53 protein-coding genes (2 of these 53 cut by a window edge) are annotated in these 57,671 nt (G+C 59.7%); 15 read left to right on the plus strand and 38 right to left on the minus strand.

The features are described from left to right. From C5748_RS04365 to C5748_RS04400, 8 genes are all read right to left on the minus strand, one after another. Positions 1 to 324, minus strand: the 5' portion of a protein-coding gene (locus C5748_RS04365; RefSeq protein WP_105740727.1) for a DUF1850 domain-containing protein. Its footprint begins 48 nt before the window's first position; the window shows 324 of its 372 coding nt (coding positions 1–324); its start codon is at positions 322 to 324; the stop codon falls past the left edge of the window. Continuing rightward, positions 321 to 2,435, minus strand: coding sequence for a TRAP transporter permease (locus tag C5748_RS04370; RefSeq protein WP_105740728.1), 2,115 nt, complete (start codon positions 2,433 to 2,435; stop codon positions 321 to 323). Before C5748_RS04370 ends, C5748_RS04365 begins: the two co-directional genes overlap by 4 nt. An 81-nt stretch (positions 2,436 to 2,516) precedes the next feature. Further along, the gene (locus C5748_RS04375; protein ID WP_105740729.1) at positions 2,517 to 3,470 is read right to left on the minus strand and encodes a TAXI family TRAP transporter solute-binding subunit; all 954 of its coding nucleotides are present in this window, start codon (positions 3,468 to 3,470) and stop codon (positions 2,517 to 2,519) included. 294 nt (positions 3,471 to 3,764) lie between these two features. After that, complete coding sequence (locus C5748_RS04380) at positions 3,765 to 4,472, minus strand: fumarylacetoacetate hydrolase family protein (protein WP_105740730.1); 708 nt, start codon at positions 4,470 to 4,472, stop codon at positions 3,765 to 3,767. Next, positions 4,472 to 5,224, minus strand: coding sequence for an ABC transporter permease (locus tag C5748_RS04385; RefSeq protein WP_105740731.1), 753 nt, complete (start codon positions 5,222 to 5,224; stop codon positions 4,472 to 4,474). The genes C5748_RS04380 and C5748_RS04385 overlap by 1 nt, the downstream gene beginning before the upstream one ends. A 9-nt stretch (positions 5,225 to 5,233) precedes the next feature. Further along, positions 5,234 to 6,040 (minus strand): ABC transporter ATP-binding protein, encoded by an 807-nt coding sequence (locus C5748_RS04390; RefSeq protein WP_105740732.1) that lies wholly within the window; start codon positions 6,038 to 6,040, stop codon positions 5,234 to 5,236. Position 6,041: 1 nt separating this feature from the next. Next, a complete protein-coding gene (locus C5748_RS04395; RefSeq protein WP_425350206.1) occupies positions 6,042 to 6,839 on the minus strand; it encodes an ABC transporter permease in 798 nt (265 codons plus the stop codon). 47 nt (positions 6,840 to 6,886) lie between these two features. Next, positions 6,887 to 7,882: an ABC transporter substrate-binding protein gene (locus C5748_RS04400; protein WP_105740734.1), complete on the minus strand. Its 996-nt coding sequence runs from the start codon at positions 7,880 to 7,882 to the stop codon at positions 6,887 to 6,889. A 288-nt stretch (positions 7,883 to 8,170) separates the two neighbouring features. On the opposite strand from C5748_RS04400, the gene C5748_RS04405 reads away from it, so the two are divergent. Then, entirely contained in the window at positions 8,171 to 8,854 is a 684-nt protein-coding gene (locus tag C5748_RS04405) for a FadR/GntR family transcriptional regulator (RefSeq protein ID WP_199194699.1), read from the plus strand. 382 nt (positions 8,855 to 9,236) lie between these two features. On the opposite strand, the gene mmsB is transcribed toward C5748_RS04405, so the two are convergent. From mmsB to chvE, 3 genes are all read right to left on the minus strand, one after another. Next, positions 9,237 to 10,430 carry a multiple monosaccharide ABC transporter permease gene (gene mmsB / locus C5748_RS04415; RefSeq protein ID WP_105740735.1) on the minus strand — a complete coding sequence of 398 codons (1,194 nt, stop codon included), beginning with the start codon at positions 10,428 to 10,430 and terminating at the stop codon, positions 9,237 to 9,239. Continuing rightward, positions 10,430 to 11,959, minus strand: a complete 1,530-nt coding sequence (gene mmsA, locus C5748_RS04420; protein ID WP_105741008.1) for a multiple monosaccharide ABC transporter ATP-binding protein — start codon at positions 11,957 to 11,959, stop codon at positions 10,430 to 10,432. The genes mmsB and mmsA overlap by 1 nt, the downstream gene beginning before the upstream one ends. Before the next feature lie 108 nt (positions 11,960 to 12,067). Beyond that, a complete protein-coding gene (gene chvE, locus C5748_RS04425) occupies positions 12,068 to 13,108 on the minus strand; it encodes a multiple monosaccharide ABC transporter substrate-binding protein (protein ID WP_199194714.1) in 1,041 nt (346 codons plus the stop codon). Positions 13,109 to 13,541: 433 nt separating this feature from the next. Between chvE and C5748_RS04430 the strand changes: the two genes are divergently transcribed. Together C5748_RS04430 and C5748_RS04435 are read left to right on the plus strand one after the other, a co-directional pair. After that, on the plus strand, positions 13,542 to 13,796 hold the full coding sequence (locus tag C5748_RS04430; protein WP_105740737.1) for a type II toxin-antitoxin system VapB family antitoxin: 255 nt from the start codon (positions 13,542 to 13,544) through the stop codon (positions 13,794 to 13,796). Continuing rightward, entirely contained in the window at positions 13,796 to 14,176 is a 381-nt protein-coding gene (locus C5748_RS04435) for a type II toxin-antitoxin system VapC family toxin (RefSeq protein WP_105740738.1), read from the plus strand. The genes C5748_RS04430 and C5748_RS04435 overlap by 1 nt, the downstream gene beginning before the upstream one ends. A 72-nt stretch (positions 14,177 to 14,248) precedes the next feature. Here the strand turns inward: C5748_RS04435 and C5748_RS04440 are convergent, their stop codons facing one another. Continuing rightward, positions 14,249 to 16,303 carry a TRAP transporter permease gene (locus tag C5748_RS04440; RefSeq protein WP_105740739.1) on the minus strand — a complete coding sequence of 685 codons (2,055 nt, stop codon included), beginning with the start codon at positions 16,301 to 16,303 and terminating at the stop codon, positions 14,249 to 14,251. Positions 16,304 to 16,413: 110 nt separating this feature from the next. Further along, a complete protein-coding gene (locus C5748_RS04445) occupies positions 16,414 to 17,403 on the minus strand; it encodes a TAXI family TRAP transporter solute-binding subunit (RefSeq protein WP_105740740.1) in 990 nt (329 codons plus the stop codon). A 209-nt stretch (positions 17,404 to 17,612) separates the two neighbouring features. Between C5748_RS04445 and C5748_RS04450 the strand changes: the two genes are divergently transcribed. Further along, entirely contained in the window at positions 17,613 to 19,145 is a 1,533-nt protein-coding gene (locus tag C5748_RS04450) for a UxaA family hydrolase (RefSeq protein WP_105740741.1), read from the plus strand. Between the two features lie 237 nt (positions 19,146 to 19,382). Here C5748_RS04450 and C5748_RS04455 read toward each other — a convergent pair whose 3' ends face one another. From C5748_RS04455 to ltnD, 10 genes are all read right to left on the minus strand, one after another. Next, complete coding sequence (locus C5748_RS04455; RefSeq protein ID WP_245428795.1) at positions 19,383 to 20,432, minus strand: GntR family transcriptional regulator; 1,050 nt, start codon at positions 20,430 to 20,432, stop codon at positions 19,383 to 19,385. Positions 20,433 to 20,544: 112 nt separating this feature from the next. Then, positions 20,545 to 21,444: a carbohydrate ABC transporter permease gene (locus C5748_RS04460; RefSeq protein ID WP_105740742.1), complete on the minus strand. Its 900-nt coding sequence runs from the start codon at positions 21,442 to 21,444 to the stop codon at positions 20,545 to 20,547. A gap of 16 nt (positions 21,445 to 21,460) precedes the next feature. Next, entirely contained in the window at positions 21,461 to 22,393 is a 933-nt protein-coding gene (locus C5748_RS04465) for a carbohydrate ABC transporter permease (RefSeq protein ID WP_105740743.1), read from the minus strand. A 135-nt stretch (positions 22,394 to 22,528) separates the two neighbouring features. After that, positions 22,529 to 23,842: an ABC transporter substrate-binding protein gene (locus tag C5748_RS04470; protein ID WP_105740744.1), complete on the minus strand. Its 1,314-nt coding sequence runs from the start codon at positions 23,840 to 23,842 to the stop codon at positions 22,529 to 22,531. Positions 23,843 to 23,991: 149 nt separating this feature from the next. Continuing rightward, positions 23,992 to 25,059, minus strand: coding sequence for an ABC transporter ATP-binding protein (locus C5748_RS04475; protein ID WP_105740745.1), 1,068 nt, complete (start codon positions 25,057 to 25,059; stop codon positions 23,992 to 23,994). 96 nt (positions 25,060 to 25,155) lie between these two features. Continuing rightward, the gene (locus C5748_RS04480) at positions 25,156 to 25,932 is read right to left on the minus strand and encodes an SDR family oxidoreductase (protein WP_105740746.1); all 777 of its coding nucleotides are present in this window, start codon (positions 25,930 to 25,932) and stop codon (positions 25,156 to 25,158) included. A gap of 1 nt (position 25,933) precedes the next feature. Continuing rightward, a complete protein-coding gene (denD, locus tag C5748_RS04485) occupies positions 25,934 to 26,917 on the minus strand; it encodes a D-erythronate dehydrogenase (protein WP_105740747.1) in 984 nt (327 codons plus the stop codon). A gap of 46 nt (positions 26,918 to 26,963) precedes the next feature. Beyond that, the gene (locus C5748_RS04490; RefSeq protein WP_245428797.1) at positions 26,964 to 27,734 is read right to left on the minus strand and encodes a FadR/GntR family transcriptional regulator; all 771 of its coding nucleotides are present in this window, start codon (positions 27,732 to 27,734) and stop codon (positions 26,964 to 26,966) included. A 137-nt stretch (positions 27,735 to 27,871) separates the two neighbouring features. Further along, entirely contained in the window at positions 27,872 to 28,639 is a 768-nt protein-coding gene (otnI, locus tag C5748_RS04495) for a 2-oxo-tetronate isomerase (RefSeq protein ID WP_105740749.1), read from the minus strand. After that, positions 28,639 to 29,559, minus strand: a complete 921-nt coding sequence (ltnD, locus tag C5748_RS04500) for an L-threonate dehydrogenase (RefSeq protein ID WP_425350207.1) — start codon at positions 29,557 to 29,559, stop codon at positions 28,639 to 28,641. The genes otnI and ltnD overlap by 1 nt, the downstream gene beginning before the upstream one ends. A 156-nt stretch (positions 29,560 to 29,715) precedes the next feature. Here ltnD and C5748_RS04505 point away from each other — a divergent pair, with 156 nt between their 5' ends. The 3 genes from C5748_RS04505 to otnC are packed head-to-tail and all read left to right on the plus strand — an operon-like array spanning position 29,716 to position 32,633. Continuing rightward, a complete protein-coding gene (locus tag C5748_RS04505; RefSeq protein WP_105740750.1) occupies positions 29,716 to 30,717 on the plus strand; it encodes a LacI family DNA-binding transcriptional regulator in 1,002 nt (333 codons plus the stop codon). Between the two features lie 18 nt (positions 30,718 to 30,735). Beyond that, positions 30,736 to 32,001, plus strand: a complete 1,266-nt coding sequence (otnK, locus tag C5748_RS04510; RefSeq protein WP_105740751.1) for a 3-oxo-tetronate kinase — start codon at positions 30,736 to 30,738, stop codon at positions 31,999 to 32,001. Next, a complete protein-coding gene (otnC, locus tag C5748_RS04515) occupies positions 31,998 to 32,633 on the plus strand; it encodes a 3-oxo-tetronate 4-phosphate decarboxylase (protein WP_105740752.1) in 636 nt (211 codons plus the stop codon). Before otnK ends, otnC begins: the two co-directional genes overlap by 4 nt. Positions 32,634 to 32,641: 8 nt before the next feature. Here otnC and C5748_RS04520 read toward each other — a convergent pair whose 3' ends face one another. After that, a complete protein-coding gene (locus C5748_RS04520) occupies positions 32,642 to 33,388 on the minus strand; it encodes an SDR family NAD(P)-dependent oxidoreductase (RefSeq protein ID WP_105740753.1) in 747 nt (248 codons plus the stop codon). 379 nt (positions 33,389 to 33,767) lie between these two features. Between C5748_RS04520 and C5748_RS04525 the strand changes: the two genes are divergently transcribed. After that, the gene (locus tag C5748_RS04525) at positions 33,768 to 34,799 is read left to right on the plus strand and encodes a LacI family transcriptional regulator (protein WP_105740754.1); all 1,032 of its coding nucleotides are present in this window, start codon (positions 33,768 to 33,770) and stop codon (positions 34,797 to 34,799) included. 756 nt (positions 34,800 to 35,555) lie between these two features. On the opposite strand, the gene C5748_RS04530 is transcribed toward C5748_RS04525, so the two are convergent. The 7 genes from C5748_RS04530 to C5748_RS04560 all read right to left on the minus strand — a co-directional run bounded on the left by C5748_RS04530 (position 35,556) and on the right by C5748_RS04560 (position 43,318). Next, a complete protein-coding gene (locus C5748_RS04530) occupies positions 35,556 to 36,695 on the minus strand; it encodes a Gfo/Idh/MocA family protein (protein ID WP_105740755.1) in 1,140 nt (379 codons plus the stop codon). Between the two features lie 160 nt (positions 36,696 to 36,855). After that, a complete protein-coding gene (locus C5748_RS04535; RefSeq protein WP_105740756.1) occupies positions 36,856 to 37,614 on the minus strand; it encodes a sugar phosphate isomerase/epimerase family protein in 759 nt (252 codons plus the stop codon). Positions 37,615 to 37,656: 42 nt separating this feature from the next. After that, on the minus strand, positions 37,657 to 38,751 hold the full coding sequence (locus tag C5748_RS04540; RefSeq protein ID WP_105741011.1) for an ABC transporter ATP-binding protein: 1,095 nt from the start codon (positions 38,749 to 38,751) through the stop codon (positions 37,657 to 37,659). 35 nt (positions 38,752 to 38,786) lie between these two features. Continuing rightward, positions 38,787 to 39,707 carry a carbohydrate ABC transporter permease gene (locus tag C5748_RS04545; RefSeq protein WP_105740757.1) on the minus strand — a complete coding sequence of 307 codons (921 nt, stop codon included), beginning with the start codon at positions 39,705 to 39,707 and terminating at the stop codon, positions 38,787 to 38,789. Beyond that, positions 39,700 to 40,599: a carbohydrate ABC transporter permease gene (locus tag C5748_RS04550; protein WP_105740758.1), complete on the minus strand. Its 900-nt coding sequence runs from the start codon at positions 40,597 to 40,599 to the stop codon at positions 39,700 to 39,702. The genes C5748_RS04545 and C5748_RS04550 overlap by 8 nt, the downstream gene beginning before the upstream one ends. 159 nt (positions 40,600 to 40,758) lie before the next feature. Next, complete coding sequence (locus tag C5748_RS04555) at positions 40,759 to 42,003, minus strand: ABC transporter substrate-binding protein (RefSeq protein WP_105740759.1); 1,245 nt, start codon at positions 42,001 to 42,003, stop codon at positions 40,759 to 40,761. 250 nt (positions 42,004 to 42,253) lie between these two features. Next, a complete protein-coding gene (locus C5748_RS04560) occupies positions 42,254 to 43,318 on the minus strand; it encodes a LacI family DNA-binding transcriptional regulator (RefSeq protein ID WP_105740760.1) in 1,065 nt (354 codons plus the stop codon). 323 nt (positions 43,319 to 43,641) lie between these two features. Between C5748_RS04560 and C5748_RS04565 the strand changes: the two genes are divergently transcribed. The 7 genes from C5748_RS04565 (at position 43,642) to C5748_RS04595 (ending at position 51,081) form a co-directional block, all read left to right on the plus strand. Continuing rightward, the gene (locus C5748_RS04565; RefSeq protein WP_105740761.1) at positions 43,642 to 45,000 is read left to right on the plus strand and encodes an ABC transporter substrate-binding protein; all 1,359 of its coding nucleotides are present in this window, start codon (positions 43,642 to 43,644) and stop codon (positions 44,998 to 45,000) included. Positions 45,001 to 45,127: 127 nt separating this feature from the next. Next, positions 45,128 to 46,138 carry a carbohydrate ABC transporter permease gene (locus C5748_RS04570; RefSeq protein WP_105740762.1) on the plus strand — a complete coding sequence of 337 codons (1,011 nt, stop codon included), beginning with the start codon at positions 45,128 to 45,130 and terminating at the stop codon, positions 46,136 to 46,138. Position 46,139: 1 nt separating this feature from the next. Beyond that, positions 46,140 to 47,291: a carbohydrate ABC transporter permease gene (locus C5748_RS04575; protein ID WP_105740763.1), complete on the plus strand. Its 1,152-nt coding sequence runs from the start codon at positions 46,140 to 46,142 to the stop codon at positions 47,289 to 47,291. Positions 47,292 to 47,323: 32 nt separating this feature from the next. Then, positions 47,324 to 49,003: a beta-galactosidase BglA gene (gene bglA, locus C5748_RS04580; protein ID WP_105740764.1), complete on the plus strand. Its 1,680-nt coding sequence runs from the start codon at positions 47,324 to 47,326 to the stop codon at positions 49,001 to 49,003. A 25-nt stretch (positions 49,004 to 49,028) separates the two neighbouring features. Continuing rightward, on the plus strand, positions 49,029 to 50,114 hold the full coding sequence (locus tag C5748_RS04585) for an ABC transporter ATP-binding protein (protein ID WP_105740765.1): 1,086 nt from the start codon (positions 49,029 to 49,031) through the stop codon (positions 50,112 to 50,114). Positions 50,115 to 50,203: 89 nt separating this feature from the next. Then, a complete protein-coding gene (locus C5748_RS04590; protein WP_105740766.1) occupies positions 50,204 to 50,554 on the plus strand; it encodes an MbcA/ParS/Xre antitoxin family protein in 351 nt (116 codons plus the stop codon). An 8-nt stretch (positions 50,555 to 50,562) separates the two neighbouring features. Beyond that, entirely contained in the window at positions 50,563 to 51,081 is a 519-nt protein-coding gene (locus tag C5748_RS04595; protein WP_105740767.1) for an RES family NAD+ phosphorylase, read from the plus strand. Positions 51,082 to 51,356: 275 nt separating this feature from the next. On the opposite strand, the gene kduD is transcribed toward C5748_RS04595, so the two are convergent. From kduD to uxaC, 7 genes are all read right to left on the minus strand, one after another. Beyond that, positions 51,357 to 52,115 (minus strand): 2-dehydro-3-deoxy-D-gluconate 5-dehydrogenase KduD, encoded by a 759-nt coding sequence (gene kduD / locus C5748_RS04600; RefSeq protein WP_105740768.1) that lies wholly within the window; start codon positions 52,113 to 52,115, stop codon positions 51,357 to 51,359. Then, positions 52,112 to 52,939, minus strand: a complete 828-nt coding sequence (kduI, locus tag C5748_RS04605) for a 5-dehydro-4-deoxy-D-glucuronate isomerase (protein ID WP_105740769.1) — start codon at positions 52,937 to 52,939, stop codon at positions 52,112 to 52,114. Before kduI ends, kduD begins: the two co-directional genes overlap by 4 nt. A gap of 39 nt (positions 52,940 to 52,978) precedes the next feature. Next, the gene (locus tag C5748_RS04610; protein ID WP_105741012.1) at positions 52,979 to 53,299 is read right to left on the minus strand and encodes a cupin domain-containing protein; all 321 of its coding nucleotides are present in this window, start codon (positions 53,297 to 53,299) and stop codon (positions 52,979 to 52,981) included. A gap of 69 nt (positions 53,300 to 53,368) precedes the next feature. Next, a complete protein-coding gene (locus C5748_RS04615) occupies positions 53,369 to 54,649 on the minus strand; it encodes a TRAP transporter large permease (protein WP_105740770.1) in 1,281 nt (426 codons plus the stop codon). 12 nt (positions 54,650 to 54,661) lie between these two features. After that, positions 54,662 to 55,183 (minus strand): TRAP transporter small permease, encoded by a 522-nt coding sequence (locus C5748_RS04620; protein WP_105740771.1) that lies wholly within the window; start codon positions 55,181 to 55,183, stop codon positions 54,662 to 54,664. Between the two features lie 166 nt (positions 55,184 to 55,349). Then, positions 55,350 to 56,336 carry a TRAP transporter substrate-binding protein gene (locus C5748_RS04625; protein ID WP_105741013.1) on the minus strand — a complete coding sequence of 329 codons (987 nt, stop codon included), beginning with the start codon at positions 56,334 to 56,336 and terminating at the stop codon, positions 55,350 to 55,352. Positions 56,337 to 56,502: 166 nt separating this feature from the next. Then, a protein-coding gene (gene uxaC, locus C5748_RS04630; RefSeq protein WP_105740772.1) for a glucuronate isomerase crosses the window boundary here: on the minus strand, positions 56,503 to 57,671 show its 3' portion. It continues 274 nt past the right edge of the window; only the last 1,169 of its 1,443 coding nucleotides appear in the window; its start codon lies off the right edge, out of view; its stop codon occupies positions 56,503 to 56,505.

Raw genomic sequence — 57,671 nt, forward strand, 5'->3', positions numbered from 1 at the left:
CTTGCTGCCGAGCACCTGACATGAGCCATTGGCGCAAAGTGTCCAGCCACCGACGGTCGCCCCCGATGCCGCAAGGCTGACGGAGGGACGCGGCGGTATGTCGGGCCTGTATCGCCACCAGCCATCTTTCAGGACAGCATTTTCGGGTGGATCCATTCCGGCGCCGGAACCCTTGATCCTCGCCTCGACGATCTGCAGCCCCTGCGGGGTGACGAGCCAATCCTCCTGCCATGGGATCTTCTCGACGCTGTGCGTCCATGACAGCATGAAGGCGGCGGTGGCGATCCTTGTCACCGCCCCGCCCGCCAGGATGCACAGGCTCACGGCTGCGAGCCGAGCGGCGCGACCGTCTGTCTCGTGCGCCACCAATGCCAGGCGATGAAGAGCACGCAGCCCGCGATACCGATCTCATCGGTAAGCGGCAGTGCGGCGATCATCAATGCGGCGGCTGCGAAGGCCCACAGGCGCTCCCACCATGTCAGCTTGCCGCGTAGATAACCGATCGCCGCCGCACCCCACATGACGATCGACAGCAGCGCCTTGCCCACCATATAGATGACGGCTGGCCAGTAGCCCATTTCCGCAACGAGCGGTCCGCCATCCTGCAGCATGATAACAGGAGCATAGACCGCCATGAACGGAACGGCGAAACCGGCCACCGCGATGCGAATGGCCTGCATGCCGATCTTCATGCCGCTTTCCCTGGCAATCGGAGCGGCAGCGAAGGCGGCAAGTGCCACGGGCGGCGTCAGGTCGGCCATGATGCCGAAATAGAACACGAACATGTGGGTCACGATCAGCGGCACGTCGAGTTGCAGCAGCGCCGGGCCGGCGATCGATGAGGTGATGATATAATTGGGGATCGTCGGGATGCCCATGCCGAGGATGAGGCAGGTGATCATCGTCAGGATGAGCGAGAGAAACAACGAGTTCTCCCCGATGGCGACGATGACGCGGGCAAAGCTCGATCCTGCCCCGGTCAGGGCCAGAACACCGATGATGATCCCGACCAATGCACAGGCGATGCCGACGGGCAGCGCATTCTTGGCGCCTTCGCCCAGACTTTCCAAACACAGGCGCAATGTCTCACGTCCGCCGCGTATAAGGAAGTTCAAGGCCACCAGCACACCAAGCAGGATGAGGATCAGCGTGATCCCTCGGAACTGGTAGCCCAGAACATTGAAGCTCGTGCCGAATGCTGCCGCCGACATCAGGCCGAGCGCAATCCAGAACAGGATGCGCAGCGGCATGGCGAGCCTGCCGGACACGGGCACGCCGAGGATGATCAGCGCCGTCAGGGCCAGACCGACAGTGCCGGCGAAAAGCGGCGTATAGCCTGAAAACAGCAGCCATACGAGGGCTGCGAGCGGCAGGATCAGATACCAGCGCTGCCGCAACGCACCAAGCGCGCTTGGACACTCACTTTTCGGCAGGCCTGCAAGCCCGAGGCGCCCGGCCTCCAGATGGACCATGACGAAGACGGTGATGAAGTAAAGCACGGCGGGAACGATCGCCGCCTTGACCACCTCGATATAGGGGACGTTGAGGGTTTCGGCCATGATGAAGGCGACCGCGCCCATGACCGGCGGCATGATCTGGCCACCCATCGACGACACGGCCTCGACGCCGCCGGCAAAGGCCGGGCGGAACCCGAAGCGCTTCATCAGCGGAATGGTGAAGGCGCCCGTCGTCACCACATTGGCGACGCCCGAGCCGTTGATGGTCCCCATCAGTGCTGAGGAAAAGACCGAGACCTTGGCCGGACCGCCCTTGGTGTGACCAACGGTTCCAAGCGCCACATCGGTGAAAAGCTGGATCATGCCGGCGCGCTCCAGAAACGCGCCGAAGAGGATGAAGAGGAAGATATAGCTCGACGACACATAAATCGGCGTGCCGTATATGCCTTCCGTGCCGAGATAAAGCGCCTCGACGACCTGCGAAAAATCATAACCCCGATGATTGAGCGGGCTTGGCAGATACTGGCCGAACAGGCCATAGGACAGGAATATCGCGCAGATGACCGGCAGCGCCCAACCCATCATGCGCTGGCCGGCAATGAAAACCAGCGCGGTAACCAGCACGCCGGCGACGAGATCGGCCGTGCTCGGATCGCCGGCCCGCAAGATGAGGTCCGCATAAAAGACCCAGTGATAGAGGCTGAGCACGAAGGCAAGCACCGCCAAAGCCCACCAGAAGGCCGACCGCGCGCCGGTGGCCGTCCGGGAATTGGCGTAAAGCCCGAAGAGCAGCAGCATCAGGAAGCCGACATGGACCGACCGGACGACCTGGCTTGGAAGCGGCGAATAGGCTGCCGTCCACAGCTGGAATGCGGAAAAAGCAACCGCAATGCCAAAAAGGAGGCGCGCGGCAGTGCCTGCACCCCAGCCTGGAATATGTTCAGCGGCCTCCGCAGCCGTCCGTTCGCTTGAAGACATCAGCGGCGCTCTCTACAAAGACTGTCTATCGTTTGGTCGGAAAAGCCAAAGGCGGGGAATCCCCGCCTTTGCGCTACGGGATCACTCGATCCCCTTTTCCTTGAAATAACGTTCAGCCCCCGGATGCAACGGAGCCGGCGAGACGATGGAATTCTTGTCGAGCTTGATCATCTTCGCCGCCGAATGGGCAGCGGCAAGCTGGTCGAGATTCTCATAGAACCGCTTGGTCATCTGATAGACCAGTTCTTCGTCAAGATCTTCGCGCGTCACGAGATAATTGATGACGGTCGCGGTCGGAACATCCGCGTCCTGGCCCTGATAGGTGCCGGCGGGGATGGTATTGGCCACGTAGGGAGCGCCGATCTTGTTGACGATTTCGGCAGGAACCTCGACGACCGTGATAGCGACCGAATTGGCGAGGTCACGCAGGGACGCCACGCCCAGGCCCGCCGATTGCAGCGTTGCGTCAAGCTGACGGTTCTTCATCAATTCAACGGATTCGGCAAAAGGCAGATATTCGACCTTCCCCAGATCCTCATAGCTCAGACCGGCTGCCGCGAGAATGGTGCGCGCATTGAGCTCCGTGCCTGACTTCGGTGCGCCGACCGAAAGGCGTTTGCCCTTGAGATCCGCAAGGGTCTTGATGCCGGACTCCTTGGACGCGACGATCTGGACATAGTTCGGATAGATCGCGGCGACGGTGCGCAATTTGTCCAGTTTCTTGCTGAAACCCGCTTCCGTATTGCCTTCCCAGGCGTCGCGCAGTGAATCGCCGAGCGTGAAGGCGATCTCGCCGCGGCCGCTATTGATCAGGTTGAGGTTCTCGATCGATGCCTTCGTCGACTGAACCGATGGACGCGCATCGGGAATGTCGGCATAGATCTTCTCCATGGCGACACCGAGCGGATAATAGACGCCGCTCGTTCCGCCCGTCAGGATATTGATGAAGTCCTGCGATTTCGCCGCGACCGCGCCAAACCCGATCGACAAGGCCGCCGTCGCGGCTATCAGCAGTTTGCTTTTTATCCCATGCATATGAATAAACCTCCCTTTTCAATGTCCCATCGATCGCCTGCACGATCTCCTTATTTCAATTAGTTCGCCATCAAGCAGGAATGCAACCATTAATGCATTTTTTCCAAGCTGTCGTGCCAGTGATGCCGGCGCCACTGACATTGCCCAGCGAGAAAACCTGAAAAGCAGCCGACGAACGCCAGACCGATAGCGAAGGGAAGCAGGAAGGCGATACTGGACATAAAACGCGGCCCGTGAACCCGCCTGCCTGGCAAACGCGTCAGGCTGCGGATGGTGGAGGCAAATCGGAAGAAATCACACGACGCGGGTGTGTATCTCGCCGACCCCGTCTATGCCGCCATCGATCCTGTCGCCGCGCACCACCGCGCCGACACCGGCGGGCGTGCCGGCGAAGATCAGGTCGCCCCCCTGAAGCGCGAAGAGCCCCGAGAGATAGGAAATCATCTCCGGCACTTTCCAGATCATCTGGTTGAGATCGCCGCTCTGGCGCATCTGGTCGTTCACCTTGACCCAGATGGCGCCGGCGGTCGGGTGACCGATCTTCGAAGCCGGTATCAGCGGCGTGCAGGGCGCCGACGCCTCGAACGATTTGCCGGTTTCCCAGGGACGGCCGAGCTTCTTGGCCTCGCCCTGCAGATCGCGCCTGGTCATATCGAGGCCGACGCCATAGCCATAGACATGCTCCAATGCCTTTTCGACCGGAATGTCGATGCCGCCCTTGTTCAGCGCCACGACCAGTTCGATTTCGTGATGCACATCGCTGGTCTGCGAAGGATAGGGAAAATCCTCGCCTGAAAGCAGCAGCGCATCGGGGTTCTTCTGGAAGAAAAACGGCGGCTCACGGTTCGGATCATGACCCATTTCGATGGCGTGGTCGGCAAAATTGCGGCCGACGCAATAGATGCGGTGAACCGGAAACAACGCATCGCTCCCCGAGACCGGCAGGGTCGGAATGGGCAATGGCGCAAAGAGGTATTTTTCTCCAGAGGTATGCACGTTCATTATCTTTCTCCAGCATAATATTCGACACGTTTTTCGAAGAGTTCTATCAGCGCGGACAGCAGCATCGCCGCCACGAAAAGGATCATGGTCAGGGCCCAGAAGCTTTCCATTTCAAAGCTGCGGGAAAAGAGCTCGAACAGTTCTCCATAGCCGATGATCGATACCAGTATCTGGCCGATGACAACGCCTTTGACCCCACGGATCAATCCGATGCGGATGCCCGCCAGGATTTCCGGCAAGGCCGAAAGCAGGATGATCTTGGTGAAGAGCGTCCAGCCATTCGCGCCGTAACTGCGCCCCATTTCGATGAGCGATTGCGGCACCTGCGTGACCCCCGCCCGTGCATCGAGAACAATGATCCACACCGCGAACAGGAAGACCGTGACGACGACCGTCGTCTCGCCGAGGCCAAAGAGGATCATCAGCACCGGAACCAGGGCCGACAGCGGCGCGCTGACGAACATATTGACCCACAGGCCCATCAGATTGTCGACGGCCTTGAAGCGGCCCATGAGAATGCCGAGCGGCACGCCGATGCCGATTGCCAGCGTCATGCCGAGGGCGAAGCTGCGCAGCGTGATCATCGAGGCGGCCTGCCAGGACCCGGTCTGCACCAGATGCACCCCCGCCTCGAATATCCCGCTCAGCGGCGGGATCAGGAAGATCAGGTCGAGCCGGCCGACGATTTCCCAGAGCAGTCCCCATACGATGAGCGACGCCATCATCGGGATGCGATATCCGAACAGTGTCATTGCCCCACCTCAATCCGCATATTGCCTGAGCCCGTCCCAGATTTCCTCGACAGTGTCGAGATAGGCTGGTGCGCGGCGAATGTCATCCGGCGAGGCGCTTCGATCGATAGCGGGATCGATCACCTGCGATACCCGTCCGGGACGCGGCGATAGCAACACGATGCGGTCGGAGACATAGACGGCCTCCTCGATCGAATGGGTAACGAAGATGAAGGTCTTCTTCTCGAGATCGACCAACCGGAGCAGATCCTCCTGAAACTTGCGGCGGTTCTGCTCGTCGACAGCCGAGAACGGCTCGTCGAGAAGCAGCACATCGGCATTGACGGCAAAGGCGCGGGCAATGCCGACGCGCTGGCGCATACCGCCGGAGAGTTCATGCGGATATTTGTCCTCGAAACCGGTAAGGCTCACCTTTTCGATATATTGCATTGCCACCCGCTTGCGCTCGGCGGCGCTCACGCCGCGCAGTTCGAGACCGAAGGCGACATTGCGCATCACGGTCGCCCAGGGCATCAGGGCGAAATCCTGGAAGACGAAGGCACGCTCTGGCCCGGGGCCGGTGACGACCCGGCCATTGACGCGGACTTCCCCGGCACTGGCCGGGATCAGCCCTGCGATGATCTTGAGCAGCGTGGTCTTGCCGCATCCCGACGGCCCCAGAAGCGTCGTCAGCTTGCCGCGCGCGAAATCCAGGTCGATATTGCGCAGCGCTTCCACGTCATTATAGGTCTTCGAAATGCCGCGGACCTGGACGACGGCATCGTCACTGGCCGCCGGAGCGCCGGCGCGGACAGGGGATTGGACAGCTTGCGGCATGTTACCTCTTCCTCTTTTCAGGGCGCAGGAACCGGAGCTCGAAACGTTGCAGTCCGGCGAGCGTGACGGTCGAGACGACGATGATCGACGCCACCGCGGCATACATATGCGCGTAATTGGCGACGGAACGGTGATAGGTGATCAGATCGCCGACACCCGTCGGCGTGATCAGCAGTTCGGCCAGCATGACGCCGATGAAGCCGGCAGCGATGCCGAGCCGCAGGCCGGCGAACATCACCGGTGACGCATCGGGAATGATGATCTTGACGATCTGCTGCAGGCGCGTGCCCTGAAACGAACGGCACATGGCGATCAGCGACGGGTTGACGTGGCGAACCGCCTTGTAGGAGTTGAGCACGATGACCGGCAGCGCCAGCATGATGACCGCAAGCGTCTTTGCCGTCAGGCCGATGCCGTAGACGAAGGTGACCAGCGGCACCAGAGCGGCCATCGGCGCGGCCTGCAGCACGATGAAGACCGGCGCCATCAGCCATTCGGCCTTATGGGACAGCCCCATCATGATGCCGATGGTAATGCCCAGCATGGCCGAGATGGCAACACCGAGCAGTAAGGGCTGCAGCGTCAGAAAATAGGCGTGCACCATCGTTCCATCGAGGACCATTTCTACAAACGCGACAAGTGTTGCGGAGAAGGTTGGAAAGGCGATGCTGATCGGGATCAGACCAGCAATCTCCCAGGCACCGAAGAGAAGGGCGAGAGACGCGACCGACCACAGCGCCGGCTTGGCGTCAAACGCCTGACTAAGGAAATGGACCACATTGACCGGGCTTTTGTGCATCCCGGCCATGTCACCCGATTTGACGGATGAAGACATTCTCTCACCCCTTATTTCGTGCCGATCTTGGCAAGTGCGGTGTTGAGAGGCCCGAATTCCCAGAAATCCCCGACCTTGAGATCATCGGCCTTACCGGTGAGCGCGCCGGAAACCGTGTAGAATTCGAAGTCGTCGCGGGCAGCTTCTTCGCCGCCGCCATTGACCGGCAGCCCCAGCTTTGCCGCTTCGACGAAATAGGGTTCGATATCGGCGACCATTTCCGGCGTGGCATCGGGCAGGAGCTTGTATTTCTCACGCAGCGCCAACACCGATTTCGGGTCGGCCTGGACTTCCCGCCAGGTGGTGAGGATCGCCTCGATCAGCGTCGCGACACCTTGCGGATCCTTTTCGAGAAAGGCCGTATTGGCGAACAATGCCTCGTCGGTCGCGCTGACATCGTCCACCGGCAGGAAGATGAATTTGCCCGGCGCCTTGTCTTCAAGAATGCGCTTGCCCGAGGAATCGACGATCGTCGCTTTGACATTGCCCTGCAGCAATGCACCGGTGCGAACTTCGGCGCCCGGCACATAGGAGATATTGGAATAGCTGATGCCATGCTTGTCGGCCATCAGCTGCATGATGGCTTCCGTACCCGAACCGCGCGAGTGGACGGCGACCTCCTGCCCGTCGAGATCCTTCCAGCTCTTGTAGAATTCGGAATTCACCACGGGATAGAACCGCAACTGGCTGAGCTGCAGGAACATGCGGATCGGCGCGTTGACCTTCTGGATCAGAGCATAGGGGGCGCCGATGCCGATATCGGCTTGCCCGCCGACCACGGCCTGAGCCGCGATATCCTCGGATTTCAGGTATGTCACTTCCAGGTCGAGCCCCTGTTCCCTGGCCCGCTCGAAAGCGATCAGCAGATGCAGGGATTCGACCGTGGCAATATCTCCGAACGCGATACGGATCGGATCGGCCAGCGCAGCCACCGGCGCGGTAGCGAAAAGCGCACTGAGCGTCAAAGCGGCAGCAGCCGCTCTCAATCTGGCAGCAAGTCTAAACATTTCTTACCCTCCCATAGTGATTGGCCGAACACCCCTCCCCAGGCGCAATTCAAACCAATTCCTGATTAAACTAAATTGATATTTCTACAAGAGTCAACAGCGCGCTGGATATCTCAGACGATCTGCGCTCCGACAGCACATGGAAAGCCCATGCTTATCTTACAAAAGATATTTATAAACAAATAGTTATATTAACATCTTCATTGCTTTAAATCCCGGCCTCGATACGATTGACAAGAATGATTCAAGTGAATATACATTAAACCAATCTTCAAATTGGTTCATGATATGATGGAATTGATCGAAACCAATCGCCAACCGGATGCAGCAGCCAAGCTGCGGGGGTTCCTGTCGGAAGCGGAGCTGCCCAGCGACGGGCGCCTGCCGCCCGAGCGCGAACTGGCGGAAATTCTTGGCGTCGGCCGCGCGGCCCTGCGCAAGGCTTTGGCAGAATTGCAGGCCGAAGGTCAACTCTGGCGCCATGTGGGCAAAGGCACTTTCACGGGAAGCCGTCCCATCGATACGGTCGCCGATGTCAGCGCCATGGCGCGGCGCAGCAATCCGATTGAAGTGATGGGCGCAAGGATCGCGATCGAGCCGGAGATCGCCCGCTGCGCGGCGCTGAACGCTACGCCTGCGCAAGTAACCGATATGCGGAGCTGTGTCCTCCGCGCCCGCCAGGCGCCATCCTGGCGCCAGTACGAGCTTTGGGACAACAGGCTTCACCGCACCATCGCCGAGGCAACGCAGAACAGTCTGTTGCTGGGCCTGCTCGATACGCTCAATGCGGTGCGCCGGGAAGTGACCTGGGGCCGACTACGCGATACGCCGGTGCGGCCGCCCGTGGATCATCACAGCTTCGCCGAACATGACCAGATCGTCGACGCCATCGCCAACCGCGATACCGCCGGCGCCGCCGCCGCGATGCGTGCTCATCTGCAGAATGTCGAGCGGCATCTGCGCAATTCCTGAAGCAGGAAATCGGATTTCGGGGAAAAATCAGGGTGGGCCTGTTGAACAGGATCCACCCTAGTTTGTACCGCGCCTTTTAGAAAAGTTCATTTTTAAATAGAATCGCTGGTGGGGCAGTACCCCCCTCTGGCTTGCCAGCCATCTCCCCCTCAAGGGGGGAGATTAAGCCTTCATGGACGCTCAGTACCAATCGCAAATGTTTCAGAATGGACATCGAGGATCATGTCAGCCAATCTCCCTCCTTGAGGGGGAGATGTCCGGCAGGACAGAGGGGGGTAGTACTGCCTCGCCCGGCGTTTCCAATTCAATATGAAATGTCTAGAAAGTTTGAGACTGCCCATCGGCGCAAACCGTGTCTGGTTCGCGCCGGATACGCCAGTGATCATTTGTTCTTGTTGTAGACGTCGAAGACGACGGCTGCGAGCAGAACCAATCCCTTGATGACCTGCTGCCAGTCGATATTGATGCCCATGATCGACATGCCGTTGTTCATGACGCCCATGATGAAGGCGCCGATGACGGCGCCCATCACCTGGCCGACGCCGCCCATGGCGGAAGCGCCGCCGATGAACACCGCCGCGATGACGTCGAGCTCGAAGCCGAGACCCGCCTTGGGCGTCGCGGTGTTGAGACGGGCTGCGAAGATCAGCCCTGCCAGGGCAGCCAGCACGCCCATATTGACGAATGTCAGGAAGGTCAGCCGCTCCGTCCGAATACCGGAGAGCTTCGCCGCCTTCTCATTGCCGCCCATCGCATAGATCCTGCGGCCGATCGTGGTGTGCTTCGTGACGAAGGTGAAGAGCGCGATCAGGATCGCCATGACGACCAGGACGTTCGGGAGCCCTTTATAGGACGCCATGAGATAGCACAGGAAAAGGGCCAGGCCGCCGATGATCAGGTTCTTTGCAGCGAAAAGCACGAAGGGCTCGCCTTCATAGCCATGGCGCTCGCGCTTGATGCGGCGGCGAATGCTCGAATAGACCATCAGGCCCACAAGGATCAGGCCGATCAGCATGGAGGTGACGTGAATGCCGTAGCCGGGGAAGAAATCCGGAATGAAACCTGAGCTCAAAAGCTGGAACTGGTGTGGGAAAGGGCCGACCGACCTGCCACCGAGAAGCGCCAGCGTGAGCCCCTTGAACACCAGCATGCCGGCAAGCGTGACGATGAAGGCCGGTATCTTGTGATAGGCGATCCAATAGCCTTGCGCAGCCCCGATAATGCCGCCCGCGACAAGACACATGAGCGTCGCCGGCACATAATGGATGTGCCACTGCACCATCATCACGGCGGACAGACCGCCGATGAAGCCCGCGACCGAGCCGACGGACAGATCGATATGCCCTGACACGATCACCAACAGCATGCCGAGCGCCATGATGATGATATAGCTGTTCTGCAGGACCAGATTGGTCAGATTGACCGGGCGGAACAACGTACCGTCAGTCGTATACTGGAAGAACAGCATGATCAGGATCAGCGCCATCACCAGCCCGTAATCACGGAGATTGCTGTAGAGGGACAGCGACTGTTTGGGCTTTACCGGTTTGGTTTCCGCAGACGCGATTTCACTCATTATTGTACCCTTCCCTCAGCGCGGATGATCGCTCGCATGATCTTTTCCTGGCTGGCTTCGCTGGCTGGCATTTCCCCGACGAGACGACCTTCGTTCATCACATAGATGCGGTCGCACATGCCAAGAAGTTCCGGCATTTCGGAGGATATGACCAAAATACCTTTCCCTTCATTCGCCAGTTTGTTGATGATTTCATAGATTTCGTATTTAGCGCCGACATCGATGCCGCGCGTCGGCTCATCGAGGATCAGCAATTCCGGCGCTGCGAACAGCCATTTCGAGAGGACGACCTTCTGCTGATTGCCGCCGGAGAGATTGCCCGTCAACTGATAGACGTTCGAGGAACGGATATTGGTTTTGCGCCTGTAATCGTTGGCGATCTTGAACTCGGCGAAATCATCGATCACACCGGCGCTCGAGACGCCCTTCAGATTGGCGAGTGTCGTATTGTGCTTGATATGGTCGATCAGATTGAGACCATAGGTCTTGCGGTCCTCCGTCACATAGGCGATGCCGTTCTTGACAGCCTTGCCCACCGTGGACACATCGACCTTGCGGCCATGGAGAAAAACCTCACCGCTGATACGGCGTCCATAGGATTTGCCGAAAACGCTCATGGCGAATTCGGTGCGGCCGGCTCCCATCAGCCCGGCAATGCCGACGATCTCTCCGGCGTGGACGTTGAGGTTGATGCCCTTGATCATCTGGCGATCGGGATGGACCTGATTATGAACCACCCAGTCCTTCACCTCGAAAAGGGTTTCACCGATCTTCGGCGTCCGTTTCGGAAAACGGTCCGACAATTCACGCCCGACCATGGATGTAACGATGCGGTCGTCGCTGATCTCGTGCTTTTCGAGGGTTTCGACCGTTGCACCGTCACGCAGTACCGTGATGCGGTCGGCGACCTTTTCGACTTCATTGAGCTTGTGGGAAATGAGGATCGAGGAGATGCCCTGCGCCTTGAACTCCAGGAGCAGCGCGAGAAGCGCGTCGCTGTCCTTCTCGTTCAAGCTCGCCGTTGGCTCATCGAGGATGAGCAACTTCACTTGCTTGGAAAGAGCCTTGGCGATCTCGATCAGCTGCTGCTTGCCCACACCGAGATTGGTGATGAGCGTCGCGGGGTCCTCGTTGAGCCCGACCTTCTTCAGAAGTTCACGCGTTCGCTTTTCCGAATGCTCCCAATCGATGATGCCGTATTGCGCCTGTTCATTGCCCAGGAAGATATTTTCGGTGATCGACAGAAGAGGGACGAGCGCCAGTTCCTGATGAATGATGATGATGCCGAGGCGCTCGCTATCGTGGATGCCGCGGAACTGCCGTTCCTCGCCGCAATAGTAGATGCCGCCCTCATAGCTGCCATGGGGATAAACACCGCTCAGCACCTTCATCAGGGTCGATTTGCCGGCGCCGTTTTCTCCGACCACCGCGTGGATCTCCCCCTCGGCAACCGAGAGATTGACATTGTCCAAGGCTTTCACACCGGGAAAGCTCTTGGAGATATTCCGCATTTCAAGGATCGTGTCCATCGTGATCCGCACCCGCATGTGTCAGCCGTGTTCACCGCGCCACCCAGACCGGCGATGAAACGGTAGGAAGGGCCCCGGCATCAAATCCGAGGCCCAGCGTCTGGCTCGTTATTGGAGCTGATCTTCCGTATAATAGCCGGAACCGATCAGAACTTCCTTCCAGTTTTTCGCATCGACCAAAACGGGCTTCAGCAGATAGGACGGAACCACCTTGACGCCGTTGTCATAGGTCTTGGTGTCGTTGATTTCGGGTTCCTTGCCGGAAAGAACGGCGTCGATCATGTTGGCAGTGACTTTCGCCAATTCGCGCGTGTCCTTGAACACGGTCGAATACTGTTCGCCGGCAATGATCGATTTGACGGACTGTATTTCCGCATCCTGCCCCGAAACATAGGGGAACGGCTGGTCCGCCGATCCGTAACCTACACCGCGAAGCGAAGACAGAATGCCGATGGACAGACCGTCATAGGGGGAGAGAACGGCGTTGACCTTCTTGTCGGTGTAGTAGGCCGACAAAAGGTTGTCCATGCGGGCCTGCGCGACCGCGCCGTCCCAGCGCAGCGTGCCGACCTTGTCCATGCCGGTCTGGCCGGACTGGACGACAAGCTTGCCGCTGTCGATCAAAGGCTGCAGCACCGACATTGCACCGTCATAGAAGAAATAGGCGTTGTTGTCGTCGGGCGAGCCGCCGAACAATTCGATGTTGAACGGACCGGCCGCCTCCGGCAGTCCAAGCGCATCGACCAGCGACGTTGCCTGAAGCACGCCGACCTGGAAATTATCGAATGTCGTGTAGTAGTCGACATTGCCGGAATCGCGGATCAGACGGTCATAGGAAATGACCTTGATATCGGCGTCGTGGGCCTGCTGCAGGACGTTGGAAAGCGTGGTGCCGTCAATCGCCGCGATAACCAGAACCTTCACACCCTTGGTGATCATGTTCTCGATCTGCGACAGCTGATTGGGGATATCATCCTCCGCATATTGCAGGTCGGTGCCGTAGCCACGCTCCTGCAGCGTCTTCACCATGTTGTCGCCATCCGCGATCCAGCGCGCCGACGATTTGGTCGGCATCGAGATGCCGATCGTACCCTTATCCTGCGCCAAGCTCTGGCCTGCCCCCATCCAGGCTATGGACAGAAGCGCCATTAAAGCAACCTTGAATATCTTCACGGGTATCCTCCCAGTTAATGATCGCATTTCAGCCGGCAACCGCCTCAAGCTTCAGCCAGAATGGCTTTTGCCGGAGTGCAGCGACCGATCCCACCCAAATCCGGATATTGGCAAACCCCTTCCCTTTCGATCCTGTACCCAGGACCAAACGCGCGTATCGCTTTAAGGAAAATTGTCGCCGCCTCCCGGACTTAAATTATATAATATGATTTTTTAAATCGCATCGTTTGTCAACTGAAATGGAGGGGGCGGCACATTAATTCTACCAATACGCGCAAGCAGGCATAGGAACTCGCCTCTGTTTCGAGGCATTCCCTTAAGCGATTTTCGGCGTTTGTCAGCCAGACTCCTTGACTTCCAATGGTTTTTTAGGTAGAAAGAACCTTATTAGGAACCAAGGGACCTAAAAATGGCTTTGAGTATTAAAGACCCGGTGACGGAACAACTCGCTCGCGATCTCGCTCAGCAAACCGGGGAAAACATTACCACAGCGACGCGGAGGGCACTCGAAGAGCGACTGCACCGTGTCGCCAGTCGTTCCCGCAAGCCTGCTCTTCTCGAAGAACTCGCTGCGATTCGGTACAGGTGGAGCACTATGCCGGTCATTGATGAACGCTCTGCCGACGAGATTATGGAGTATGATCAAAATGGGCTTCCGCGCTGATGGTGATCGACACATCAGCGATCATCGCCATCGCACTTAACGAACCGGAGGCGGCTGAATTCGAGATGCGTATCGCAGATGATCCTGTTCGTCTAATCTCTGCAGCGACGATGCTCGAAGCTTCGATAGTGATAGAAACTCGGCTTGGCGAAGCTGGCGGACGCGAACTGGACCTTTGGCTGTACAAGGCCGGCATCGACATCGTTGCCGTCGATGCCGATCAGGCTGATCTGGCGCGTCGAGCCTGGCGCCGATTTGGTAAGGGCCGTCATCGGGCGGGCTTGAACTACGGCGATTGCTTCTCTTATGCACTCGCCGTCTCCCGCCAGGAACCCTTGCTGTTTAAGGGCAACGACTTCAGCCGGACCGATATTGTCTGACACGGTGGCGCTGTAAGCTATTGAACCTACGCATTTACCCGAAAACCGATTCCGGTTTTTCGAACCGGTGGGCTAGCCAAGCGCCGGCGACCGCCTGACGCTGAGAATATGCCGAATGAGCACCGGGATGATCATCGCGCCGCCCAGGAGTGACGAGTAGATTTCCGGCACGACAAGCAGGATGGCGGCGAATATCAAGAGGACACTCTCCCAGATTTTCGTTCGCACCAGCAGGAAGCCTGAAAGCGCGGCTCCCAGACAGGTGATGCCGACCACGCATCCGATAAAGGCAATGAAGAATGCCGACCACGTGAAATCCGATGTCACCAGCAGCAGCGACGGCGAGAACACGAAAACGAACGGCACCAGAACCTTGCCGAGACCGAGGCGGAAAGCGGTATTGCCGGTCCTGAACGGATCGGAGCCGGCCATGCCGGCGGCCGCATAGGCGGCAAGCGCCACTGGTGGCGTGATGTCGGCAAGCACGCCGTAATAGAAGACGAAGAAATGCGCGACGATCTGTTCGACGCCAAGCAAACTCAGCGCCGGGGCCGCGATCGTCGCCATGATGATGTAGTTGGCCGTCGTCGGAATGCCGCAGCCCATCAGGATGCAGACGATCCCGGTCATGATCAGCGTGAACAGCAGTGTCAGCGCCTGCGGACTGGCCAGGGCAGCCGGAATGAATGTCTCGAACCATCCGGCCATCTGGGCCGCCGTAGATGTGACGATATAGGAGATCTTGAAGCCGACGCCGGTCAGGGTCACCACGCCGACGATGATGCCGACCGTCGCCGCAGCCGCACCAACGGCCAGCGCATATTTGGCGCCATCGCGGAGGCCTTCGAAGACCTCGGTGAATGACATGCGCTTGCGCGGGTTCAATAGGCCGACGAGAACGCAAAGCGTGATGCCCCAGAAAGCTGCGAGATAGGGCGTGTAGCCCGACAGCAGAACGGCGAGCAGAACCACCAGCGGAATGACGGTTGGCCAGTCACGCTTGAAGGCCTCTTTGAGATCGGGCATTTCTTCCGGCGTCATGCCCCGCAAACCGGTGCGTTTGGCCTCGAAATGCACCTGGATCAGCACGCCGAAGAAATGCATGAAGGCCGGAACGATCGCCGCAAGAATGATGGTCGTATACGGCAGATTGAGAAACTCGATCATCAGAAAGGCGGCGGCACCCATGATCGGCGGCATGATCTGGCCGCCCGTCGATGAAGCCGCCTCGACCGCCGCCGCGAAATGCGGCTTGTAGCCCAGCCGCTTCATGGCAGGGATCGTCAGCGATCCGACGGTGACGGTGTTTGCAACCGAGGAACCGGAAATCATGCCGAACAGCGCCGATCCGAAGATGGAGACCTTTGCCGGACCTCCGGCATAACGGCCGGCGACCCAGGCGGCGCAATCGAGAAAGAGCTGGCCAAGCCCGATACGGGTGGCAAAGACGCCGAACAGCACGAAATGGAAGACATAGGTCGCGACGACACCAAGCGCGATGCCATAGATGCCCTGACTGGTGAGGTAGAGATGATTGACCAGTTGCGAGATGCTGGCGCCGGGATGAACCAGGATACCCGGCATGTCCGGGCCGTAGATCGCGTAGGCCATGAAGAGCAGTGCGATGATCGGCAAAGGCCAGCCGACGGAACGCCGCGTCGCCTCGAGCAGCACGACGATCAGAAGACTGCCCAGAATGACATCCGTGCTCGTCGGATTGCCGACCCGGAAGGCCAGATCGTCCAACGGAATCAAAGGCACATGCAACACTGCAACGACCGCGCCGATTGCCAGAAGCCAATCGATGATCGATATCCCGAGCGGCCGCAGCAAGCCCGATGTTGCGGGTCGGTCATAGCCTTTCCGGGTGAAGGGGAAGACCAGAAACACGAGCCCGAGCACGAACGACAGATGGATGCCGCGATGAAGCATTTCGGGCAGAAGCCCAAAACCTGCGGTGTAATAGTGGAAGACCGACAACGCCACCAGCAACGTGCCGACGAGACGGCTTGCAAGCGGCGCCAGCGGGCGGAAACGGAGTTCGGAATCGAACTTTTCTTCGAGCTCGCGCGCCTTGGCTTCATCCAGTTCCATGGGAGATAGCGAAGGGTTTTGATCTGACGCCATACCGATATCGCTCCGTTACGCCCTGATTACCATCTTATCATTGAAAAGACGGCGGCCCGGAAATTTTCCCCGAACCGCCGTCTGTTGATACCGATATCCTGGAATGCCGGTTACTTCAGCACGCCTGCTTCTTTGTAGAAACGTTCAGCACCGGGATGAAGCGGGATGCCGAGGCTGGTGACGGCATTCTTGAGCGTGATCAGCTTGCCTTTCGCGTGGCCGGCGTCAAGCGATGCGCGGGTCGCATCGCTCCACATCACCTTCGTGATGTCATAGATCAGATCGTCGGGCTGCTTGGCGCTCGTCACCCACTGCGCGGCAACGGCGATGGTCGGCGTCTCGCCGACGTCCTTATAGGTATCTGCAGGTACGACATCCTTAGAAAAGAAGCTGTACTGCTCAAGCATCTTGTCGGCTTCGGGGCCCGAGATCGGCACCAGCGAAATGCCGCTCGACGTGGCAAGCTCGGAAATCGCGCCGGTCGGATAGCCACCGACGAAGAAATACGCATCCAGTGCACCGTCGCGAAGGCGATCGCCTGCCGGGCCCGGCTTCAGATGTTCAGCCTGGATATCCTTCTCCGTCAGGCCATAGGCGGCCAGCACGATCCGGGCATCGACGATGGTGCCGGAACCCGGTTCATCGATCGAAACACGCTTGCCCTTCAGATCGGCGACGGATTTGATATCCGCACCCTTGCGGGCCACCAGGTGGATGGTTTCGGGATAAAGCGTTGCGATCAGGCGGAGATCCTCGACCTTGCCCTTGCCTTCATAAAGGCCCGTGCCCGTATAGGCCCAATAGGCGACGTCGGACTGGGTAAAGCCGGACTCCAGCGATCCGCTCTGGATGGCGTTGATGTTGGCGACGGAGCCGTTCGATGAAACAGCGGTGGCAACAAGGCCTGGAACTCCCTTGTCGCCCTCGCCGGAGATCGCATTCGCGATCAACCCGCCAATGGGATAATAGGTCCCGGCGGTACCACCGGTTCCGATACGGAAAAAGGCCGGAGACTGGGCCAGCGCGAAGGTTGCTCCCAACACCAGAGAACCGATCACGGCGCCAATCGAGAACCGGCGTAGGTTCTTGCTGAAATTCATCTCTCTTCCCCTTTACGAAATTCTTGATCTGAGGTCGGAGGATGGGAAAGCCGGTGCGGCTTGTCAACTGGTCCGGCACCAAAACCGTGCATAACGGTGTCAGGAATGCAATGCGCCGCTGAACAATGCCTCCGATGGGACTTGACGGTGACGCGTCCGACATGATTGTTTATTGCCTGCAATAGTCATTTCCAGAGAAGCAAATCATCATGTCCAATCCGGTCTCGCCGATCATCGTTCTCAATGCACTCGACAATGTGGCCGTGGCACGTGAGGCGATTTCTTCAGGAAATCCCGCGGGTTTGAAGGATCTGGTGGCACGCGACGACATCACTCGGGGCCATAAGGTGGCGCTCAAGGCGATCGCGCCGGGCGAAGAGGTGCGCAAGTTCGGGCAGGTCATCGGCATCGCCACCAAGCCTATCGAACCCGGACAGCATGTTCACCTGCAGAACCTTGCGATGATCGCATCCGAGCACGACCATCAGTTCAGCGTCGATATCCAGGAAACGGGGATGCTGCCCGAAGGCCAGCGCCGGACATTTATGGGCTTCGATCGCGGCCTGGGCGGCATCGGCACCCGAAACTTCATCGGAATCATCTCGACGGTGAACTGTTCCGCCACCGTCTCGAAATATGTCGCCGACCATTTCAACCGCAGCGGCGGGCTCGACGGCTTCGACAATGTCGATGGCGTCGTCGCCCTCACCCATGGCGGGGGATGCGCCATCAACACCAACAGCATCGGTTACCGCTATCTCGCCCGCACCATCCAGGGCTATGCCCGCCACCCCAATTTCGGCGGCATATTGATCATCGGCCTTGGCTGCGAAACCAATCAGATCAAGCCCATCCTCGACTATTACAAGCTGGAGGAAGGCAATCGGCTGCGCACCATGACGATCCAGGATATGGGCGGCACGCGCAAGACGATCGAGGCGGCCAGCGCGGTGATCCGGGAAATGCTGCCCGAGATCAATGCAGCCAAACGCACGGTGCAGCCGCTCTCCGGCCTCAAGCTCGCGCTGGAATGCGGCGGCTCGGACGGATATTCCGGCATTTCGGCCAATCCGGCGCTGGGCTACGCCTCCGATCTCCTCGTGCGCAATGGCGGCACGTCCGTTCTTGCCGAAACGCCTGAGATCTACGGTGCGGAGCACCTTCTCACCCGCCGTGCCGTCACGCCTGACGTGGCGAAGAAACTGCTCGATCGCATCGAGTGGTGGCGTGATTACACGGAGAAAAACGGCGCGGAACTCAACAACAATCCCTCCCACGGCAACAAGGCCGGCGGGCTGACGACCATCCTGGAAAAATCGCTCGGCGCCGTCGCAAAGGGCGGCACCATGCCGCTCAAGGCGGTCTATGAATATGCCGAGATCGTCAGCGAGCCGGGTTTTGTGTTCATGGACACGCCCGGCTACGATCCGGCGGCGGTGACGGGCCAGGTCGCCGGCGGCTGCAATGTGATCTGCTTCACCACCGGCCGCGGCTCGGTATCCGGCTTCAAGCCCGCGCCTTGCATCAAGATCGCCACCAACAGCACGATGTACGAACATATGAAGGAAGATATGGACATCAACTGCGGCGGCATCGTCACCGGCGAGGATACGATCGAAAAGGCTGGCGAGCGGATATTCGAAAGCATCATCGCCGTTGCCTCAGGCGAGCGCACGCTGAGCGAAACCTACGACTATGGCGACAATGAATTCGTTCCCTGGCAGCTCGGCGCGGTTACTTGAGCTGATTGGAGCGGTTCACTTGGAGATGGAATGCTGGCGGGCCGCACCACCCCCCTCTGGCCTGCCGGCCATCTCCCCTCAAGGGTGGAGATTAGGCTATGATTTCCGCTTTCGCCAATCGCCAACGTTGCAAATGATGTGCCGCCATCCATGACAGCCAATCTCCCTCCTTGTGGGGGAGATGGCCGGCAGGCCAGAGGGGGGTTGCCTCGCGATTCCAACAAAACACGAACCGCTCTAAACGATAAAACTGCATTCCTCCGGCTGGAAGGAATTGCGGACCTCCTCGGCCCGTTCGATCACCTTGGGCCGTGAACTGGCGATGTGATTGCTCATCGCGCGCATCAAATCCGGCCTGTTCCGCCGCCGCATCATCTCGAAAATCTCGATATGTTCGGCAATGAAGGGGTCGTTCTCCGGCATGCGCAGCCGGTGCCAGAGCACGTGCTTGCTGAGCGTGATGACGCAATGGGTGCGCTGGAGAATGCTGATCATCTCCCTGTTCGGGCAGGCCTGCATAGAGCGGACATGCAGATCGAGTTCCAGATCGTAGAGAAGATCGACCGAGACTTGCGGGTAGGCTTTGGCAGCCTGCACCAACCTGCCGGTCATCCGCTCGATCTCGCTGTCCGACATGGCGTCCATCGCCTGCGCGATGGCGAAGGGTTCCAGCCGCTCGCGCACCTCGTAGAGTTCGGTGATGCGCTTGTCGTCCAGGGGGACGATGGACCAGCGGAAGTGTTCGTCCTTGCTCGTAATCCCGAGCGTTTCGAGTTTCAAAAGCACGTCCCGCGCCACCGCCCGCCCCACGCCATAATGGCGGGCAAGCTCGATCTCGTTGATGCGGAAACGCCCGAAGAAGGAGCGATTGACGATCCGCCGTTCCACTTCCTCATAAAGCGCCTGCCAGGCAAACAGCGTGCGCTCATGGTTGGCGAGATCGCCGAGGCTTTGCGCAAGATCGACGCGTTTTGCAGGCGTCCCCGCGGGACCGACGACAAATCCACGCCCTTCGAAGCGGCTGATGCGATTTTCGTCGGCTAAGAGCTTCAGCGCCTGGCGGACCGGTGCGCGGCTGGAGCCGAGAAGCTCCGCCAGAGGACCTTCGAGGAGAACGGTCCCCGGCGCGATCCGGCCAGTCCCGATATTTTCCTTCAGCCGCCCGTAGAGTTCCTCATAGAGGCTGCGCTTTCGCGGGCTCGATCCGCTTTCGCTTTTCTCCCCGGTTTTGCTTTTCTCGATGAAGCCCTGCAAAACCATACCGGCTGCGATCCTTCTCTTGCCCATCCTGATACCTGTCCGGAATATCACAAAAACGACTATTGCGGGCAATGGAAATCGGGGCAAACCCATGCTCGCGGCATTGCACCGCGAGCACGATCCGTCAGATCCTGAAAGCTTACTCCTTCACCGCTCCCGTCATCGAGGAAACGTAATAATCGACGAAGAAGGAATAGAGCAGCACCACCGGCAGGGATCCAAAAAGCGCGCCGGCCATGAGTGCACCCCATTCGAAGACATCGCCGCGCACCAGTTCGGTGAGAACACCGACAGGAACCGTTTTGTTCTCCGACGACTGGATGAAGGTCAGCGCATAGATGAATTCGTTCCAGGAGAGCGTGAAGGCGAAGATGCCGGCGGAGATCAGCCCCGGCACCGCCAGCGGCAGGATGATCTTGACGAGGATCTGCCATCGTGACGCGCCATCGACCAGTGCGCTTTCCTCAAGCTCGAACGGTATGGAGCGGAAATATCCCATCAAAAGCCAGGTACAGAACGGGATGAGGAAAGTCGGATAGGTGAAGATCAACGCCAGCTTGGAATCGTAGATACCGAACTTGAAGACGATGAAGGCCAACGGAATGAACAGGATCGACGGCGGTACGAGATAGGCGAGGAAGATCAGCAGCCCGACAGTACGCGCGCCGGTATAACGGATGCGCTCGATGGCATAGGCCGCAAAGATCGAGGCGGCGAGCGACAGGATCGTCGCGCCTATCGACACCAGCATCGTGTTGACCAGCCATCCTGGATAGGACGTCTCGAAAAGGAGATATTTGATGTGCTCGAGGGTCGGGGCGACCACCCAGAAGGGGCTGTAATTATCATAGTCCGTCAATTGTGAGTTCGGCTTCACCGCCGTGATCGCCATCCAGTAGAACGGGAAGAGCAGCACGAAGACGAAGACCGCCATCGGCAGATAGAGGACGACGAGCCGGCGCGGCAGCCGGTTGAGATAGCTCATGCCTTCCGCGTTGTCGGTCAGGACCTGGCTTTCGGATTGTGCTTGCGTGTTCATTTTATTCTCCGTTGTCTCAGTCCTGGCCGCCCTGCTGCCATTTGCGGCGCTGCAGACCGAAGAAGCTGAACATGATGGCCGCGAGCAGGAACGGGATCATCGCCACCGCGATCGCCGCGCCCTCGCCGAGCTGTCCGCCGGGAATGCCGCGCTGGAAGGAAAGCGTCGCCATCAGATGCGTCGCATTCACCGGGCCACCCTTGGTAAGCACGTAGATGAGCTGGAAATCGGTAAAGGTGAACAGGACCGAGAAGGTCATGACCACCGCGATGATCGGCGTCAGCATCGGCAGCGTCACATGGCGGAACCGCTGCCAGTTCGTCGCCCCGTCCAGCGATGCTGCTTCCTGCAGCGACTGCGGGATCGTCTGCAGTCCGGCGAGCAGCGATATGGCGACGAAGGGAATGCCGCGCCAGACATTGGCGGCAATGACCGAAGCCCGCGCATTGTTCGGATCGCCGAGGAAATTGATCGGGGTGTCGATCAGGCCAAGCTGCATCAAAGACCATGAGATGATCGAGAACTGGGCATCGTAGATCCACCAGAACGCCAGCGCCGAAAGCACCGTCGGCACCACCCAGGGCAGAAGCACGATGGCGCGGAAGAAGGATTTGAACGGCAGATTCTCGTTCAAAAGCAGCGCCAGCCAGAGACCGAGCACGAATTTCAGGATCGAGGCCACGACGGTGTAGAGCAGCGTGTTGAACACCGACAGCCAGAAGACCGAATCCCCCATGAGAAAGTCGTAGTTCTCAAGCCCGATGAATATGCCGTCGCGTCCGATGCGCGTATCGGTGAAGCTGAGCCAGACGCCGAGACCGAGCGGATAGGTCAGGAAGCAGACAAGGAAAACCGCTGCCGGCAGCATGAACATGAGAGCGAGCATGTTGCTGTTCTGCAGCAGGGCGGACAGTGAGAAACGGGACTTTCCGGACGACACTGTGGACATCGGACATCTCCGGTACAAATCTTGGGTTCTGTTGGCATCGACACATCAAAAGTGCCGGGGCAGCGCATGTCGCATCATCCGCTTTGCGGGCGGCTTCCTGATAGGGGCGCCGCCCGCACGCGTCTCAATGCAGCGTCAGATGCGGTAGTAGCGGCTCGCCCGCTTTTCCGCGTCGGCTGCTGCTTCTTCCGGCGACACCTGCCCCGTGACTGCGGAGGCGAACATGTCGACCAGCACATAATCGGCCATGACGCCCGCCGAGGCGTAGCCAAGCGGACCGGCATAGCCATTGGGCCGTAATGTTTCCGAAGCACGGGCATAAGGCGCGTGGACCGGATCGGATGTCCACACGGGGTTGTCGGCGAACGCCTTGAGCGGCTGGCAGCAATAGGCGCTGGAGCCCTCGAGCCACGCATTCATCTGATCGGCTTCCATCATGAATTTGATGTAGGCCTTGGCGGCTTCCGGATATTGGGTGTGGCTGAACAGCAGGATCGAGCTCGTCTGATGCAGTTCCACGCTCTTGCCCACCGGACCGATGGGGAAGTTTGTCGTGCGGATGTCCGCCGCTATCTCGGCCAATGCCGGGTCGTTTTTGGCGGCATAGTAAAGCGATACGCCGTTGGCGGTCAGCGATACCTGGCCGGCGAGGAACGCACGATTGTTGTTGATGTCCAGCCAGCTTTCGGTGCCCGGGATGAACGTCTCGTAGAGCGATTTCGCATAGTTGATCGCGGCGATGGTTTCAGGGCTGTTGATGGTGACCTTGCTGTTTTCATCGACCATCATGCCGCCATGGCTCCACAACAGCCAATGCGCATAGTTGTTGCCGTCACCGACAGCCTTGCCATGCGGGAATCCCGCTGGCGTGCCCTTGGCCTTCAACGCCTTGCAGAGTTCCAGGAAGCCGGCGGTGTCTTTCGGGAATTCGCTGAAGCCTGCCGCCTTCATATGGCTGTCGCGATAGCATACGGCGTTGCCGATCGTCGTCAGCGGCATGGCGATGAATTTGTCGTCACGCGTGGCATAGCCCCGCAAGCCGTCATACCAGCCGCCATATTTGCCGCCGAGATAATCGGCAAGCTCGGTCATGTCGACCAGCTTGTCGGGATACTGCTGGGCGTCGTCGAACCAGCACATGACCATATCAGGCCCGGTGCCCACATTAGCGGCGACGGCGGCCTTGGGACGGATATCCTCCCAGCTTTCCTTGTCGACGCGCACCTCGACGCCCGTCGCTTCGGTGAACTTCTTGGTATTCGCCAGCCAGGCGTCCTCATCGCCTTTGACGAAGGGCGTCCAGCGCAAAAGCCTCAGGCTTGCACCTTCCTCCGGCGTATAGGTCGGCTCGGTCTGTGCCAGGGATGGACGTATCCCCAGTGAACTCAGCCCGGCCATTCCGGCGAGACTTGCCGATGCGGTGATAAAATCACGTCTCTTGATGGTCATAGCACTCCTCCTCACGATAACGGGACTTGATTTCTCCGGCATTCACCGTCCCGAAGGATGAATGCAGCGGCAAGAATACTTGCCTGTCATTGGCGGATATTCGGGGACGACATCTCCTCCTCCGTCTCCGAACACTCGCCGAAGCAGTCTTATTTCGAAAGCCTCTCTCCCGTATGGGCATCGAACAGATGGACACGGTCCGCGTCGATCGAAACATTGATCGTCTCACCCGGCTTAGCCTGCACACGTTCACGAAACACGCAAGTCACGTCGGCACCGCCGAGTTTCACGATCATCTGGGTTTCATAGCCGGTCGGCTCGATGACGATGACTTCGGCGGGCAGGCCCGCCGGATCGAGATGCATATATTCAGGACGCAGTCCGTAGATCAGGTCGCGCCCCGTGGCCTTGGCGACGGGATTGGCGGCAGGCAGCACCGTACCGTCCTTGGTGATGAATTTCGACCGGTCGTCGGGGTCGAGCTTGCCATGGAGCATGTTCATCGCCGGAGACCCGATGAAGCCGGCAACGAAGAGATTGGCCGGCCTGTCGTAGAGGTCGAGCGGCGCGCCCATCTGCTCGACGATGCCGTCATGCATGACGACGATCTTGTCGGCCATCGTCATCGCCTCGATCTGATCGTGCGTCACGTAGACCGTCGTGGTCTTCAGCCGCTGATGCAGTTCCTTGATCTCGGCGCGCATGGCGACGCGCAGTTTCGCATCGAGATTGGAAAGCGGTTCATCGAAGAGAAAGACCTGCGGATCGCGGACGATGGCACGTCCCATGGCGACGCGCTGGCGCTGGCCGCCGGACAATTGCCTGGGGTAACGGTCGAGCAGATGGGAGAGCCCGAGGATTTCCGCCGCCCCATTGACGCGTTTGTCGATGTCGGCTTTGGGCGTGCTCTTCAAATTGAGTGAGAAGGCCATGTTGTCGGTGACGGTCATATGCGGATAGAGCGCATAATTCTGGAAGACCATGGCGATATCGCGGTCCTTGGGCGGGACCGCGTTGACCACGCGGTTGCCGATGCGGATTTCTCCCGCGGAGATATTTTCGAGCCCCGCCAGCATGCGCAGCAAGGTTGATTTTCCGCAGCCCGAAGGCCCGACCAGGATGACGAATTCGCCATCCTCTATCTCGATGTTCACACCTTTGATGATGGGGACCGCCCCAAAGGATTTCCTCACATCGACGAAGTTTACCGCTGCCATTTCCACTCCTCCCAGAGTATTTCTCTTCGATAATGCCATGGCGGGAAGCTTCCCCCGTCTCTCCGCCCGGACATGACGCTATCAGCCCGATATCCCTTATCCTCTTCCGACCAGCGGCATCCCGGTCGCCATCACCGTCATCGTCAGCACATTCGCATCCAGCGGCAGGCTCGCCATATAGATGATCGCGTTGGCGATATGCGTAACCGGTATCGTCGGTTCACTGGCGATCTCGCCATTGGCCTGCATGACACCGCCGCTCATCTTCGACGTCATATCCGTCGAGGCGTTGCCGATATCGATCTGGCCGCAGGCGATATCGAAAGCCCGCCCGTCGAGCGCCGTGGATTTCGTCAATCCCGTTATCGCATGTTTCGTCGCCGTATAGGGCGCCGAATGAGGACGCGGGGTCGTGGCCGAGATGGAGCCATTGTTGATGATACGCCCGCCGCGTGGTTGCTGGGTTTTCATCAAACGCATGGCCTGCTGCGTGCAAAGGAATGCGCCGGTGAGGTTTGCCGCCACAATGGCGTTCCATTGCTCGAAAGTGATCTCTTCCATGGGAACAGCCGGAACATTGATACCGGCATTGTTGACCAGAAGATCGAGACGTCCGAAGGCGCTCTTGATCTCGGCAAAAAGCGCTTCGACAGCTTTGGGATCGCCGACATCGGCGACAACAGCCTTGACGGTGCCGCCCGTTTCCGCCGCCATCTCGCGCGCGGCCTTGTCGAGAATTTCAGTCCGCCGGCCCGTGATGACGACGATATAGCCTTCCGCGCTCAACGCATGGGCAATACCGCGGCCGATACCGGTGCCGCCGCCGGTCACCAGCGCGATCTTTCCCGCCCCTGATTTTTCCGCTACCGCCATGTCACACCTTTCCGCCAAGTTCGTCGTCGATATGGATCCTGATGATGTCGTCGAAACTCGTCTCGGCCGTAAAACCGAGAGCCGCAGCCCGTTTCGCATCGAAATTGGTCGGCCAGCCGGCAACGATCCCGGCGATCACCGGATCGTGCTCGCGCCGGATGAGCCTGACGGCCTTTTCTCCCGCGACGCGCCGCAGCGCCTCGATCTCCTCGCCAACCAGGGCCGACAGGCCGGGCATCGTCAGATTGCGCCTTGGCCCGACCTGCGAAAGATCGAGCCGAGCCGCATGGACGAAAAACCCGACCGCCGAACGCGGGCTTGCAAACCAGTGCCTGACGTCCTCGTCCACGGGAAGCACCGCTTCCTGGCCGGCGAGCGGCTCGCGCAGGATATTGGAGAAGAATCCCGATGCCGCCTTGTTCGGCGTGCCGGGCCGGATGCAGATCGTCGGCAGGCGAATGCCTATTCCGTCGAGGAAACCGCGCCGGGAATAATCGGATAACAGCAGTTCGGAGATGGCTTTCTGCGTGCCGTAGCTGGTCAGCGGCGTGGTGAAGAATTCATCCCCGATCTTGTCCGGGAACGGAGCACCGAACACCGCGACCGAGGACGCGAAGACGACACGCGGGCAATAAGGCTCCTTTTGTCCCTCCAGCCGGATCGCTTCGAAAAGCGCGCGCGTTCCGTCGAGATTGACGAGATAGCCCTTGTCGAAATCCGCTTCCGCCTCGCCCGAGACGATGGCAGCCAGATGGAATATCAGGTCCGGACGCAAGGCCGCGAGCTTCGCAGCACTTTCGGGCGCCGAAAGGTCCATCGCGGCGGCCGTCGCGACACCTTCAAGAGCCGGCGGAACCGATGGCGTAACCATATCGACAAGCCACAGATGGTCGATGGCGCTGCCCAGGACGCCCTCCTCCGCGGCGATTTTCTCGACCAGCTTGCGGCCCACCATTCCGGCGGCGCCTATCACCAGCACATGCATTTGCGGTCAACCTCCCTTGTCATGCCGCCCTCTCCTCAGGGGGCGTTCAATTCCGTAATCTGCGTCCGTTCGTCTGCCCCTGCTTGCGCAACAGATCCCTGGTCGTTTCATAAATGCGTTCGAGATGCCGCCGGAACGCGGCGACGACGGCCTCGCGGTCACGCGCCTTGAGGGCGGCGACGATCGCCACATGATCGGCATAGCTGGTGGCGGTGGCGCCCGGCAGGGCCATGACATAGCGCCTGTGCTCCATCATATAGGTGTAGAGATCGGTCACGAAATCCGCGAGCAGCGGGTTGCCGCAAGCCCTGTAGATGCCGACATGAAACTCCCGGTCGCAGATCAAAAAGCGCATCGGATCGTCTCCGGCGGTCTTCTGCGCCTCGAGAAGATTGTCGAGCTTGCGCAATGTCTCTTCATCGATGTGATCGGCAGCATCGCCGACGATTTTCAATTCAAGGTGCAGGCGCGCGGCATGAACCGCTTCGAGGTCGTAGCTGTCGATCGCATTGGGTGAGGCGATGGTAACGGTCAGATGGCTGAGATCGACATCGGCAACGCGCGAGCGGCTGCCCTGCGATACCTCGATGATCCCGCGCGCCGCCAGCGACTGGATCGCACCGCGCACGGTTTCGCGGCTGACATGCAGGACGTTTGCCAATTCCCGCTCGCCAGGCAGTTCGTCGCCCGGCCTCAGCATGTTCGTCGCGATCAAGGCCATCAGCTTCTCCGCAATCAACTCACGCGCGGTCCGGCGAGAAAGGCTTTGCCCGATCTGCGGAACCTGTGTCAGAATCGCGCTGTCTTTGGTGACCACAAATGCCTCAACTGATATACTGGTTGGTCCAGTAGACAAGTTGGAATAGGCCATTGATCGAACCATGAGTCAACGGAACTTCGTTGCTGCGCTGCACCAATAATCGACGCCGGTTCTACGGAGCGCAGCATTGCGGATCATAGGTTTTTCAGCCAGTCCAATCCGGCAGTGGTTTCCGCTGCCGGACGATATTCGCAACCGACATAGCCCTCGTAACCCAGCCTATCGAGTTCCCGCAAAATCCTGAAGTCATCGAGTTCGCCGGTCCCGGGCTCATGGCGCTTCGGCACGGATGCGATCTGGATATGGCCGATCAACGGCATCATCGCCTGCAGCGCCGTCAACACATCGCCGCGCATCACCTGACGGTGATAGATATCGAACTGAAGTTTGAGATTCGAATGGCCGAGACTGGTGATGATCTCCGCAGCACGATCGAAATCATCGAGGAAATAACCCGGCATGTCGCGCCCGTTGATCGGCTCGATCACCAGGCCGATCCCCTCGGCGCCTGCCGCGTCCGCGGCAAAGGCGACGGCATCACGATAGGAACCTTGAGCCGCCGGATCGTCAGGTGAAGCGATACCCGCCATCATGTGAAGCAGCGGCGTTCCAATCGTACGGCCATAGTCGATCGCCTTTTTCACCGATTGGCGAAATTCTTGCCTGCGCTCCGGGAGAGCGGCAAGTCCCCTCTCCCCCTTTGCCCAATCGCCGGGCGGCAGATTGAACAAGGCCTGTTTCAACCCGGCCTCCGACAGTTTGCCGGCAATCAGTTCGGCCGGAAAATCATAGGGAAAGAGATATTCGACTGCGGTGAAACCGGCGGCTGCAGCAGCCTGGAAACGATCCAAAAAGGCATGCTCGTTGAACATCATGGTCAGATTGGCGGCAAAACGCGGCATCAGTCTTCTTCCATGCCGGGAAGCTCGAGACCCGCGATCCGGGCCAGAAGCCTTGCGACTGACGTATCACCATCGCCCCCCATGCCAGCCGCTTCGGTCATCACGAAAAGCTGCAATGCGGCGCTGGCGATCGGCAGCGGGAATTTCTGCTTTCTGCCGAGATCGGAGACGATGCCCAGATCCTTGGTGAAGATCGAGACGGCGCTGCGCGGAGCATAATCCCCGGCAAGCACATATTGCATGCGATTTTCGAACATCCAGCTATTCCCAGCGGATTTCGTGATGACCTCGAAGACCTTGCTTATGTCGAGATCGAGGCTTTTGGCAAAGGTGATCGCCTCGCAGGCCGCCGCGATATGGACGCCCGCCAGCAACTGATTGACGATCTTGAACGATGAACCGATACCCACGGCATCACCCAGTTCGTAAACCGTCTCGGCCATGGCATCGAGGGCGGGCTTCGCCGCAGCGAACGCTTCGGGCGGACCGGAGGCCATGACCGTCAGCTTCCCTTCATCGGCCTTCGCCGCCCCGCCGCTGATCGGCGCGTCGAGATAGTGGATACCCCTCTCCGCCGCACGCGCAGCCAAACCCTTTGCGTCGGCGGGCGACATGGTCGCCGACGAGATGATGACGGAACCGGGCTTCATCGCAGCCACGGCGCCATCCTGGCCGAAAAGCACACTTTCCGTCTGCGCCGCATTGACCACGACAACCACAACGATATCGGCATTCCCGCAAGCCTCCGCCGGCGTCGTGAACGGATGTCCGTCGCTTGCCTCGAGGCTTTCGAGCGCCGCGGAATCAAGGTCGCAACCCGACACATCAAGCCCCGCCCGGACGAGTGAACGGGCCATGCCGAGCCCCATCGAGCCCAGTCCGATGACGGCAATGTTTTCAGCTTCGCTGTGGCTCACGATCTTCCTCCCGGTCCTCACATCACTGTTTTTGTCGATTTATGACAGCGCTAGCATAATTTATAGGCACAGCCTCTGGCGTGGTGCAAGGGAATTATGCTAGCGCTGTCATAAACGTCCAAACCCATGGAAACGAGCCGGCAGGAGGAGAATTGCGGAATGCTGCAGGATGCGCCGACGCTGACCGATGTGGCGAGGCTTGCCGGCGTCAGCGAAATCACGGTATCGCGCGTCGTCCGCAACAAGGGGCCGATTTCCAGGAGCACGCGTGAGCGCGTGCAGGCCGCAATCGAAAAGCTCGGCTATGTACCGAACCGTGCTGCGGGTGCGCTCGCCTCGGCAGGCGCGCCGCTCATCGGCGTGCTGTTGCCGTCACTCTCCAACATCGTTTTCCCCGAGGTCTTGCGCGGCATCCATACCGCTCTCGCCTCGACCGGCTACCAGCCGCTGATCGGCGTGACGGATTACGACCCCGTGAAGGAACAGGAGATCCTCTCCTCCCTTCTGGCGTGGCAGCCCGCCGCCATCATCACGACGGGTTTCGAACATACCGACGCGAGCCGCCGGATGCTTTCCAGCAGCAAGATCCGCGTCGCCGAATTGATGGACACCGATGCCGAGCCGATCGATATCGCGGTCGGCCTTTCGCACCGCCGGGCAGGTTTCGACACCGGCAGACATCTGATCTCCCGAAACTACCGGCGCTTCGGCTATGTCGGCCATGACTGGAATGCCGACCACCGCGCACGCCTGCGCTATGAAGGCTTACGCGCAGCGCTCGACGAAGCAGGCCTGGAACTGAAGGCCGAAGAACGGTTTGATGGTCCAAGCTCGACGATGGCCGGCCGCGAGACCCTTGCAGCACTCCTGTCACGAAAGCCCGATCTCGATGTCGTGGTGTTTTCGAACGATGACATGGCCGTCGGCGGCTTCTTCCATTGCCTCAGCGCAAATATACGCGTCGGCCAGACGCTTGGCCTGTTCGGCTTCAATGGTCTCGATATCGGCCAGGCGCTTCCCTTGCCGCTTTCGACCATCCGCTCCAACCGGTTCGCCATCGGCAGGATCGCAGTCGAGAAGCTGCTGGAGACCGGCCAGCGGCCAGCGGAAAAACTGATCGTCGATACCGGTTATGAAATCATCGCCGGAGCGACGGCATAATGAGGAGGGTTGAGTGATATGCTTTTGGGTGCGGTTGCCGATGATCTGACCGGCGCGACGGATCTCGCGCTGACGCTTTCGCGTGAGGGAATGCGCACCGTGCAGGTGGTCGGCGTGCCGCCGGCGGCGTTCGATTTCGGCGATGCCGAGGCCGTTGTCGTCGCGCTGAAATCGCGGACGATCCCGGCAGCGGAAGCCGTCGACCTGTCGCTCGACGCTGCCCGTGCACTCCTTGCCGGCGGAGCCGAGCAGATCATCTTCAAATATTGCTCCACCTTCGATTCCACTCCTGAAGGCAATATCGGCCCGGTCGCCGAGGCGCTTGCCGACCTTCTGGATGCCCCCCTGGCGCTCGCCTGCCCGGCCTTTCCGGCCAATGGCCGGACGGTTTATCAGGGGCATCTGTTCGTCGGCTCCATCCTGCTTTCCGACAGCCCGATGAAGGACCATCCGCTGACGCCGATGACCGATGCCAATCTCGTCCGCGTGCTGCAAAGGCAGACCGCCAGGCAAGTCGGCCTCGTTTCCTTCGAAGCCGTCGATCGTGGCAGCGATGTCATCACCGCCGCTTTTGCCGAGGCGCGGGCGAAAGGCGACAGGTTCGTCATCGTCGATGCCGTCACCGACGAGCATTTGCGGGCGATCGGGCAGGCCGCGCGCAATATGAAGCTCATCACAGGCGGTTCCGGCATCGCCATCGGCCTGCCGGAGAATTTCCGCCGCGCAGGCAAGCTTGCCGCCAAAGGTGCCGATGCGGCTTTCGATGCGCCCGCCGGGCGGGCCGCCATCCTGGCTGGCTCCTGTTCGGCGGCGACACGCCGCCAGATCAGCGCGGCAAACGCCGCCGGCATTCCCGCCCTGAAGATCGACCCGCTGGCCATTGCCGAGGGCCGGACTACGGCCGCCGGCGTCGCTGACTGGCTGGCCTCTGCCGATCATCCCACCCCACTTGCCTATTCGAGCGCGGAGCCCGACGAGGTCCGTGCCGCGCAGGAAAAGCTTGGCCGCGACCGGGCCGGTGAACTCGTGGAGCATCTTCTGGCGGAGACCGCCATAGCATTGCGCAGAAACGGCTTCAGCCGCCTCATCGTCGCCGGTGGCGAAACCTCGGGCGCGGTGGTCAACGGGCTCGGCATCGCCGCACTGAGGATCGGTCCGGAGATCGATCCCGGCGTCCCCTGGACGCGCAGCCTCGATGGCCGTCAGCCGATCGCGCTTGCTCTCAAATCCGGCAATTTCGGCGCCGACGATTTCTTTCTCAAGGCATGGGACTTCCTCAGATGAGCGCACTTCTTTCGGAAACAACCAAATTGCGCGATCAGATCGTCAGCGTCGGCAAGTCGCTCTTCGATCGTGGACTGACCTTCGGTTCCACCGGCAATATCAGCGCAAGGCTGTCGAATGGCGAAATCCTGATGACTCCGACCAATGCCTCGCTCGGCAGCCTCGAACCCGGGCGCCTGTCCCGGTTCTCCGCCGAAGGCGTGCATATCGACGGGGACAAGCCGACCAAGGAGGCATTCCTGCATCAATGCATGTATTGCAAGCGGACGCAAAGCGGCGCCGTCGTGCATCTCCATTCCACCCATTCGGTGGCGGTGAGCATTCTCGCCAATATCGACCCCGAGGACGTCCTGCCGCCATTGACCGCCTATTATGTCATGCGCGTCGGGTCGCTGCCGCTCGTTCCCTATTATCCTCCGGGCGACAAGGCACTGGCCGAGGCAGTGGCGGCAAGGGCAGAAAAGAGCCATGCGGTCCTGCTCGCCAACCATGGTCCCGTGGTCGCCGGCAAGACATTGCTCGACGCGCAATATGCGACGGAGGAGCTGGAGGAAACGGCAAAGCTCTATCTCCTCCTGCACGGCCACCGGACAAGGCCGCTGACACCCGAACAGCGCCGGGCACTCGGCTGATACCCTTATCAATAGGTCGCGCGGCCGCCTGAGAGATCGAAGGTCGATGCGGTGGTGAAGCTGTTTTCCTTCGAAACCAGCCAGGCAACCATGGCGGCCGCCTCCTCGACCTCGAGAAACCGCCCGCGCGGGATTTTTGAGCGCATATATTCGATGAATTCCGGCGTGAGCTGTTCGAGAATGCGTGTCTGCGCCGTCGCCGGTGTGATGCAGTTGACAGCGATATCATAGCCGGCAAGCTCCTTGCCGAGCGATTTGGTCAGCCCGATCACCGCCGCCTTCGAGGCGGAGTAGGCCGACGCATTCGGATTGCCCTCCTTGCCGGCGACAGAGGCGATATTGACGATGCGCCCGTAATTGCGCTCCTTCATACCGGGCACGACGGCGCGGTTGACGTAGAAGGTACCGTTGACATTGATGTCGATGATCTTCTTCCACCAGGAGATGTCATAAGCGTCGAGCGGCGCCGCGGGACCGGCAATGCCGGCGGAATTGACCAGGATCGAAACCGAACCGCCATCGGCCTGCGTCTTCTCGTGTGCGGAAGCGACCGCTTCATGGTCCGAGATGTCGACGACCACGGTTCTTGTGGCGGCACCAAGCGCCTCTTTTGCTGTTTCGAGCAATTCGGCGTTCATATCCCAAAGGGTCACCGACGCGCCGGATTGAACGAAACGCTCGGCCATGGCGAAGCCCAGCCCCTGCGCGCCCCCAGTCACGATCGCGTGCTGGCCCTCGAGGTCTATTCTGTTCATGCGTATCTCCTCCCGCGTTGAACCACTCATCCCTGTCGTGGTGACGATATTGACCACCTCAGCGGGAATGTCCAATCTTTCCCGCAGCCGAAAAATCCGTCGTCCCTCCCCCCTCTTTTCGAAAAGGAACCGCCTCCAATGGCGCGCGTTACCTCTTTATTCCGCATGGAGGCAAGACAGAAATGACGCAGACTATCTCGCCGATGGTCTGTCGATACTGGATTACTCCTGCGCCGACCATGAATTCGACCGCCTCTAAACGGCCGCCGGTTCGCGGCCTGCCAGACTGTATTTAACGGCTTGAAGCCTTTCCGTTTTTCACGCCCGGTCGTATAAGGCTAAGAGGAAAGCCTTCGAGGCGACGGGTGGGTCATTGTGCATGGACAGTGAAGCAAATAACGGCAAGCCAGGTGGGCCGGAAAGCCGGATAACGCACGAAAACGATCGGCCGACCCTGAAGACCATCGCCTTCATGGCGGGGCTCGGCGTCACCACCGTTTCCCGCGCCTTGAAGGATGCGCCGGAAATCGGCATCGAGACCAAGAAGCGGGTCCAGCTGATCGCCAAGCAGGTCGGCTACAGGCCCAATCGGGCAGGCGTGCGCCTGCGCACCGGCAAGACCAATGTCATCGCTCTCGTCCTCAACACGCAGGACGAGATCATGGGGTTCACCTCCCATGTCATCCATGGCGTTTCCGAAGTCCTGTCGAACACTCAGTATCATCTGATCGTCACGCCCTATTCCCACTCGAAGGATCCGATGGAACCGGTGCGCTACATCGTCGAGACCGGCTCGGCCGATGGCATCATCTTTTCGCGCACGGAGCCCGACGATGCGCGCGTGCGCTATCTGAGCGAACATAATGTGCCGTTCGCCACCCATGGCCGGACCGACATGGGCATCGAACATCCATTCCATGATTTCGACAATTACAGCTTCGCGCGCAACGTGGTCGCCAAGCTGGTCGAACGCGGACGCCGGCAACTGGCGATCCTGACGCCACCTGCGCATCTGACCTATTATGGCCATATGGTGGGCGGCTTTTTCGACGGTGTTCAGGAAAGTGGCTGCACCGGAACCATATTGCCGGGGATCGATATCGATACGCCGCTTGACGCGTTACGTCTGCGCGTCGAGGAAATCATGCGGAGAAGCGACCGTCCCGATGGGATCGTCTGCGGCAGCAGCGCGTCGACGATCGCGACCGTCGCAGGCATTGAGGCGGCCGGCCTTCGTATTGGCGGCGATGTCGATGTCGCTTCGAAACAGTCCACCGACATCCTGCCATGGTTTCGGCCCGAGCTCATCGTCATTAATGAGAGTTTCCAGTTGGCAGGACGCAAACTTGCACAGGCCGTCCTGGCTCGTATCGCCGGCGCCGACGCCTGCACCCTGCAAAGCATCGGCTGAAGAACGTCCACCGTCCACTGGCGATCAAAGGAAAAGGTTACCACGCCCGCTTTTCGCGTCTGGCCATTGAGAAAGAACGCCCCGATCCGGGAGTGGGAAGACGGGCGGTCTTGCGAACGCTCGTATGAAATAATAATTTGACTGCGATCACAAGACCGCCCGTCCGGCGATTTCTGTCTCCGTCCGTTGCCTTAAGTGCTCTTTCGGCACATACCGAGCGTAGTCTCGGCAGGGTGAACCAGGACGCGAGCCTCCCCGGGCTCGCCGCTACGTCAGCGGCGAGGCGGAGGCGCCGGTTCCTCCAGCGAGACCCGCCGTCGCGAGCCGCGTTCCCGCCAGGAAGAACTGAGGGGAAGGATAGCGGCAGAGTGGGGATGGGGGATAAGTTTTTTGGGAGAGTGTGTTGTGGTTGGTTTTGCCGTTCCGGAATGGATCATCGGATCAAGTCCGATGATGACGGGTTTTACGCTGCTACCAATCGCAGGCGCTGGTGCTGGTCGCAAGCCGAAGGCCACCCTCGCCCGTCACGTTGGGAGCACCCGTCTTCCTCATCACCGCCCCCTTTCGTCATCATCGGACTTGATCCGATGATCCATTCCGGAACGTCCAAGGCCTACCCACTCAACCCAAATCTCAACCCAGGTTTGACCCGAGGACCCCACGGCAAGTGAGCGGGAACACATTGTCATCCCCCATTGGGATCGAAAAAGCGGGTGCGGTCGGACCGGGTCCGCCGCACCCACTCATCACATGCACCTACCGGCGCAGCAGCGCCTTCGCCTCGGCAATCCCGAGCGCCTGTGGGCGGGTGCAGCTCGTCTCAAGTTCGATGAAGCGCTTTTCCTCACCCGAACGCAGGATCGACAGCATCACGTCCACCCCGTGCAGGGCGCGTTCGAGGGAGCAGCGCATGTCGCGCTTGTCGACGATGGCGGCGGCCATGTCGGCGAGGCCGGCGGTGCGATAATTGGCCATCGCCCCCTGTGGGTGTTTCTGGTTGGCGATGCTGAACGGATGTTTCCAGCTTTTCAGCGGTTTGATCTTTTTCTTGCCGGGGTAGCCGACCAGCACCTCTCCACCGAAGAAGTTCGGATCGGGAAGGAAGATGGAGCCATCCGTGCCATAGAGTTCCATATTGTTGTGGCGATGTGACCAGACATCCCAGCTTGCCGAAAGCGTGATCGTCGCGCCTTCTGCGAATTCCAGAAGCGCATGGATGGTGGTCGGCGTTTCCACCGGAATGACCTCGCCCTTACGCAATTCCGAGGCAATGGTGCGTGTCGGCGTCGCCATCGACGTCAGGGCGCCTACGCGTTTCACCGGCCCGATCAGGTTGATCAGATTGGCGATGTAGTAGGGTCCCAGATCGAGGATCGGCCCACCGCCCACCTTGAAGAAGAAATCGGGATTGGGATGCCAGTGCTCCATGCCATGGCTCATGACATGGCAGGTGCCCGACGTTATCGTGCCGACCGTTCCATTGTCGATCTCCCTGCGGGCAAGCTGGTGCGCGCCGCCGAGGAACGTGTCGGGCGCGCAGCCGACCTTCAGCCCTTTTTTGTCGGCGAGCTTCTTCAGTTCAAGCCCTTCTGCCAGCGAAAGCACCAGAGGCTTTTCCGAATAGGCATGCTTGCCGGCGGAGAGAATCCGCTTCGTTATCGCGAAATGCGCATCCGGGATCGTGAGGTTGACCACGATATCGATGTCGTCATTCGCCAGAAGCTCGTCGACGCTTTGTGCGGTGATGCCGTATTCCTCGGCCCGCAATTTGGCCGCAGCAGGGTTGGCGTCTGCGCAGGCGCGCATCTCGATGTTCTTGAAGAGCGGCGCGAGTTTCAGATAGGTGGTCGAGATATTACCGCAGCCGATAATGCCGACACCGAGGGTTTTTGCCATGTAAATCTCCGGAATTTTGTATTTTATACTCTGTCCTGGCCGTCATTCTCGGGCTTGTCCCGAGAATCTACTGCGCTGTCAGGACGGCAATTGCTTCTTCTTCCTTGTCGGCAGATTCTCGGGACAAGCCCGAGAATGACGGCTGGACGGGGATATCAGATCATGCCTCTACCCGTTCGAAGCCCTGCACCGTCGCAATCGACCGCTTGGCGAACCGTTCCGCATCCCCAGGATTGTCATGCTCCATGACCAGATACTTCACCGGCGTGTTGCGCAATGCCTTCATGAGCGACGCCCAATCGACGGTGCCATGGCCGACATCGGCCCAGCCATCCTCATCCGCATTCTCGCCGGCGGGCGCGATATCCTTGACGTGGGCCGAAGTGATCCGCTTGCCATGGCGGTTGATCCAGTCAATCGGATCGCCGCCGCCGCGCACCACCCAGGCGATATCCGCTTCCCACGAAAGTTCGGGCGCGGCATCGAAGATCAGCTTCTGCGGGATGGAGCCGTCCGCCAGCGGCACGAATTCGAAATCATGATTGTGCCAGCCGAAGATATAGCCGGCCTTGCGATAGGGCTCTCCGGCTTTCTGAAGGCGCTCGCCGAATGCCGTCCAGCCGGCGGCATCGCTCGGGCGAAGCTCCGCCTGGAGATAGGGGCAATAGATCGCCTTCATGCCGAGCGTCTCCGCGATTTCCATGACACGGTCCTGCTCGCCTTCCAGCATGTCGATGCCGAAATGGCCGGTCGGCATGGCAAGGCCGTTGTCGTCGAGGCTCTGCTTGAGCCCCGCCAGATCACCATAGACGCCGCCATATCCCTCGACATTTTTGTAACCGGCCTGGGCAAGCATGGCCAAGGTCTCGGTAAATGGAAAGTTGCGCGAGCTGTAAAGCTGATAGGAAAGTTCAGTCATTTTTGCATCCTTTGATAATGGGATTTTTCACCGCGAGCAGCGCTAAATTCGCTCTTCGCTTTTGGCATCGAACAGTGAGGCCTTGCCTACGTTGAAACTCACCTTGACGGAATCGCCCGGGCGATAGCGCTTGCCGGATTCGACGCGGACCGAAAGCTGTTGGCTCCCCACCTTCAGCCAGACAAGGCTATCCGGCCCCATAGGCTCGTCGAGATCGACAATCGCGTCATGGGCCTCATCCAGATTGGCGCCGCCCTGCCCGTCGATCTGGATATGTTCCGGCCTCACGCCAAGCACGACCTCGCGCCCTGATGTCAGTGGCCCTTCGGCCTGATAGCCATCCAGCGCAATATCGAAATCGCCCCCGCGAAAGACCGTTTTTCCTGCCTTTTCTGCGAGTTGGCCGGAGATGAAATTCATCGCCGACCAGCCGATGAAGCCCGCGACGAAGAGATTGCGTGGTTTGTTGTAGATGGTCATGGGCTCGTCGAGCTGCTGCACCACGCCGCCCTTCATCACGGCGATGCGGTCGGCAAGCGTCAGCGCCTCGACCTGGTCATGCGTGACATAGATCATGGTGTTGCCGAGCTTATGATGCAGCCGCTTGATCTCGACGCGCAACTCCGAACGCAGTTTCGCATCCAGATTGGAAAGCGGCTCGTCGAAGAGGAACACATCGACATCGCGCACCAGCGCCCGACCGATCGCCACGCGCTGCCGCTGGCCGCCGGAAAGTGCTGACGGCTTGCGCTGCAACAGCGGCTCGATCTGCAGGATTTCGGCTGCGCGCGCGATGCGCTTGGCGATCTCCGCCTTCGGCACGCCCGCGACGCGCAGGCCGAAGGAGAGGTTCTTTTCCACGCTCATCTGCGGATAAAGCGCATAGGACTGGAACACCATGCCGATGCCGCGATCCTTCGGCTCCGCCCAGGTGACGTTCTTGCCCTTGATGATGACCTGGCCCTCGGAGACATCGAGAAGCCCGGCAATGCAGTTCAACAGCGTGGACTTGCCGCAGCCGGACGGCCCCAGCAGCACGAGGAATTCGCCTTCGCTGATATCGAGATCGAGCTTGCGGAGCACATTAACCGACCCGAAGCTCAAGCTCAGATCCTTGATCGAAACGCTTGTTCCCACGTGTGTATTCATAGCGACATTTGTGTTCATGAGCATTATCCCTTCACCGCTCCCGCCGCGATGCCCCGGACGAAATATCGGCCCGAGAAGAAATAGATGAGGAGCGGCACCGCGCCCGTGAGGATCGTCGCGGCCATGTTGACATTGTATTCCTTGACGCCCTGCACCGAGTTGACGACATTGTTGAGCTGGACGGTCATCGGGAAATTCGACGTGCCGGCGAAGATCACGCCGAACAGGAAGTCGTTCCAGATGCCGGTCACCTGCAAGATGATGGCGACGACGAAGATCGGCAGCGACATGGGCAGCATGATCTGCAGGAAAATCCGCCAGAACCCTGCCCCGTCCACGCGCGCCGCCTTGAAGAGTTCAGGCGGTAGCGAGGCGAAATAATTGCGGAAAAGCAGCGTGAGAATCGGCATACCGAAAATCGTATGGATAACGATGATGCCGGTCAGCGTTCCGAAAATGCCAAGCTCGCGGGTGATGATGACGAGCGGATAGAGCATCACCTGATAGGGAATGAACGCGCCGAAAAGCAGGATGCCGAAGAAGACTTCCGAGCCTTTGAACTTCCAGTTCGAAAGCGCATAGCCGTTCACCGAGGCAATCAGGATCGAGATAAGGGTGCTTGGAATGGTGATCTTCACCGAATTCCAGAAGCCGGTCCTGATGCCCTCGCAATGAAGCCCGGTGCAGGCCTGGCTCCACGCCTTCACCCATGGCTCGAAGGTGATCTCGACGGGCGGCGAGAAGATGTTGCCGAGACGGATCTCCGGCATTCCCTTCAGCGAGGTCATCACCATCACATAGAGCGGCAGGAGATAGTAGAGCGCCGCCACGATCAGCACCGAATAGACCATGATATTCGCCGGCGCGAACATGCGCTTGGGTCGCGCGCCCCATGGCTCCACATGAGAGGACGACCGGCTGTGAATTACCGCTGCTTCAGCCATTTGCTTTGCCCTTGTTTGGCCGCCCGCCAAGCATCATCCAGGGAACGAGGATGATGAGCACAGTGGCGAGCATGACGGTGGACGCGGCGAGGCCTTGGCCGAGATTGGCCCAGCCGAACATGAAATCGTAGACATATTTCGCCGGCACCTCCGAAGAGATGCCCGGACCGCCATTGGTCATGGCGACGACGAGGTCGTAGAGCTTGACAATGCCGGTGGCGATCAGCACCAGCGCGGTGGCAAAGACCGGGCGCATCATCGGGATGACGATGAAGACGTATGTCTTCCAGGTGGGAATGCCGTCGACACGCGCCGCCTTCCAGATTTCCTCATCGATATTGCGCAAGCCCGCCAGCATCAGCGCCATGATCAGGCCGGTGCCCTGCCACAGCCCGGCAATGAGGATAGCGTAGATCACCAGGTTGCGATCGGTCAGCAGCGACAGGTTGAAGCTTTCGAAGCCCAGATCGCGCACCACTTTCTGGATGCCCAGCGGATTCAATATCCATTGCCAGACGAGGCCGGTGACAATGAAGGAGAGCGCGAAGGGATAAAGGAAGATGGTGCGGAACGTGTTCTCGAAGCGGATTTTCTGATCCATCAACACGGCCAGAACGAAGCCGACGACGAGGGAAAAGACCAGCGAAAGGCAGCCGTAAATCGCGATGTTCTTGATCGAAATCGCCCAGCGCGACGCGCCGAACAACCGCGTATATTGGTCGAAGCCGACGAAGTTCAGCATCGGCAGCGCGCGCGAGGATGTGAAGGAATAAACCACGGTCCACAACGTGCAGCCGATGAAGACGACGAGCACGGTGGTGATCATCGGCAGCGCGGCGATCTTGGCGTTGAGATTGCGGAAAAGTGCCACGGGTCTTTTATTGCCGGCCATCGGTGATCTCCACGATGAATGCCCCTCATCCGCCTGCCGGCACCTTCTCCCCGTGAAGAACGGGGAGAAGGAAGCGGTGGCAACGTCGGCGCCCCCCTCGCCCCGTTCTTACGGGGAGAGGGTAAGGGTGAGGGGCGATTACAGTGCCTTGCCTTATCCTCAATGCGCAGATTCCATGATCTCGGCGAAACGCTCCTGCATATCGTCGACGCTCATGTCTGGATTGGAGAAGAATTCACCCATGAGGCTCTCGACCTGACCCTGCGTGTCGGGCGCGCGCAACTGGTCACCGGAGGGAATGACATTGTCCGGATTCTTGAGAATCTCGATGCCCTTCTTCATGCAGCTGCTGGCGGTGGCCATGTCGATGTCGCCGCGGATCGGCATCGATCCCTTGGCGAGATTGAAGGCGACCTGCGTCTGCTTGGACACCAGCATACTGGCGAGCTTCAACTGCGCCTTGGTGACTTCCGGATCTTTGTTTTTGGGGAAATAGATGGCGTCACCGCCCGACTCGACCACCGGATGGTCGCCCAGGCCCGGCAGGCAATCGTAATCCTTGCCCGCCACCTTGCCGGCGGCGGTGAATTCGCCCTGCGCCCAGTCCCCCATGATCTGCCCACCGGCCTTGCCGGTCATCACCATGTTGGTCGCCTCGTTCCATGAGCGACCGACATAGCCGGGATCGGCCATCGAACGCGCATCGGCGAGCGCCTGAATCACCTTCTTGAATTCCGGGCCGCGCAAGGCTTCACTATCCTTGTCCTTGTTGACCTTGATATAAAGGTCTTTGCCGCCCAGCGAAGCCGTCAGCACGTTGAACATGCCGCTGACCTGCCAGCCATCGCCGGTCGCCAGCGGGACAATGCCTTTTTCCTTCAGCTTGGGCGCGGCGGCGACGAACTCTTCCCAGTTCTTCGGGGGCTCCACACCGGCCTGCTTGTAGGCATCGGGGTTGGTCCACATCCAGTCCCAGGAATGGATATTCAGCGGCACGCAATAAAGCTTGCCCTCGAACGTGCAGGACTCCAGCAGGCTCTTGGGCCGGATGAAACTCGCCCAGCCTTCCTTTTCCGCAAGTTCGGTCAGGTCGGTCATCAGGCCGCCCTGCACCAGTTCCTCCGCCTGACGGCCATGGTTGAGTTGTGTGGCGCCCATCGGGTTGCCGCCAAGGATACGGCTGACGATGATCGGGCGCGCGGCATTGCCGCTGCCGCCGATCGCGCCGTCAACCCATTTGTCGCCACCGCCCAGCTTGTTGAATTCCTCGGCCAGGATTTTCACCGCCGCAGCCTCGCCGCCGGAGGTCCACCAATGGGTAACCTCAAGATCGGCGGCCTGCGCAAATGAAGCGCCGGCAAAGGCAGCCGACGCGGAAAGAGCAGCAATCAAATGATAACGCATATCATATCCTCCCAAATCTGAAACGTTACAGGTCATCGTATTGAAAACGATTGCATATGCAAGTCCCTAGTCCACAGGATAAGGATTTTAACAGGAGAACTCCGCCTTAGTTGTTGAAAATGCTTGCCTTTCAGGCGAAACGGTCAAGCGACCGTCATTTACGACAAGGCGGGGCTGCCGCTACTCTGTAACGTTACAGATTTTTCGCATTGCAGCATTGCATGACAATGGGCGCGGCTTCGTCCGGTCACTATTCGGCGGCTTCGTCATGCCGCCCTGTTCCCCTGCGTTTGCGCGTGGGAACCGGCCCGGTCGATGCCCGCACGATGAGATCGGCCTTCCAGATTTCCTGTTGCGGCAGGCCCTTGCGACCCGCGGCCTCGCCAATCAGACGCTCCGCTACACGGGCGCCGGCGGCACGGATCGACGATGTCGTCGTGGTAAGCGGCGTCGAAAAATTCTCCGGCTTCAGATAGGGAAAGACGTCGTCATGGGCGATCAACGAGATGTCACGGCCGATCTTCAGCCCCCGCTGATTGATCGCCCGCGTCGCGCCGAGTGCAAGCACGATGCTCGAACATAAAATAGCGGTCGGCGCCTCGTCCATATCGAGAAACCGCATCGTTCCGCGATAGCCATTCTCCTCCGTCATCCCCGTGTGCTGGCAAAATCCTTCTTCGAGCGCAATGCCATATTCGGCGAGCGCTTCGCCCATCCCCTCGTGCCGGCGGGCAGCGAAACTGAGATCGGCCAGGCCATTGAGCAGCGCGATGCGCCGGTGACCCAGTTGCAGAAGAAGCCGCGCGGCATCGCGAAAGGCGCCGCAATTGTCGATATCCATAAAGGGATAATCGGGCGCCGAGCCGACATGCCGTCCATGAACGAGGAATGGAAGCCTCAGCGATTTGAGCGTGTCTATCCGGGGATCGCTGGCCCGCACATAGGAGAGGCACAGCGCATCGACCGTACCGCTTGCCGCAAGCCGCTGGAATGCCATGGCTTCATTTCCGACGCGGCTTGGATCGATGACGAGCTGCACGTCGTTCGTCTCGGCGATTTCCCCCAGACCGGAAAGAAACTCGGCGAAATGCAGATCCGTGCCATCGCCCGTTCCGGTCGGCATGACCAGGCCGATCGACCCGGCCTTGCCCGTTGCCAGACGCTGCGCCGCCTTGTTGGGGCGATAGCCCGTTGCCTTTACCGCCTGCAGGACGCGCTGCCTCGTCGCCTCGTTCACCTCCGGATAGCCGTTGAGGGCGCGGCTTACGGTCGTCTGCGAGAGATTGAGCAGCCTTGCCAGTTCCTTGAGGTTCAAGATGGTTTTCCCGATCTATTCAAAGCGCTTTGGAGGAGCGCCCGTCCCTATGGTTTTCAAGTTCTCTCCACCTCCAATAAAACTACAGCCCTATTTCAAATGAAAGCCGAAAAGCAGAATCTTGTTCCCAAAATTTGTGTTGCGGCGCAGCAATTGAGACGTTCTTTCTCCTGCCAAGCAATTTTGCCTTGACTCTCGGTCGCAGGCGATATGTCCTCAACATGACCAAAGCGCTTTGGGCAGCATGGCCATTTCGTCATGACGGCCTGAAATCCGCTCGAGTAATTCTGAACATGGTCGATTGAAGCAGGGAGGAAATTCACATGCGAAAGACATTACTTGTGAGCGTTGCGCTGGCGTCGCTATGCGCCACTTTTGCCCATGCCGCGGACCTGAAATTCGCACCTGGGGAGGATTCGCGTTTCAACTGGAAGAGCTATGAGGATTTCAAGGCGGCCCATGACCTGAACGGCCAGACCTTGACGGTATTTGGCCCGTGGCGCGGTGAGGACGAGGCATTGTTCGAATCCATCGCCGCCTATTTCGAGGATGCGACCGGCGCCAAGCTCGAATACTCGTCTTCGGAGAACTACGAACAGCAGATCGTCATCGATACGCAGGCCGGCAGCCCGCCCAATATCGCCATCCTGCCGCAGCCCGGCCTCATCGCCGACCTGGCCTCCAAGGGGCTGCTCACCCCGCTTGGCGAGAAGACGGAGAAATTTGTCCAGGACAATTATGCGGCCGGCGATTCCTGGGTGCAATTGGGCAATTACAAGGGCAAGGACGGGAAAGAGCATTTCTATGCCTTTCCATACAAGGCCGACGTGAAGTCGCTCGTCTGGTATTCGCCGGAAAATTTCGAGGACGCAGGCTATGAAATTCCCCAGACCATGGAGGATCTCAAGGCCCTGACCGAAAAGATCGTCGCCGATGGCGGCACGCCTTGGTGCATCGGGCTGGGTTCAGGCGGCGCCACGGGCTGGCCTGCCACCGACTGGGTCGAGGATCTGATGCTGCGCACCGCGCCGCCCGAGACCTATGACAAATGGGTCACCAACGAGATCCCGTTCGACGATCCCGCCGTGGTCAACGCGATCGATGAATTCGGCTGGTTCGCCAGGAACCCGAAATTCGTCGCCGGCGGTACTGCCGCGGTCGCCACGACCGACTTCCGCGAAAGCCCGGACGGTCTCTTCTCGCTGCCGCCGAAATGCTACATGCATCATCAGGCGCAGTTCATCTCATCCTTCTTTCCGAAAGACGTCAAACTTGGGGTGGATGCGGATTTCTTCTATTTCCCGGCCTATGCCGACAAGCCTGACCTCGGCAAGCCCGTCGAAGGCGCGGGCACGTTTGCCATGATCACCAAGGACAGCCCCGCCGCCCAGGCCTTCATCGAATTCCTGGAGACGCCCATCGCACATGAGGTGTGGATGGCGCAGTCGGGCTTCCTCACGCCATATAAGGCCGCCAATCCCGATGCCTATGCCAACGACACCTTGAAAAAGCAGGGGAAGATCCTGCTCGAAGCGACCACGTTCCGTTTCGATGCTTCGGACATGATGCCGGGCAAAATCGGTGCGGGTGCGTTCTGGACGGCCATGGTCGATTACGTCGGCGGCAAATCCGCCGAGGATGCGGCCAAGGAAGTGCAGACCTCCTGGGATGCCATCAAGTAGCTGCGAAGAACTCGGACACCCCTCGCGGGGACAAGAGTGAGGATGGCTGCTCCGACTGGAGACGCCATCCTGGCTACGGACCGGCCCACCGGTTCAGGCGCGGAAACAATCCGGGGAAGGAACTCGAATGCAGCAGCTTCTTTTTGCCCTGTTCACCATGGTCGTCGGGGTTGCCGGCTGTGCGGTCTATTTCATTGCGTCGAACTGGGCTCTCGACCTGATCTTCCCGTCGAAAGGCCTCAGCGGCGCTGGCGCGTCCCGCAATCTGCGCATCACCAACATGATCAGGCCCTGGCTGTTCCTCGCGCCCGCGCTGCTCGCACTGACGGTCTATCTGATCTATCCGGTGATCGAATCGGCGTGGCTGAGCTTTCATGGCAAGAACGGCCAGCAATTCGTCGGCCTTGGCAATTATCGCTGGATGACAACCGACGCCGAGTTCCGCCAATCGATTCTGAACAATCTTCTCTGGCTTTTGATCGTTCCCGCGGCTGCCACCTTCTTCGGCCTGATCATCGCCGCGCTGACCGACAGGATATGGTGGGGCAATATCGCCAAATCGCTGATCTTCATGCCGATGGCGATATCCTTCGTCGGCGCATCGGTGATCTGGAAATTCGTTTATGATTACCGCCCGCAAGGGGCCGAGCAGATCGGCATCCTCAACGCCATCGTCACCTATTTCGGCGGCGCACCGGAAGCCTGGATCACGCTGCCCTTCTGGAACAACATCTTCCTCATGGTCATTCTCATCTGGATCCAGACCGGCTTTGCCATGGTGATCCTGTCCGCCGCGCTGCGCGGCATTCCCGAGGAAACGATCGAGGCAGCCGTCATCGACGGCGCCAGCGGACTGCAGATTTTCTTCAAGATCATGATCCCGCAGATCTGGGCGACCATCGCCGTGGTGTGGACCACGATCACCATCCTCGTCCTCAAGGTCTTCGACATCGTGCTGGCGATGACCAACGGCCAGTGGAACACGCAGGTGCTCGCCAATCTGATGTTCAACTGGATGTTCCGGGGCGGCGGCGATTTCGGCCGCGGCGCGACGATCGCCATGGTCATCATGATCCTCGTCGTTCCGATCATGGTCTGGAATATCCGCAACGCCGCCAAAGAGATGGAGGGACGCTGACATGATCGGATCTTCCACCCGCCGCTCGCCCCTCACCTTTGTGGTTCATCTCTCGGTTCTTTTTCTCGTCGTGTTGTGGACCCTGCCGACGGCAGGCCTCTTGATTTCCTCGCTGCGCGACAAGGACCAGATCGCGGTATCGGGGTGGTGGACGGCCCTAGCGCCGTCGCGGCAAAATGCCGTCTACCGGGCACCCGCCCCCGACAAGCAGGTCGAGACCAACGGCCGCCATGTCATCACCGGCAATGTCTTCGACGGCGGGACCGGCACCGTATCGGCCTTTGGCCCTTCGGTGCAGACCCCCGACGAGTTCGAGGCCGGGGAGACTGCCGCACTGTCCAAAGGGGCGACCCTGACAGTAGCGGATAACGGCGATTTCACGATTTCATCCGCCGAACCGATGGAGGGACGCCGCGGCGAACGCATCTTCTACACCACGTCCGTGCCGCCGCAGTTCACGCTCGACAATTACCGTGAGGTTCTGAGCGCTCAGGGCCTCGGCCAATCCTTCATCAATTCGCTGACCGTGGCGATACCCTCCACCGTGATCCCGATCCTGATTGCGGCCTTCGCCGCCTACGCGCTTGCATGGATGAAATTCCCCGGGCGCGCCCTTCTCATTGCTCTCATGGTCGGCCTTCTCGTGGTGCCGCTGCAGATGTCGCTCATTCCGCTCCTCCGGCTCTACAACGACATAGGAGCGCAATTCGGGGTATCGCCCAAGGGCTATCTCGGCATCTGGCTCGCCCATACGGGCTTTGGCCTGCCGCTCGCCATTTATCTCCTTCGCAACTACATAGCCGGCCTCCCCAGGGAAATCATGGAATCGGCGCGCGTCGACGGAGCGAGCGATTTCGACATCTTCGTCAAGATCGTGCTGCCCCTGTCATTCCCGGCACTCGCGTCTTTCGCGATCTTCCAATTCCTGTGGACGTGGAACGACCTCCTCGTCGCCCTCGTCTTCCTCGGCTCACGCGACGATCAGCTGGTGCTGACCGGGCGCCTCGTCAATCTGCTCGGCTCACGCGGCGGCAATTGGGAAATCCTGACGGCCTCGGCCTTCATCACGATCATCGTACCGCTGATCGTCTTCTTCAGTCTTCAGCGCTTCCTCGTCCGCGGCCTCCTGGCCGGATCGGTCAAGGGCGGTTGATCGAAAAACCCACACATACAGGTACATTCTTCATGACAACGACCATCAGCACGAATGCAGCGCCCTACCGGGCCCCGATCGGACAGGTTCCGGACCGGGACTGGTGGCGCGGCGCGGTCATCTATCAGATCTATCCCCGCTCCTACCGCGATACGAGCGGCGACGGCATCGGCGACATCAGAGGCATTGCCGAAAAGCTCCCCTATGTCGCCTCGCTCGACGTCGATGCCATCTGGATATCGCCGTTCTTTCCGTCGCCGATGAAGGATTTCGGCTACGACGTGTCGGACTATTACGGCGTCGACGAGATGTTCGGCACGCTTGAGGATTTCGACCATCTCGTCACAGAGGCGCATCGCCTCGGCATCCGTGTCATGATCGACCTCGTGATCTCGCACACCTCCGATCAGCATCCATGGTTCATCGAGAGCCGCAAGAGCCGCGATAATTCGAAGGCGGACTGGTATGTATGGGCTGAGGCGAAGCCCGACGGCACGCCGCCGAACAACTGGCTTTCCGTCTTCGGCGGGTCGTCCTGGACGTGGGATACGCGGCGCCAGCAATATTATCTGCACAATTTCCTGGCCTCGCAGCCGGATCTGAATTTCCACAACCGGCAAGTGCAGGATGCGGTTTTGGACGTGACGCGCTTTTGGCTGGAGCGCGGCGTCGACGGCTTCCGCCTCGACACCATCAACTTCTATTTTCATGACAAGGAATTGCGCGATAATCCGCCGCTGCCACCGGAAAGACGCAATGCGATGGTCACGCCAGCGGTCAATCCCTACAATTACCAGGATCATATCTACGACAAGAACCGTCCCGAGAATCCGGATTTTTTGCGCCGGCTGCGCGCGTTGATGGACGAGTTTCCGGCAATTTCTGCCGTCGGCGAGGTGGGGGAAGCCCAGCGCGGGCTTGAACTGATCGCGGAATATACCTCCGGCGGCGACAAGATGCACAAATGCTATGCATTCGAGTTCCTGTCGCCCGACCTGCTGTCGCCCGACCGCATCGCCTCCATCATCGGCGCTTTCGAAAAGGCCGCCCCGGAGGGATGGGCCTGCTGGGCCTTCTCCAACCATGATGTCATCCGCCCGGCGACCCGCTGGGCATCGCAGGCCGGCGATCCCGAACGATATCTGCGGCTTCTGCCTGGATTGCTTCTGTCGTTGCGCGGTTCGGTCTGCATCTATCAGGGTGAGGAACTCGGGCTCACCGAAGCCGATATCGCATTCGAGGATATGCAGGATCCCTACGGCATCCAGTTCTGGCCCGACTTCAAGGGCCGCGACGGATGCCGCACGCCGATGGTCTGGGAAAAGGACGGCCATGCCGCCGGGTTCACCGAAGGCAACCCATGGCTGCCGGTACCGCGCGAGCACCTGCCGCTGGCTGTCGACGCACAGGAGCATGTGCTTGGATCGATGCTCAACCATTATCGGCGCCTGCTTGCCTTCCGCCGGCGCCATCCGGCATTGGTCAGGGGCGATATCGAGTTCATGCAGACGAAGGGACCGGTCCTTTCCTTTGTCAGACGTCACGGCAACGAAACGATCTTCTGCGCCTTCAATCTATCCGAAGATAAACAGTTCATCGAACGGCCGGAGGGACATGTCGAAACCCTTGAACATCACGGCTTCTCGGGCCTTCTGCTTCCGGACAGACTAGAATTGCCACCATATGACGCATTCTTCGCAAGAATCAGCTGATAAAGGCACCCGAGGAGAGGAACACATGACGGCAGTACGTTTGAAGGACATCCGCAAGTCCTATGGCAACGTCAAGGTGATCCACGGGATCGACCTTGAGATCGAGGAAGGAGAATTCATCGTCTTCGTCGGGCCTTCGGGATGCGGCAAGTCCACCCTTCTCAGGATGATCGCCGGGCTCGAGGATATTTCCGGCGGCACGCTGGAGATCGGCGGCGAGGTCGTCAACGACGTTCCGCCGTCGAAACGCGGCATCGCGATGGTGTTCCAATCCTATGCGCTTTATCCGCACATGACGGTTTACGACAACATGGCCTTCGGAATGCGTATCGCACGGGAATCGAAGCAGGAGATCGATCGGCGCGTGCGTTCGGCGGCAGACATCCTGCAGCTGACCGACTATCTCGACCGCCTGCCGAAAGCGCTTTCCGGCGGCCAGCGCCAGCGCGTCGCCATCGGGCGGGCGATCTGCCGCGATCCCAAGGTGTTCCTCTTCGACGAGCCCTTGTCGAACCTCGACGCCGCGCTTCGGGTGGCGACGCGCATCGAGATCGCCAGGCTCAGCGAAGCGATGTCGGGCACCACGATGATCTATGTCACCCATGACCAGGTGGAGGCGATGACGCTCGCCGACCGCATTGTCGTCCTGTCCGGCGGCATTATCGAGCAGGTTGGCGCCCCGATGGAGCTCTACGAGCGCCCGGCAAACCTCTTCGTCGCCAAATTCATCGGCTCCCCGGCAATGAATATCATTCCGGCGTCGATCACCGCCACCGGCGCCAGGACGACGGTGGCGCTTCCGGGAAACAGGGAAGTGACGCTCGATATCGCCACGCCGGATTCGGAAAAAGGCGCAGCCGTGAGTTTCGGCGTGCGACCGGAGGACCTGAGCGTTGCGACCGGTTCGGACTCCATCATCGAGGGTACGACCTCGATCATCGAAGCGCTGGGCGAGGTCACGCTTCTCTATGTCGAAGGATTGTCCAGCGAGGAGCCGCTGATTGCCAAGCTTCCAGGCAATCAGCCTTTCGAGCGCGGAGAAAAGGTGCGACTGACCGCCGATCCGGCAAAGCTGCACCTGTTCAACGCGGAAGGAAAGACCCTGCGATAGAACGTTCCCGATTTTCACTCCTTGAATGCCACTCCAACAGACGCTATATTGCGTCAGTATCTGCGATAATTGTCTGAGGGAAGGTTGAGATGGCACTGGTTCAATATGCGGACAACGGCTTCTTCGCTCCACGCAAGATCGCAGAGGCATTGCGTACGACCAGCGAGGAAGTGGCTCGCACCGCCGGTCTCGGCCGCGATGCGGTGCAGCGCAAGGAACGCGTCCGCTCCGACAGGACGCAGAAGCGGCTACGCGAGATGGTCGAGATCATCAACAAGGTCGAGCCGCGTTTCGGCTCCGCTTTGATGGCTTATGCCTGGTACCGATCGGAGCCGCTGCCCGGTTTCTCCGGCCAGACTGCCATGCAGCTGGTGCGCAGCGGACGCGCTGACGAGGTGCTCGAATATATCGACGCGGTCGATGCCGGCGTTCACGCCTGACATCGGCCATGCTCTATCGTGGCCAGCTCTTTCGTGCCCTCAATCCTGTCTACGCAAATGAGCCACTCTCAGGGCACGGCGCTGAACTTTATGGCGGGCGTTACAACCCGAAAGGCGTGCCGGCGCTCTATACGTCGCTATCGATATCGACCGCGCTCCGAGAGGCAAATCAGGTTGGGAACCTCCAGCCCACGACCCTCGTCTCCTATGAGGCAGAGATCGACGGCGTCTTCGACAGCCGGGATGGCGCAGCGCTCAAATCGGAGGGCATGGACGCCGCCGCCCTTGCCGACAGCACATGGCGCGATCAGATGAGGGCGAGCGGAGAAGCAAGAACGCAGGCGTTTGCCCGGCAGCTGATTGCAAAGGGCTACCGCGCATTGCTTGTTCGAAGTTTTGCGCCGGGCACCGACGGGACGGACCTCAACCTCGTGCTCTGGCAATGGGGCGATGCAGTTCCCGCCCGCCTCGTGCTGATCGACGACGAAGGGCGGCTAACGCATCGACCCTGGAGCGGTTCACTTTAAGATGGAAATGTTGTGTCCGACCGCTGGTGGAGCGGCGATGTTCCGGAATAGATCCTCGGGTCAAGCCCGAGGATGACGATTGCAGAGATGTTTTCCGCCAATCGCCAACGTTAAAGACGGGCGGAAGCCTCTCCAGTCCGTCATCCTCGGGCTTGACCCGAGGACCCATTCCGGAACATTGCCACCCCACCGGCGGTCAGACATTAAGGCCATTGCTATTTAAAGCGACCCCGATTCCATTAAAACAGGAACCGCTCTAGAACCGGTAAGTGCCCTTACCGCGCGAGCCATCCGCCATCGACCGGGATCACCGCGCCATGGATATAGCGCGCCGCCTTCGATGCCAGGAACACCGCGGCGCCGCCGATATCCGATGCCTCGCCCCAGCGTCCGGCCGGAATGCGCTTGAGGATATCGTCGTTGCGTTGCCGGTCGGCGCGCAGCGCCTCGGTATTGTTGGTGGCGATATAGCCCGGCGCGATGGCGTTGACATTGATGCCCTTCCCCGCCCATTCACAGGCAAGCAGCTTCGTCAGCCCGGCGACGCCGCTCTTCGAGGCCGTATAGGATGCAACGCGGATGCCGCCCTGGAAGGACAGCATCGAAGCGATATTGATGACCGTTCCCTCCGCCTTGCGGCTGAGGAGCCCACGGGCAAAAGCCTGACACAGGAAGAAGACGGACTTCAGATTGACATCCATCACCTCGTCCCAGTCGGCTTCCGTGAAATCCACCGCATCCGCCCGCCGGATGATACCGGCATTGTTGACGAGAATGTCGATGGCCCCATGTGCCTCGGCTGCGCCATCGAAGGCCTGGACGGCGCCATCCTTGTCGGCGAAATCGGCCAGGCATTCGAAACCCGTCGCGCCCGCTTCCTTCAGCTTGGCCAGCGTCTCGGCCATCGAGGACCGGCCGGCACAGATCACCTGCGCGCCGGCTTGACCAAGAGAAACCGCGATCGCCTGGCCAATGCCGGTATTTGCTCCCGTGACAAAGGCGCGGCGACCCGTGAGATCGAAGAGGTCGCTCACCGCATATCCTCCATCTTCACCATGTCGACATCGCGGTAGTCGACATTGTCACCGGCCATCGCCCAGATGAACGTGTAGGAAGCGGTGCCCGCGCCGCAATGCACCGACCAGCCCGGAGAAAGGATCGCCTGCTCGTTCTTCACGACGAGATGCCGGGTTTCCGAAGGCTCGCCCATGAAATGGAAAACGCGCTGATCTTCCGGCAGGTCGAAATAGAGATAGGCTTCCGAACGCCGGTCATGGACATGCGCCGGCATCGTGTTCCAGACGGAACCGTCGGCGAGCTTGGTCATTCCGACGACGAGCTGGCACGATTCCATCACATCAGGGTGCACGAACTGGAATATGGAGCGCTCGTTGGACGTCGCCCGATCGCCAAGATCGAGGCGCTTGGCATCGGCGATCCGCACCAGCCGCGTCGGCAATGTGCGATGAGCGGGCGCGGAAAGGATGTAAAAGCGTGCGCCCTTTCCCGAAAATGTCAGTGCGCCGGCACCCATGCCGACATAAAGCATGTCGCGATTGCCGAGTGCATGTTCGCTACCGCCGACGGAAACCGTACCCTCGCTGCCGACATTGACAATGACGGCTTCACGGCGATCGAGGAAGCCCGGCGTACCGGTTTCCTTGGCGGCATTGAGTTCCAGCGCGGTTGCACCCGGCACCGCGCCGCCGACGATCATGCGGTCGAGATGGCTGTAGACGAGATTGATCCTGCCCTCGATGAAAAGGTCTTCGATCAGGAACTCCTTGCGGAGCTCCGCCGTGTCGAGAATCTTTGCATGGCGCGGATCGATGGCCTGCCGTGTTTCGGTTTTCAGCATTTCTGCCTCCTGGTTCAACTGGATTGGGATTGGATATAATCAGAGAAAATCGTCACGCCGCGGCGTGAATACGTCGATCAGCGTTCCCGGCTCGAGCGCCCGGCAGGAATGCACCGCGTTCGACGGTACGATCAGCGTATCGCCCGCCGCAATGATGTGCGCCACGCCATCGATGGTGAATTCAAAGCGGCCTTCGCGCACATAAGTCGCCTGGATATGGGGGTGATGGTGCGGCGTGCCGAACCCGTCAGGGCCGAAGCGGAACTCCACCAGCATCACCTCCGGCGTGTGGGAAAGCACGCGGCGGCTTACCCCTCCCCCCGTCTCCACCCATGGAAGAGCGTCTTGTCGATCCGTCATTTCATACCTCGAATTAAGTTGGCGCATGATGTCGCCCGAAAACCGCTTCACACTTTTCGGCATCATGCTCTAATGAAAGAGTCTCGGCAGCCATAGCGACAGCGCCGGAATATAGGTGACCAGCATCAGCACGGCGAGCGCACCGAAATAGAACGGCCATATCGAACGCACCGCCTCCCAGATTCTGATCTTGCCCACCGCGCAGCCGACGAAAAGCACCGCGCCAACCGGCGGCGTGCAAAGTCCTATACCGAGATTGAGGACGAGCAGAACGCCGAAATGCACCGGATCCATGCCATAGGCCTGCACGACCGGCAGGAAGATCGGGGTGGTGATGATGATCAGCGGCGACATGTCCATGAAGGTGCCGAGGAAGAGAAGCATCACATTGATCAGCAGAAAGATGACCAGCGGCTCGCTCGATATCGACTGCATGAAGGCGATCATCGTCGCCGGCACGCGCAGGAAGGCGAGCAGCCAGCCAAAGGACGCGGCGCAGCCGATGATGAGCAGCACCATGGCCGTGGTCCGCACAGCCCCCATCGTCGCCTCGACGAAATCGGAAAGCGACATGGAGCGGTAGACGGTGAGCGTTATAAGCGCGGCATAGAGAATGGCGATGCAGGAGCTTTCCGTTGCAGTGAAAACGCCGGAGCGCACGCCGCCGAAAATGATGCCGATCAGGATCAGTCCGGGAATGGCGGCCACCGCGAATTGCGCAACCGCCACCCAGCCCGGAAACTGTCCGAGCGGATAGCCGCGTTTTGTGGCAACCGCCCAGGCGGCGATCATCAGGACGATTGCCAGCAGGATGCCCGGTATGATGCCGGCGGTGAAGAGGTCGGCGATCGAAATCATGCCGCCGGCCGAGATCGAATAGATGATCATATTGTGCGAGGGCGGGATCATCAGCGCGATGATGGCGCTGGTGACTGTGACATTGACGGCGTAATCGACGCCATAGCCGCGCGCCTTCATTTGCGGGATCATCAGACCGCCGATGGCCGAGGCGTCTGCCACGGCTGACCCGGAGATGCCGCCGAACAATGTCGAGGCGGCGATGTTCACCTGCCCCAGACCGCCACGCAGATGGCCGAACAGGGAACCCGCAAAAGCGACCAGCCGCTGCGCGATACCGCCGCGCACCATGAGATCGCCGGCATAGATGAAGAACGGGATCGCCATCAGCGCGAAGGTACTGACACCGGCATTCATGCGCTGGAAAACCACCACGGGAGGAATGCCGAGATAAAGAACCGTGGCAAAGGATGCGATCCCGAGGCAAAACGCGATTGGCGTCCCGATCAGGAGAAGCACGACGAACGAACCGAAAAGAACTGTTAGCGCCATTGATCCGGTCCTTCAGGCCGTTGCGTCGAGCATCTCGACGTCGAATGTCTCCTGGCCGGAAAAGCGGCGCGCAAGACGTTCGAGCGTGAAAAGAACGATGAGAATGCCGCCGCCGAGGATCGGCAGATAATCGACGCCGACCGGCAGGCCGAGCGAGGGCATCACTGCCGACCATGTGCCGCGGGTCAGATCGAAGCCATACCAGACCATACCGGCGCCGAAGAACAGAACCGCGATATCGCTGATCGAGCGCAGGACCGCCTTGCCTTTCTCCGGCAGCAGGAAAAGCACGACGTCAAAACCGAGATGGTAGCCTTCACGCACGCCGACGGCGGCGCCCAGGAAGATGAACCAGTTCATCAGCAGGATGGATAACGGCTCGGTCCAGCTTGGCGAGGCGTTGAGTACATAACGCGACCACACCTGCCAGCCGGTGAACACCGTCATCAGGACGAGCCCGATACCGGCCACCCAAAGCGCAAGCATCGAGATGCGGGATAAGACGGCTGCACTTTGCCGTATGGCGGTCTGCATGACACGATCCTTGGTGTATTCTCGAATGATGCGATGACGCGTCTCGTACCCTCACGACATGCTCTCCCCGTGGTTCGGGGGAGAAAGCGTCATAGCATGATTGGCATTCTCTCCCGCTCGCTCGCGGGAGAGCTTGCGAGAGGGCGTGGCCCTCTCGCAGCTGTGCTTACTGTGTCTCCTGTATACGCTTCACGAGATCCTTCAACACATCGGTATTGGCGAATTTCTCGTAGACCGGCTTCATGGCGTCGATAAAAGGCTGCTTGTCGGGGTTTGTGACCTGAACGCCGGCGGCTTCAACGATCTTTTGCGACTCGATCTCCTTGGCGTCCCAAAGCTCGCGCATCTTGCCAACGGATTCCTTCGCCGCTTCGCGCACCGCCTGCTGATCTTCCGGCGAGAGCTTGTCCCAGCTCTTCTTCGACATCACCAGCACTTCCGGCGACATGGAATGCTCGTCGAGGGAATAATATTTTGCGACCTCGTAATGCTTCGAGGATTCATAGCTCGGCCAATTGTTCTCCGCCCCGTCGATGAGCCCCGTCTGGATGCCGGAATAGACCTCGCCATAAGCCATCGGCGTGGCATTGGCGCCGAGCGCGTTCACCATGTCGACGAAGAGATCCGACTGGATGACGCGGAACTTCATTCCCTTCAGATCGTCAATCGTATTGATCGGTTTCTTGGAATTATAAAAGGAACGCGCACCGGAATCGTAGAAGACGAGGCCGATCAGCCCCTGCGCCTCGAAGGCCTTCAGGATGTCGTCGCCGATGGGGCCGTCCATCACCTTGCGCATATGTTCCTTCGAACGGAATATATATGGCAGCGACGGAGCGATCGTTTCGGGTACGATGCCGTTGAACGGGGCCATGTTGACGCGGTTGAGATCGATGACGCCGAACTGCGTCTGCTCGATGGTTTCCTTCTCCTCGCCGAGCTGGTGTGAATGGAAAACCTCGATGCCGATACGGCCCTCGGTCTTCTCCTTCAAAAGCTCACCCATATATTTGACGGCTTCCACGGTCGGATAGCCATCGGGATGGGTGTCGGCGGATTTCAGCACCAGTTCCTGCGCCCCTGCGGCGACAATCGTCGCCAGCAGCGATGCAGACAGCGCTAGTGCGGCACTGAACTTTCCAAGATGTTTCATGTCTTCTCCTCCCAATTGAGCATTGTGCCCCCGTTGACAAATCACTGGCCTTAGAGCGCCGTGCATCCAATTGGACGCACAAAGGACGCGTCTCAAGTCTTTGAATCTACGGATCCTGCGTTCCGAAAATCGATTCCGATTTTCGGGCCGATGCTGTAGCCAGTCATCAAAGCCTGTAAGCCTCCTTCACAAGCCGATAGGTCAAATCATGCGCAACCTCATAGGCTTCGTCCTCACGAAGCCTGCCCGTGACCACCAACTCCGCCAGATAGGCGCAGTCGACCCGGCGCGCGACGTCGTGGCGAGCGGGGATCGAGCAAAAGGCACGGGTGTCGTCATTGAAGCCGACGGTGTTGTAGAAGCCCGCCGTCTCCGTCGTCAGTTCACGAAAGCGCCGCATGCCCTCCGCGCTGTCGAAGAACCACCATGCGGGCCCGAGCTTCAGGCATGGATAGACGCCGGCGAGCGGCGCAAGCTCGCGCGAATACGCAGTCTCGTCGAGCGTGAACAGGATGACGGAAAGGCCAGGCTCGGTGCCGACAGCGTCGAGCATCGGCTTGAGCGCCCGCACATAATCCGTCCGCATCGGGATATCGAACCCCTTGTCGCGGCCGAAGCGCGTGAAAATCGACTTCGAATGGCTGCGCCAGGATCCCGGATGGATCTGCATCACCAGGCCGTCATCAAGGCTCATGCGCGCCATTTCGGTCAGCATATGGCCACGAAAAGCATCCGCTTCCTCGGCGGAAATGGTGCCTTTGATCGCCTTTTGATATAGCCGCTCAGCTTCGCCGCGATCGAGATTTTCCGTGCGCGCCGTCGCATGGCCATGGTCCGTCGAGGTCGCGCCAAACGACTTGAAAAAGCTGCGGCGGATGCGGTGCGCGTCGAGATAACCGGCGAAATTACCGATATCCGCACCGGAAAGTTCGCCGAAACGCTCGATATTGCGCTGGAAATCCTGAAACTCCGGATCGACGACCGCATCGGGCCGATAGGCGGTGATCACCCGTCCCTTCCAGCCGGATTCCGCGATCTCTTTATGCCAGCGAAGATCGTCGAGCGGGCTTTCCGTGGTGGCGATCACCTCGATGTTGAAGCGCTCGAAAAGCGCCCGCGGACGGTAGTCGGGCTGTGCCAGCCGCTCGGCAATGCGCTCATAATAGAAATCCGCCGTCTTCGCCGACAGCACCACATCGATGTCGAACAGCGTTGCGAAGGCATGATCGAGCCAAATGCGCGTCGGAGTTCCGCGGAACAGGTAATAGTTTTCCGCAAAGCGCCGCCATATCTTGCGGCTGTCGGTTTCGACCGGGGCGCCATCCAGCGTCGGAA

The sequence above is a fragment of the Phyllobacterium phragmitis genome (assembly GCF_002980495.1).
In the GTDB taxonomy this organism is placed as follows: Bacteria; Pseudomonadota; Alphaproteobacteria; order Rhizobiales; family Rhizobiaceae; genus Paramesorhizobium; species Paramesorhizobium phragmitis.

Coding starts and splice junctions, on each gene's coding strand:
- C5748_RS04380 (WP_105740730.1), bottom strand. CDS start 4,472: ATGAACGTGCATACCTCTGGAGAAAAATACCTCTTTGCGCCATTGCCC.
- C5748_RS04570 (WP_105740762.1), top strand. CDS start 45,128: ATGCAGCAGCTTCTTTTTGCCCTGTTCACCATGGTCGTCGGGGTTGCC.
- C5748_RS04480 (WP_105740746.1), bottom strand. CDS start 25,932: ATGGCGGTAGCGGAAAAATCAGGGGCGGGAAAGATCGCGCTGGTGACC.
- mmsB (WP_105740735.1), bottom strand. CDS start 10,430: ATGAGTGAAATCGCGTCTGCGGAAACCAAACCGGTAAAGCCCAAACAG.
- otnC (WP_105740752.1), top strand. CDS start 31,998: ATGAGCGCACTTCTTTCGGAAACAACCAAATTGCGCGATCAGATCGTC.
- C5748_RS04465 (WP_105740743.1), bottom strand. CDS start 22,393: ATGTCCACAGTGTCGTCCGGAAAGTCCCGTTTCTCACTGTCCGCCCTG.
- C5748_RS04445 (WP_105740740.1), bottom strand. CDS start 17,403: ATGAATTTCAGCAAGAACCTACGCCGGTTCTCGATTGGCGCCGTGATC.
- otnI (WP_105740749.1), bottom strand. CDS start 28,639: ATGCCGCGTTTTGCCGCCAATCTGACCATGATGTTCAACGAGCATGCC.
- C5748_RS04450 (WP_105740741.1), top strand. CDS start 17,613: ATGTCCAATCCGGTCTCGCCGATCATCGTTCTCAATGCACTCGACAAT.
- C5748_RS04470 (WP_105740744.1), bottom strand. CDS start 23,842: ATGACCATCAAGAGACGTGATTTTATCACCGCATCGGCAAGTCTCGCC.
- C5748_RS04375 (WP_105740729.1), bottom strand. CDS start 3,470: ATGCATGGGATAAAAAGCAAACTGCTGATAGCCGCGACGGCGGCCTTG.
- C5748_RS04550 (WP_105740758.1), bottom strand. CDS start 40,599: ATGGCCGGCAATAAAAGACCCGTGGCACTTTTCCGCAATCTCAACGCC.
- C5748_RS04625 (WP_105741013.1), bottom strand. CDS start 56,336: ATGAAACATCTTGGAAAGTTCAGTGCCGCACTAGCGCTGTCTGCATCG.
- C5748_RS04520 (WP_105740753.1), bottom strand. CDS start 33,388: ATGAACAGAATAGACCTCGAGGGCCAGCACGCGATCGTGACTGGGGGC.
- C5748_RS04530 (WP_105740755.1), bottom strand. CDS start 36,695: ATGGCAAAAACCCTCGGTGTCGGCATTATCGGCTGCGGTAATATCTCG.
- C5748_RS04525 (WP_105740754.1), top strand. CDS start 33,768: ATGGACAGTGAAGCAAATAACGGCAAGCCAGGTGGGCCGGAAAGCCGG.
- C5748_RS04620 (WP_105740771.1), bottom strand. CDS start 55,183: ATGCAGACCGCCATACGGCAAAGTGCAGCCGTCTTATCCCGCATCTCG.
- chvE (WP_199194714.1), bottom strand. CDS start 13,108: ATGGCGCTTCTGTCCATAGCCTGGATGGGGGCAGGCCAGAGCTTGGCG.
- C5748_RS04535 (WP_105740756.1), bottom strand. CDS start 37,614: ATGACTGAACTTTCCTATCAGCTTTACAGCTCGCGCAACTTTCCATTT.
- C5748_RS04565 (WP_105740761.1), top strand. CDS start 43,642: ATGCGAAAGACATTACTTGTGAGCGTTGCGCTGGCGTCGCTATGCGCC.
- bglA (WP_105740764.1), top strand. CDS start 47,324: ATGACAACGACCATCAGCACGAATGCAGCGCCCTACCGGGCCCCGATC.
- C5748_RS04505 (WP_105740750.1), top strand. CDS start 29,716: ATGCTGCAGGATGCGCCGACGCTGACCGATGTGGCGAGGCTTGCCGGC.
- otnK (WP_105740751.1), top strand. CDS start 30,736: ATGCTTTTGGGTGCGGTTGCCGATGATCTGACCGGCGCGACGGATCTC.
- C5748_RS04440 (WP_105740739.1), bottom strand. CDS start 16,303: ATGGCGTCAGATCAAAACCCTTCGCTATCTCCCATGGAACTGGATGAA.
- mmsA (WP_105741008.1), bottom strand. CDS start 11,959: ATGGACACGATCCTTGAAATGCGGAATATCTCCAAGAGCTTTCCCGGT.
- C5748_RS04370 (WP_105740728.1), bottom strand. CDS start 2,435: ATGTCTTCAAGCGAACGGACGGCTGCGGAGGCCGCTGAACATATTCCA.
- C5748_RS04615 (WP_105740770.1), bottom strand. CDS start 54,649: ATGGCGCTAACAGTTCTTTTCGGTTCGTTCGTCGTGCTTCTCCTGATC.
- C5748_RS04405 (WP_199194699.1), top strand. CDS start 8,171: ATGATGGAATTGATCGAAACCAATCGCCAACCGGATGCAGCAGCCAAG.
- C5748_RS04385 (WP_105740731.1), bottom strand. CDS start 5,224: ATGACACTGTTCGGATATCGCATCCCGATGATGGCGTCGCTCATCGTA.
- C5748_RS04555 (WP_105740759.1), bottom strand. CDS start 42,003: ATGCGTTATCATTTGATTGCTGCTCTTTCCGCGTCGGCTGCCTTTGCC.
- C5748_RS04400 (WP_105740734.1), bottom strand. CDS start 7,882: ATGTTTAGACTTGCTGCCAGATTGAGAGCGGCTGCTGCCGCTTTGACG.
- C5748_RS04460 (WP_105740742.1), bottom strand. CDS start 21,444: ATGAACACGCAAGCACAATCCGAAAGCCAGGTCCTGACCGACAACGCG.
- C5748_RS04595 (WP_105740767.1), top strand. CDS start 50,563: ATGCTCTATCGTGGCCAGCTCTTTCGTGCCCTCAATCCTGTCTACGCA.
- C5748_RS04590 (WP_105740766.1), top strand. CDS start 50,204: ATGGCACTGGTTCAATATGCGGACAACGGCTTCTTCGCTCCACGCAAG.
- denD (WP_105740747.1), bottom strand. CDS start 26,917: ATGCATGTGCTGGTGATAGGCGCCGCCGGAATGGTGGGCCGCAAGCTG.
- C5748_RS04585 (WP_105740765.1), top strand. CDS start 49,029: ATGACGGCAGTACGTTTGAAGGACATCCGCAAGTCCTATGGCAACGTC.
- C5748_RS04395 (WP_425350206.1), bottom strand. CDS start 6,839: ATGCACAAAAGCCCGGTCAATGTGGTCCATTTCCTTAGTCAGGCGTTT.
- C5748_RS04430 (WP_105740737.1), top strand. CDS start 13,542: ATGGCTTTGAGTATTAAAGACCCGGTGACGGAACAACTCGCTCGCGAT.
- kduI (WP_105740769.1), bottom strand. CDS start 52,939: ATGCTGAAAACCGAAACACGGCAGGCCATCGATCCGCGCCATGCAAAG.
- C5748_RS04475 (WP_105740745.1), bottom strand. CDS start 25,059: ATGGCAGCGGTAAACTTCGTCGATGTGAGGAAATCCTTTGGGGCGGTC.
- C5748_RS04575 (WP_105740763.1), top strand. CDS start 46,140: ATGATCGGATCTTCCACCCGCCGCTCGCCCCTCACCTTTGTGGTTCAT.
- C5748_RS04390 (WP_105740732.1), bottom strand. CDS start 6,040: ATGCCGCAAGCTGTCCAATCCCCTGTCCGCGCCGGCGCTCCGGCGGCC.
- C5748_RS04435 (WP_105740738.1), top strand. CDS start 13,796: ATGGTGATCGACACATCAGCGATCATCGCCATCGCACTTAACGAACCG.
- C5748_RS04455 (WP_245428795.1), bottom strand. CDS start 20,432: ATGGGCAAGAGAAGGATCGCAGCCGGTATGGTTTTGCAGGGCTTCATC.
- C5748_RS04545 (WP_105740757.1), bottom strand. CDS start 39,707: ATGGCTGAAGCAGCGGTAATTCACAGCCGGTCGTCCTCTCATGTGGAG.
- C5748_RS04610 (WP_105741012.1), bottom strand. CDS start 53,299: ATGACGGATCGACAAGACGCTCTTCCATGGGTGGAGACGGGGGGAGGG.